The sequence below is a fragment of the Novosphingobium sp. B1 genome (genome assembly GCF_900176395.1).
In the GTDB taxonomy this organism is placed as follows: Bacteria; Pseudomonadota; Alphaproteobacteria; order Sphingomonadales; family Sphingomonadaceae; genus Novosphingobium.
Window position 1 is genome coordinate 390,473 of record NZ_FWXL01000003.1, and the last position, 47,865, is coordinate 438,337.

A 47,865-nucleotide genomic window follows, 5' to 3' on the forward strand; every position below is an offset into this window, starting at 1 on the left:
GCCCAGACCGTAAAGCGTGCCTTGCGGGCCGAGCAGCGTCTCCACGCGCTCGATATCGAGCATCTTGAAGTCATAATAGATCGGCACTTCGCCGAGGTACACGCCCAGCGCATCATCGTAGGACGCGCCGGTCGCGCTGGTATCCGATGCGTTGAGGCCGCGCAGCACGATCGTGCCGGTTGCGCCAGGGCCGGTGTCGGAAATCGTGATGCCGGGCGTGAAGTCGGCAATGTCGCGCACGTCGTCGATACGCTGGCGGTTGAGTTGCTCCTGGCCGACGGCACTGATGTTGATCGGCACGTCCTGCAGCGATGTCGCTCGGCGGGTCGCCGTCACGACGATCTCGTTGCTGGCACCATCCTCGGTTGCCTGTGGCGCTGCGTCCTGCGCGTGGGCCTGGGTTGCGCCGATGCCCATAAGCATCGTTGCGCCAAGCAGCGTCTTGCGGAAATTCATCATAGTCACTCGGACCCCCATAGCTACCCTGCCTGCGGTTAAGTGACATCACTCCCCATGACGCTCTGACCCGCCCGGCGAACTGGCCGGGTCGGCGTCTTGCAGGCCTTTTCTGGCCGTTGTTCTGTCATCTCGAATATTCATGCGGTGGCCGCGTCTGAAGCCGTGCCGTCAAGCAAGATCGCGCAATCTGGACCTCGCCAAAGACTGGCCGAAACAGCCCGGTCATCGCAATTTTCTGTCCGCCGACCTGGCTGACAACCGTGACGGTATGGATATTACGGAATGGGTCAAGCGTAATAAATTTCGTGCCAGACAGTATGAACTATGGCTGCTGCACCGCACAAAACCGCAGAAATGCGACGATTTTGCGTCAAAACGATGCCCGCTTGAACGAACGGGCATACGCCGAAAAGCGTACGGCAATTTCGATCCTCAGTCCGTCTAAGGTGCCGTCTGCAATGCTCAGCGAGCGCGCTTGCCGACCTTTCAACACCCGCATTTCCTAGCTTTTGCGGCATTCACCCTTTTTCCGCACCCCGCTTGGCTACGACGCTCCCTCCCGATTCTTCGATATTACCTTTCTTCAAACTCGTAATATTTTTCGATGGACAAGGCAGGGCGTCATGGTGATGCTGCATTGCGAAAGGGGATCGAATCATGATCAGGCTACTTGGCAAGGTAAGCACGGCAGGTCTGATGGCCGGAGCGCTGCTGCTGGCATCATGCTCGCCCTCGCCCGAACAGGCCGCGCAACCCAAGACAGAGTTCACCATCGGCTGGTCGATCTATGCCGGGTGGATGCCCTGGCCCTATGCGCAGCAGGCCGGGATCGTGAAGAAATGGGCCGACAAGTACGGCATCAAGATCAACATCGTGCAGGTCAACGATTACGTTGAATCGGTGAACCAGTACACCGCCGGCAAGTTCGATGGCGTCACTGTCACCAACATGGACGCGCTCACCATTCCGGCCGCCGGAGGGAAGGACACCAGCGCCATCATCGTCGGCGATTATTCCAACGGCAATGACGGCATCCTGCTCAAGGGCGGCAACACGCTGGCCGGGCTCAAGGGCAAGCAGGCCTATCTCGTCGAACTTTCCGTCTCGCACTACCTGCTGGCGCGCGGCATGGAAAAGGCAGCCCTGCAGCCGACCGACGTCAGGACGGTCAACACCTCCGATGCCGACATCGTCGGCGCCTTCGGCTCTCCGGACGTGCAGGCAGCCGTGGCCTGGAACCCGCAGCTATCGGTGATGAAGGGTCAGCCGGGCGTCACCCAGGTCTTCAGCTCGGCCGACATTCCCGGCGAGATCCTCGACCTCATGGTCGTCGATACGGCCACGCTCAAGGCCAATCCCAACCTGGGCAAGGCGCTCGCCGGGATCTGGTACGAGACGGTCGCGCTGCTGAAGCGGCAGGACGCCGAGGGCAAGGCTGCCCGCGCCGCCATGGCCAAGCTTTCCGGCGCCACCCCTGAAGCCTTCGATAGCCAGCTCACGACGACGTTCCTCTATGACGATCCCAAGGCTGCCGTCGCTGCAACCGATGCCCCCGCACTGATCACGACAATGACCAAGGTACGCGACTTCAGCTTTTCCAAGGGCCTGTTCAAGGGCGCGCCCTCGGCAGACGCGGTCGGCATGTCGTTTCCCGGCGGCAAGACGCTGGGCAGCCCGCAGACCGTGACGCTACGCTTCGATGACAGCTTCATGAAGCTGGCAGCGGACGGCAAGCTCTGAGCATTGCCGAAGCCAGGCACCACAAGGATGCTGCTATGCGCCTCGTAAACCGCCATCCCCGCCGCCGGACCGGGCTCCTGTTGGGCGCCATCCCGATCGTGCTGCTGGTACTGGTCTATCTGATCGTCGCGGCCCAACGCCACGCGATCCTCCCCACGGACAAGATCTTCCCGCTGCCTGCGGCCATGATCAAGGCGATGGGCGCGATGATGTTCGAGGCCGATCCGCTGTCCGGGCAACGGGTGTTCTGGGCCGATACCCTCGCCAGCCTGCAGCGCCTTGGCCTTGGCCTCATCATCTCGACCGCGGCGGCCCTTCTCGTCGGCCTGGTCCTCGGTGTGCTGCCGCCCGTGCGCGCAACGTTCGGCCCGCTGGTAACGGGGATTGCCGTGATCCCGCCGATCGCCCTCCTGCCGGTCCTGTTCATCGCGCTGGGGCTTGGCGAAACCGCCAAGGTCGCACTGATCGTCATCGGCATCACACCGGTCATGGTGCGCGATATCGCCAGTTACGTCGCCGAACTGCCGCGCGAGCAGATCGTCAAGGCGCTGACCTTGGGGGCAAGTTCGTGGCAGGTCATGATCCGCGTTGCCCTGCCGCAGGCCATGCCTCGCCTGATCCACGCGGTGCGCCTCGCGCTCGGGCCGGCATGGGTGTTCCTGATCTCCGCAGAAGCCATCGCATCGGACATCGGGCTTGGCTACCGCATCTTCCTCGTTCGCCGCTATCTCTCGATGGACGTGGTCATTCCCTATGTCGCGTGGATCGCGCTGCTGGCGATCGTGATGGACGTGGCGCTGGCCAAGCTCAGCCGCCGCGCGTTCCCCTGGGCTCACGGAGCAAGCCATTGAGCGCGCCCGAGACCTCCGGCCCGATCCTCTGCCTCAAGGACGTCTGGGTCGAGTACGGTGACAAGATCGTGCTCGAGAAGGTGGACCTTGCGATCGAGGAAGGCTCGTTCGTATCGATCATCGGCCCATCGGGTGCCGGCAAGAGCAGCCTGCTGCGCCTGATCCTCGGGCAGGAAGCCCCCAGCCGCGGCACCATCTCGCTCGATGGCGCGCCCCTGACGCCGGAATGCGGCCCCGACCGTGGCGTGGTGTTCCAGCGCTACTCGGTGTTCCCGCACCTCACTGCGCTGGCCAATGTCGTCTTTGGCCTCGAATGCGAAAAGGCGCCGCTGCTTGCGCGCCTGTTCGGCAGCGCCAAGGCAGAGGCGACCGCCCGCGCCACTGAAATGCTCGAGGCGGTCGGCCTTGGCGATTCGCTGCATCTCTACCCCGCGCAGATGTCGGGCGGGATGCAGCAGCGCCTCGCCATTGCCCAGGCCCTGATCAAACGGCCGCGCGTACTCCTGCTCGATGAGCCGTTCGGCGCGCTCGACCCCGGCATCCGGGCTGATATGCACGCGCTGATCAAGCGGCTGTGGCGCGACTATTCGCTGACCATCGTCATGGTCACGCACGATCTGCGCGAGGCCTTCAGCCTTGGCACCCGTGTGCTCGCGCTCGACAAGCGCCGCCACGATCCGCACGCCCCCCACCGCTTCGGCGCGACCGCCGTCTATGACCTCGCCCTGCGCAAGGACGACGAGGCCGCAGAGCCCGAAGCTGCGCAAGCGCCCGTCGAGGAGAGCGCCTGACATGACCACCGAACCGACCAGCCTCGCCCGCCTTTCGATGAGCCTGCCCGGCGAGTTGTTCCGCCAGCTCGACATGATGGTGGAAGAGCGCGGACTGCCCTCACGCTCGCAACTGATTGCCGAGCTGATCCGCCATGCCCTGGCCGAGCATGAAGCCTCGACCCGCCCGGACGAGATGCTCGCCGGCACCATTACCATCGTCTACCGCGGTGATCGCGGCCGCGTGCGCCACCAGCTTGCCCAGACCCAGGGCGAATACCTCAAGGAGGTCATCTCCTCGCAGCACGTCTTCCTCGAAGACGACCAGTCGCTCGAGGTTCTGCTGGTGCAAGGCCCCGCCATCCGCCTGCGCGAGCTGTGCGATGCGCTGCGCCGCGTGCGCGGCGTTCACCAGTTGCAGCTCGTCACCACCACCGCCCTGCTTCCGCCGCTCTATGAGCCGGATGCCGATGAAACCAGGAACGGAGCCGTTGCATGACCGCTACCCTCGCCAATCCCAACGCGGCTCGCGACCATGCCCGCGCGATGGCCGGCACCGTGGTCGAAGCCATGCCCAAGCTGCCCCCGGTCGCCAATGACCTGCCGCAGGGCGTCTCGACCGACGACATCGTGTGGGAAGAGACCATCGCTGCCGGCGGCTATGCCACCCGCCGCCTGTCACGCGGCGCTCGACTGCGCCTGATCGACAGCAAGGGCGATGCCTGCGCTGGTTTGCAGGTCTTCAACGCCGAAATGCCGACCGAGCGGCTCAACGTGGCCGATACGGTGAAGGTCCAGTGGAACGCCTACCTTGGCGCCGGCAAACTGCTGCTGTCAGACATGGGCCGCGTGCTGCTCAGCATCGAGGCGGACACCGCCGGCACGCACGATGCCTTCTGCGGCACCTCGAATGCCGCCACCAATCTTGCCAGGTATGGAGAAGGCCGCAACAGCGGCGCCTATCCCAACGGGCGTGACCGGTTCTTGCTCGGCGCCGCCAAGCACGGATTGCAGCGCCGCGACGTTCATCCTTGCATCAACCTGTTCAAGGGCGTGACCATTGCCGAAGACGGCGCGATCGTGCCGCAGATAGGCCCCTTCGCCCCCGGCCGCGAGGTTACGCTTCGCGCCGAGATGGACGTGATCGTGGTCATCGCCAATTGCCCGCACGTGCTCGACCCGCGTCCTGAATGGTCGGTCACACCGCTGCGCGCCACCGCCTGGCGTGGCCCGGTTACCACCGAGGACGACTCCATCCGCAATGCGACACCAGAAGGCCAGCGCGCCTTCCTGAACGTCGAAGACTATTTCCGTCGCTGAGTAGGAGCACTTCCAAATGAGCGCCGACCCCCATCTTGCCGGCCTTTCGGGCAGCGTCGTCCACGACGAGATCGTTCCTGCCCGCGCCCCCTGGCTTCATCACGTCAAGGCAGGCGAAACCCTGCGGATCGTCGATCTCGAAGGCAACCAGGCCGTCGATTTCCTGCTCTACGCCACGGCTGACGATGCCGAACGCTACAGCGCGCAGGATACCGTGGCAGCCCAAGGCAATCTCTTCCTGCGCACCGGCACCGTGCTGCGCTCGAACGAGGGCCGACCGATGATGACCATCACTGCCAGCGCGGTCGAGTACCACGATACGATCGGCGGTGCCTGCTCGTGCGAATCCAACACCTTGCGCTACGGACATCACACCAAGTCCGAACATGCCTGCGTCGAGAACTTTCTTGAGGCCAACCTGCTCGAAGGCCGCGGCAAGCGCGACATCGTCTCGAACATCAACTTCTTCATGAACGTGCCGGTCGAAGCCGATGGTGCGCTGGGCATTGTCGACGGCATTTCCGCGCCGGGACTGACCGTGGACCTGCGCGCCGAGATGGATGTCACCGTGGTCGTCTCGAACTGCCCGCAGATCAACAACCCCTGCAACGGCTTCAATCCCACCCCTGTCCGGATGATCGTGACCGCATGAGCGCGCCCCTTGCCCCAGTCCTGGCATACGACACCGTCCTGATCGCCAATCGCGGCGCGATTGCCACGCGCATCATCCGCACGCTGCGTCGCATGGGCTTGCGTTCGGTCGCGGTCTATTCGGAAGCCGACAAGGATTCGCTGCACGTATCGCAGGCCGACGAAGCCGTCTGCATCGGCGAGGCGCGCGCCAGCGAAAGCTATCTCAATATCGCCGCCATCCTCGCGGCGGCAAAGCAGACCGGGGCCGGGGCCATTCACCCAGGCTACGGCTTCCTTGCCGAGAACGTCGACTTTGCTGAAGCTTGCGCCGCGGCGGGCATCGTCTTCATCGGCCCTACGCCCGAAAACATCCGCACCTTCGGCCTTAAGCACAGCGCACGTGCCCTTGCCGCCGCACATGGTGTGCCGCTTGCGCCGGGCACTGACCTGCTGACCGACGAGGAAGAAGCCGTAAGCGCTGCCGCCGAAATCGGCTATCCGGTCATGCTCAAGGCAACTGCCGGCGGCGGCGGCATCGGCATGCGCGTTTGCGAAACCGAAGCCGACGTGCGCGAAGGCTTTTCTGCCGTCGCGCGCCAGGGCCTTGGCAACTTTGGCGACGCCGGCGTCTTCCTAGAGCGCTACATCCGCCGCGCGCGCCACATCGAGGTGCAGATCTTCGGCGATGGCAATGGCCGCATCGTTGCGCTGGGAGAGCGCGATTGCTCGCTCCAGCGCCGCAACCAGAAGGTTGTCGAGGAAGCCCCTGCCCCGCTCCTCCCCGCCGCCGTTCGCGCCGATCTGATCGCCGCCGCGATCCGCCTCGGGCAAGCCGCCAGCTACCTCTCGGCGGGCACGGTGGAGTTCCTCTACGATGCCGAACGCGAGGAGTTCTTCTTCCTCGAGATGAACACGCGCCTGCAGGTCGAACATGGCGTGACCGAAGAGGTCATGGGCCTCGACCTCGTCGAATGGATGATCCGGGGCGGCGCTGGCGATTTCGGCTTCCTCGACAGCGAACCGCCTCGCCCTTCGGGCCATTCGGTGCAGGTGCGGCTCTATGCCGAAGACCCCGCTCTCGACTATCGCCCGACCTCGGGCACGCTGACCGCCGTGGAATTCCCGGCGGACATCCGCGCCGAAACCTGGTGCATGGCCGGCAGCACGGTCAGCTCGTGGTACGATCCGATGCTCGCCAAGCTGATCGTCCACGCCCCCACGCGTGATCTCGCCGTACAGGCAATGCAGCGCGCGCTCGATGCCTCGCGCGTTGATGGCATCGAGACCAACTTGCGCTGGTTGCGCGAAGTCGTCCGCTCCAACGCCTTCGTTAGCGGTGAAGTCTCGACCCGCGCCTTGGCCGATGTCGAATACCACCCGCGCAGCTTCCAGGTAATCAGCGGCGGCACCGCCACCACCGTGCAGGACTGGCCCGGCCGCCAGCATCTCTGGTCGGTCGGCGTGCCCCCTTCGGGTCCGATGGACGATCAGTCTTTCCGCATCGGCAACCGGTTGCTTGGCAATCCCGAAGGCACGGCGGGCATTGAGGTCACTATCACTGGCCCCACCCTGTCGTTCAATGCTGCCGCCCGTATCTGCCTGATGGGTGCCGATTTCGGCGCCACGCTCGATGGCGAACCCGTGACGCGCGGCGAAGCCATTGCGGTGAAGGCCGGCCAGACGCTCGCCCTCGGCCGCGCCACTGGCGGCGGCATGCGCGGCTATATCCTGTTTGCCGGCGGGCTCGACATCGCGCCTTACCTTGAAAGCCGCAGCACGTTCGAACTCGGCCAGTTCGGCGGGCACGCCGCCCGCCGCCTGCTCGCTGGCGATACCCTGCATCTGGGCGACGAGCCGGGCGAACACCCGCTGATTTCCGCTCGTGTGCCCGAGCTTTCGACCGAATGGACCCTTCGCGTCCTGTACGGCCCTCACGGCGCACCCGATTTCTTCACCGATAGGGACATCGAGACGCTCGTCTCGTCCGAATGGCAGGTCCATTACAACAGCAACCGCACCGGCGTTCGCCTGATCGGCCCCAAGCCACAATGGGCGCGCAAGGACGGTGGCGAAGCGGGGCTGCACCCATCCAACATCCACGATAATCCCTATGCCATCGGCGCGGTCGACTTCACCGGCGACATGCCGATCATCCTCGGCCCCGATGGCCCCTCGCTGGGTGGCTTCGTCTGTCCCTTCGTGGTCATTGCTGCCGACCGCTGGAAGATCGGCCAGCTCACCCCCGGCGACAAGCTGCGCTTCGTCCCCGTCAACGCCCACGACGCTGCCACCGCCGACCAGCAGCAGCGCCAGCTTCTTAGCAATGGCACGCGTCTCAATCCCGGCGCAGCCCGCCCGATCGAAGCGCTTTCGCCTATCCTTCACGTGATCGAGGAGCGGGCCGACTGCCCCCGCACCGTCTATCGCCAGCAGGGTGATCGCAACATCCTCGTCGAATACGGGCCCATCGTGCTCGACATCGAACTGCGCATCCGCGTGCAGGCACTGCTGACCGAGCTTGAGCGCATGGCCCTGCCCGGCGTGATCGACATCGTCCCCGGCATCCGCTCGCTTCAGTTCCACTTCGATGGCGTGCAGCTGACGCAGGCCGATGCTCTGGCCACGCTGATTGCCGCGGAAGAACGCCTCGGAGATCTCGAGGACTTTGCCATCCCCTCGCGCATCGTCCACTTGCCACTGAGCTGGCGGGATCCTGCTATCCTCGAAACCATCGAAAAATACATCGGCGCCGTGCGCGACGATGCGCCGTGGTGTCCCGACAACATCGAATTCATCCGCCGCATCAACGGATTGCCCGATGCCGCTGCGGTCGAGAACCTGATCTTCGAGGCCAACTATCTCGTCCTCGGCCTGGGTGACGTCTACCTCGGCGCGCCGGTGGCAACCCCGGTCGATCCGCGGCATCGTCTCGTCACCACCAAGTACAACCCGGCCCGCACCTGGACGCCGCCCAACATCGTCGGCATCGGCGGGGCCTACATGTGCATCTATGGCATGGAAGGCCCCGGCGGCTACCAGCTGTTCGGGCGCACAATCCAGGTGTGGAACACCCACCGCCAGACCGATGCCTTCATCGAAGGCAAGCCGTGGCTGCTGCGCTTCTTCGACCAGATCCGCTTCTATCCGGTATCAGCCGAAGAGCTGGCCGAATGGCGTCGCGATTTCCCCACCGGCCGCCGCTCGATCCGCATCGAACCGTCCGAATTCCGCCTGTCCGACTACCGCAAGTTCCTTGCCGACAACGCCGCCGACATCGCCACTTTCGAGGCAACTCGGCAGGCCGCTTTCGACGAGGAACGCGCTGAATGGCAACGCCGGGGCGAGTTTGACCGGACCGACCTCGTCGAGGCAGACGCGGCCCCCACTGGCGCAGTCGAAGTGCCAGAAGGCGCCGACCTCGTCGAAGCGCCGTTTGGCGGCAGCGTGTGGAAGATGCTCGTCTCTGTCGGCGATACCGTCGAGGCGGGCGAGACCATCGCGATCATCGAGGCGATGAAGATGGAATGCCGCGTCGAAAGCCCAGGCTCGGGCACTGTCACTGCGCTTTACGCGCAGGAACGGCAAGCCGTGCAGCCCGGTGCCCCGATGCTGGCGCTGACGAGGCACAAATGACCACACCCGACATCAGAAGCGCCAGTAGCGTCGCGGCAGCCGTCGCATCGGGTCAGACCAGCGCCGTAGCCATTGCGGAAGACGTCATCGCGCGCCTCGCCGCCTATGATTGCATACAACCGCAGATCTGGATCAGCCGCGCCAGGCCAGACGAACTCCTTGCAGGCGCCCGCGCCATCGACGCCCGCGTGGCAGCGGGCGAAGACCTGCCGCTTGCTGGCGTACCCTTTGCGGTCAAGGACAACATCGACGTTGCCGGCTTCCAGACGACCGCCGCCTGCCCCGCCTTCGCCTATCAGCCGGAGGCGACAGCAACCACGGTCGGCCGCCTGCTCGCAGCCGGCGCACTGTGCGTCGGAAAGACCAATCTCGATCAGTTTGCCACGGGCCTCAATGGCACGCGCAGCCCCTATGGCGCTCCGCGCAACGCCTACAACCTCGCCTATGTCAGCGGTGGCTCCAGTTCTGGTTCGGCCAGCGCCGTTGCCGCCGGCCTCGTCAGCTTCGCGCTTGGCACCGATACCGCCGGTTCGGGCCGCGTGCCCGCCGCCTTCCAGCACCTGATCGGCTTCAAGCCGACCAAGGGCCGCTGGAGCAACACCGGCCTTGTCCCTGCCTGCCGCACGATCGACTGCATCACCGTCTTCGCCAACGATACTGCAGACGCACGGCTGGTCGATGGCATAGTCGCCGGGTTCGACGCCGCCGATGCCTACTCGAAACCGCTGGCAGACAAGCCCCGCGCCCGCAAGGTCATCGGCGTGCCTCGCCGCAACCAGCGTGCCTTCTTCGGCGATGCCGAAGCTGAATACTTCTACGACAAGGCGCTGGAAACGCTGGCAAGAACGGCCACGATCGTCGAGATCGACTATGCCCCGCTGCAGGAAGCCGCCATGCTGCTTTACGGCGGGCCCTGGGTGGCCGAACGCACCGCCGCGCTGGCCGGTCTGCTGGCGACGGACCCCGATGCGCTTGACCCCACGGTGTGCGAAGTCGTCTCGCCGGGCTTGAACATCGGCGCAGTCGATCTTTTCAACGGCATCTACCGCATGGCCGAACTCAAGCGCCACGCCGACCTCATGTGGGAAGGCATCGACCTTCTCGCCTTTCCCACCACCGGCACCACCTATCGCGTCTCGGAACTGAAGGCCTCGCCCGTCGCCCTCAACAGCGCGCTTGGGTACTACACCAACTTCGTCAACCTGCTCGACATGGCCGCAATTGCCGTTCCTGCGGGCACGCGAACCAACGGCACGGGCTTTGGCATCACGCTGATCGGCCCCGCCGATACCGACCACGCCTTGCTCGAAGCCGCCGATGCCTGGCTCGAACAGGCCCGGCTACCACCCCCACCCCCGCTCGATCTGGAGGGCAAGATGCAGACCGTGAAACTCGCCGTTGTCGGCGCCCATCTCAAGGACATGCCGCTGCACTGGCAGCTTACTTCGCGCAATGCGACCTTCGTAGGCGCGTTTGAAACTGCCCCCAGTTACCGTCTCTATGCGATGGCCGAAAGCGTTCCGCCCAAGCCCGCGCTGGTGCACTCCGAACAAGGTGCGGCCATCGCCGTCGAGGTCTATGAGATGGGCGTTGCCGAATTCGGCAGCTTTGTCGTCGAAGTCCCTCCTCCGCTCGCCATCGGCACGGTTACCCTGGCAGACGGCACCAGCGTCAAGGGCTTCGTCTCCGAACCGCGCGCGCTTTCCGGCGCCGAGGACATCACCCACCTTGGCGGCTGGCGCGCCTACATGGCGCAGAAGGTCTGACCCATCCCTGCCCCGAAAGGACGCGCGCAATGCCCCTTCCTGCCAAGCCCCTGATGCTCGCCGCCGCCGCGCTGCTTTCGGCCACGCCCGCCGTCGCAAAGTCTCCGAAGGAGCAGGTCATCGTGGTCCCCGGCTTTGCCGATTTCCTTGCCGTCGATGGCGATACCGTATGGGCCACAAACAAGGGCAAGGTCGAGCGATGGTCCCGCAAGGGCAAGCTGGCCGAAGTCGCCATCGAGCGCCCCTGCGGCTCCATGGCGGTGCTGGCAGGCTCGCTTTGGGTCGCCAATTGCGCCGACGGTACGCTGGTGAAGGTGGACACGAAGTCGGCGAAGGTCGTGGCCAGGATTGCCACAGGTATCGCCAACCAGAAGGAAGGTGAGCTCAACGTCGTGGCAGGCGCCGGCTCGGTCTGGCTCGCCAGCGATCCCAAGGGCGCGGTCGCCCGCGTCGATCCGGCAACCAGCGCCGTGATCGCCACGATCGCGGTTGACCCTGCAACGTCCTACATGGCCTTCGGCATGGGCGCGGCGTGGGCTGTCAGCCAGCAATCAGCCACCATCCAGAAGATCGATCCCGCCACCAACACCGTCACCGCTCGCACTGCGCTGGGCAAGGCGCCAGGCTTCCTTGCCGCCGGTGAAGGCGCGGTCTGGGTGCAGGAACAGGGCGATGGCACGGTGGCCCGCGTCGATCCCGCAAGCGGTGCCGTGACCGGGCGGGCAAAGATCGGCGAGAAGCTGAAATGGGGCGATATCGATACCGGCGGCGGCATGGTCTGGCTGCGCACGACCGAGGACCAGACCTGGGTCGCGATCGATCCGAAGTCTCTCGGGGTCAAGGCACGCACCGGCAAGGCCGATGGCAGCGGTGCGCTGCGCTATACCAGCAAAGGGCTGTGGACCTCGGCCCACGATGTCCACACGCTCACCTTCTGGCCCAAGCCCAAGGTGAAGTAACAGGCGGCCCCGCCCAAGTGGCGGGGCGCATCTTCCAGGATATCAGCGCGCCGAAGCGACCTTGACCGCAGCACCATCGGCACGCGCCATGCGCGCTTCAATCTGCGAGCGGACATCGGCCACTACCGAGGAGCGGCATTCCTGCGCCTTGGCTTCAAGCGCCAGGTGAACGTTGGCAAGACGCTGGCCGCAGACGGCGCGGGCGGCTTCGTCGATGCGGATGGCCAGACGCTCCTGACCATCAGCCGAAGACAGGTCGAGGCCCTTGAGATCAAGAACGGCCTGATCGCGGGCGAAAGGGTTGGCGGAAACGGCGGAGGCCGAAGATGCGATGGCAAGCGCGGCTACGGCCGCGAGAACGGTTTTCATGGCTTCATCTCCTGCGAAGGAACGGACCGCTCTTCGGCGGCTCACGCTCTTCAATAGCCCGAGTTGATGAAACTTTCAATATTGAGCCACAATTTGTAGCTTTATTACTTTGCTGTTGAGTGGGTATTACTTCACCCGCACCACCACCATTGCAAGATCAGTCGGCTGACCAAGCAATCCGATGGGAAGAGGCACCTCGCGCTGCTGCCCTGCCACACCTACTTCGATGCTGCGCGCATAAGGTGCCGACCATTCCCGCACCGTGCGCACCGGCACGCGCGCGTGCCAGGTGCGTCCGCCCTGCACAGAAATTCCATGCCCGTTCAGGGTGATGGCTTCGGCAGCATCGGCGCGCTTGCCTGAAAGCTTGAGGCAGCTCTGTGCGCCGCATTCGACAACGCGGGTGGTGGTCCTGGCCATCACGGGCATCGCACCCACCCCGCCAAGCAAGGCAAGGCAAGCAGCGGCAGAGATGACACGGCGCTTGTTCATTCGATTGCGATCCCTGCCTGTTCGAAATAGCGCCGCACCGGCTCAAGCACATCGGCGTGGCGCTTCCAGCGCGCGACCGAATCAGTGTAGATCGGGCGCCGCACTTGTGCCGCGCTGGGCGTCGAAACCGCTGCGCGATTGGTGTGGAATTTCAGGCACGCCGGATCCCAGCCGAGCCCGCAATGGTCGAGCAGTACCCGGGTCCGCCCTTCCTGATCGGCGATCAGGTCCTCGTAGCCCACTTCCAGCACCTGTCCCGGCAACGCCTTGCGCCACAGCGCCATCAGCCGGTCGAACCGCACATAGTATGCGGCGATGTCGAGCAGATCGTAGCTAAAATCGTAATAGCGCGAGCCCACCGCGAAGAGATTGCGGAAGTTGCTCAGCACCGTGTCCATCGGATTGCGGCGCAGACACACGATCCGCGCATTGGGCAGCGCCTTGGCGATGAACCCGGCGTACTGGAAGTTGCCGGGGAACTTGTCGGTAAAGCGCGAAGCAGTGCCCCGGCGATGATGGACGGCGCGCGCCATGAAATCACGGCCGATCTGGCCAAGATCAGCGCCAGCCGCAGCCAGCACGGTTTCCGGATCGAGCACCGTCGGCGTGCGCGTGCCCGAGGCGTGCTTCACCGCCAGCGGCATTGCCTGCAATTCGCCTGCGCTTTCCACTTCGGAGTGTGAGGACAGGATGCGATCGACCAGTGTCGTGCCAGTGCGCGGCATGCCGATCACGAAGATCGGCGCGTCCTGCGGTGCGTCCACCACTGCGGCATCGCGCATCTTCGGCCAGGCGATTTCTATTGCATCGAACGCGGCCGCATCGCGGGAAAAGTCATACGGCAAGTTTGACCGATGCTCGGCATTGGCGGCGCAAAGCGTGTCCAGCGCCTGGTCGGCCTCGCCGATGTCTTCCAGTTCCTTTGCCAGCGCATACCCCAGCAACAAGCGGTCGCGCCCGCCCCCAGCCCTAGACCGCGCCAGTCCCAACCGTTCGACATGGTTGCGTGAAACGCTGACCTTGCGCAGCGAGGACAGCAGGTGGTGCGCGCGGGCATAGCCCGGTGCCAGCGCGATCAGCGCCTCGAGCGCGTCCTCTGCCTCGTCGACCCGGCCAAGGAAGTTGAGCGTTACGGCCTCGTTGTAGCGGTATTCAGTGTTATCGGGCGCAAGGCGAACGGCCTGGGCGAAATGCGGCAAGGCCGCAGCGTGATCGCCAAGTCGGGCATAGACGCAGCCCATGGTATCGCGGCTCAAGGCATCGGTAGGCAGGGCCTGCTCCGCTGCGCGCAGCACCGTAGCGGCATCGCCATCACGCCGCGCCAGCGAATAGAGCCGCGCCAGTTGCGCGCGATATTCCCCTTGCGGCGCAAGCGCAATCGCCCGCTCTACAAGATCGATCCCGGCCCGGACACGCCCGCCCTGCGCTTCGCCCATGCCCCTCAGGAACAGGGCATGGGCCGCTTCGGCAGGCTGGCCGCGATCAAGGATCATGCGGTCGCCGATCCTCCAGTGCCCTTTGCCTTCCAGCGCTCGATCAGCGGCTGGAACGGGAACAGCGTCTGCTCGCGGATCGAAAGGCGGCGCAAGTCATCCTGCCCGACGATCACGCCTTCGCCTTCCTTGTAGGTTCCGAACATGCGATCCAGCAGGATCAGCGAATTGCCGTAATTGCAGCGCGTGCTCTCGTAATCGGTCGAGTGATGCAGGCTGTGGTGGCGGATGGTGGTGAAGAAGAACGAATACCAGATCGGCGGATCGGCCTTCACGTTGGCATGGGCGAACGTGGAGATGATGCCGGTGCTGGTGAACGCCGCGAACAGGGCGGTATTGTCGAAATCGAACAGCGCGAGCACCGAAAGGCTGATCAGGAACAGTTCGATCGGATTGCCCACGGCGCCCTTGCTGGCGTTGAGCTGGGTGATGTGGTGGTGCGGCGCATGGGTCAGCCAGAACGGTGTCGAATTGTGCATCAGCCGGTGCATCCAGTACTGGCCGAATTCGACGATGAAGATGACCATCAGCACCTGCACCAGCCAGGGCAGTTGGGCGATGCCCGTGGTGCTGATGCCGATGGCCTTCTTCGCCGCCAGCAGCGGATCGTCGACCATCGCGCGTGCCAGCCATGAAATGACCGTGGCGAACAGCACGTTGTAGTAAAGATCGGTCAGGAATTCACGCTTGTTCATGCGCCAGTGGCTGTGCCGTTCGGCAACCATTTCCAGCAGCAGGACCGAAATCGTCACCAGCGCCGATACCACCGGAAGCGTCCAGGCATTGTCGAGGACAGCCTTGGGCGCCCACGCCCAGAAGGCCCATGCCGCGGCCAGCATCGCCGGTGGCACCAGATCGATCAGCCGGGTGGCGCGTTTGGCCGGAAGGACTTCAACTGCTGACATGCGCGACTCCAATATGACGTGGAGTGTGCGCCGCACCGCGTCATCACAGGAGACACAATCTTGCGATGAAAGGCATAGACCACATCTATGACTCTCCGCTTTACATGGTCGAGGCCCTTACGCGCCGGAAGACTTCGTCCCAGAACAGTTGCGTCGCCGTATCTCGCGCCGGTTCGGCCTTTGCCAGCAAATAGATGTCGTAGCTCGGCTCGAAATCGGCGTGCAGCACCGGCCACAGCGTGCCGCGCGCCACTTCTGCCTCGGCCGATAGCACCGGCAGGAAACCGATGCCGACGCCCAGCGAAATCAGCCGCCGCGCCTCGTTGATGTCCTCGGCCAGTCCACTAACCTTGCTGCCCAGGCCAAAGCGCCGGCGCAAGTTCGTGATCAGCTCGATCTCGTCTTCGCCGGTCAGTACGAAGCCTTCATCCTTCAGCTCGTGCAGGCGGCTGACCTTGTAGCCGAAGTACGGGCTGGTCCGTGAGCAATAGAGTTGCTGGCGCTCCACCAGCAGCGGCTCGTAAGTCAGGCTGCCACGCACCGCGCTGTCATAGCCGACGCCGATCTCCACCTCGCCCTGCTCCAGCGCATCGAGCACCTGCCGCCAGGGCGAAACGCGGATTTCGATATGGATCGCCGGGTTGCGACGATGAAAGCTGGCGATCGCTTCGTCGAACTCGGGCGAGACCAGCCCAGAGACAATCTGGATGCGCACGAAGCCTTCGACGCGCTTGGTCGCCTGCGCAATCTGGTGCGGCACCATGCGCGCCGCCTCCAGCATGTCCTCGCAGAGCGCAAGGATCGCCTTGCCCGCGGCCGTCAGTTCAACGCCCGTGGCAGTGCGCAAGAGCAGCGTCGCGCCAACATGGTCTTCCAGCCGCTTCAACGCAGCCGATATGCTCGGCTGCTGGCGATTGAGCGTGCGTGCCGCCGCGCCAATTCCCCCTGCACGTACGATGTCCACGAAAGTGCGCATCAGGTTCCAGTCCACCCTGCTGGCGAACTTGCGGTCGATGATCGGGCTGGCGTCGTCACTCATAGATCAGATCGATGTAGTTCATTCAAATCGCGTGTCTAGCGTTATGACCTGCGCATTCTATCCCGGCGACATGACCGAAATGCTTCCCCTCCCGGTGGTCGACCTTAGTGCGCTCGACAGTCCCGAACTGGCCGATCGCCTGGACGTGGCCCGGCAGCTTGACCGCGCCTGCGCTGATGCCGGCTTCCTCTACCTCACCGGCAGTCAGATTGATCACGCCGCCTATCGCCGCCTGCTCGCGCGCGCAGAGGCCTATTTCGCGCAGGATCTGGACGCCAAGATGGCGCACTACATCGGCCTTTCGCAGAACCACAGCGGCTACGTGCCGGTGGGCGAGGAACAGTTCGCGACATCGGCGCCCGACCTCAAGGAAGCGTTCGACTGCAATCTCGATTACCGGAGCGAACGGGGCCGCCGTTCGCTGCTCGGCCCCAACCTCTGGCCCGACATGCCGGGCTTTCGCGAGGATGTGCTGGCCTATTATGCCAATATCACCGGCATCGGCCGAAAGTTGTTCCGCGCCTTCGCGCTGGCGCTGGGCTTGCCGGAAGAGCATTTCGCCCCTGTCACCCGGCATCCGCCCAGCCAGCTTCGCCTGATCCACTACCCGCATGACGCGGATGCCGAGGACCGCCCCGGCATCGGCAGCCATACCGATTACGAATGCTTCACCCTGCTGCGCGCAACCGCACCGGGCTTGCAGATCGTGGACCGGACCGGCGAGTGGATCGACGTGCCGCTGCTCGACAATGCGCTGGTCATGAACATCGGCGACATGATGGAGATCCTCTCCAATGGCCGCTACGTCGCCACCCGCCATCGCGTGAAGAAGGTGCCGCAGGAGCGCTATTCCTTCGCGCTGTTCCATTCCTGCGACTACGATCACGTCATCGCCCCGGTGATCGATGCGGACGCTCCGCGCTACGCGCCGCTGAAAGGTGGCGAACACCTGTTCAACCAGACCGCGCAGACCTTCGCCTATCTCAAGCGCCGCGTGGAAAAAGGCGAGCTGGTGCTGAACGATGCCGCACCGCTTGATTCCTTCGGCCGCCAGGTCACCCCGGCGTGACGCTTGATGAATTGCTGCTCGCGCTGGCGCCCGCCGGAGTGCATGACCTTGCTTTCCCGTCCGCGCTGCTCGGCGCATTCCGGCGCAAGTCGATCACCTTCTGCAATGGGCTGACCGACGAAACCACGCAGGTCTACTGGTTCCAGTCCGCCAGCTTCACCATCGACCTGCGCCTGCCAGACGGCGCCGCAACCCCGCTGGCCGAGAGGCAGGGCTGGATCGGGGATACGCATTGGGACGCGCAAGGCGGCGAACTGTCATGGACGGTCGGGCACAGCTACCAGCGGCACAACCTCTGGCCTGAACCTGCGCGACTGGCCTTCATCGGCAACAGCGTGATCGAGTTTGCCCCATCGGGCGCCTACGTCGAGGACTGGCGGCAACTGGCCATTCGCGGCCCGCTGCTTGGCTTGCGACTCATTGCCATCGCCAATGCCGGGACCGGTGAGGAACATCGCGCAGACGGCGGCCTGATCGTCGCGGGCGATCACATGGCGTTCGTCCTTTCGCGGCCGCCGCATCTTCGGGACGAATGGGAAAGCTTTGAAACCTCGCTCGCCATCGCTGGCCGGACCGTCACGCACAGCACCCAGAGCGCGCGCTATGGCGAGGCCATCGTGCCTGACAGCTTCGACCTCGCGCCTGATGGTTCGGTCCGGCTCACCTGCAAGGCCCACGGTACAGACTGGCACCTGCGCCTGAACGTGGATGCCTTCGTGCCGGACCACGTGTTCAGCAACAGCTCGCCCGCGACGCCCGAAGCCCACGCCTGGCTGGAGCGCGAAAGCGCCCACCTCGCCCGCAATGCCGCGCGCGTGATCTAGCCGGGCAACCCGCCGGTCTGCCGCAGCGCCTCACCCAGCGCCAGAGCGCTGGCAATGGCGAGGTTGAGCGAGCGCACCTGTGGCCGGATCGCGATGCGTACGCGCGCCTCGCAAGCCTGCGCGACCTCTGCCGACACGCCCGCGCTTTCTTTGCCGAACAGCAGCACATCGTTCGGCTCGAAGCGGAAATCATGGACATATTGCTCGGCCTTGGTGGTGAACAGCACCACCCGCGCCGGCGTGATTGCCTGCTTGAAGGCTGAAAAACCGGCATGGCGCGTCACGTTTACATGGTCGATATAGTCCATCGCCGCACGCCGCACCCGCTTGTCGTCCCATACGAACCCCATCGGCTCGATGAGGTCCACATCGACGCCCATGCAGGCACCCAGTCGCAGGATCGCGCCGACGTTTCCGGCAATCTCGGGTTCGTACAAGGCAATGCGCATCGCCACAGCAGGCTGTTCTCCAGTCATGTTTGCGCTGCCATGCCCCAGCCTGCGCCCTGACAAAATACCGGCCAGCCAAAAAAATCGGCCACCCAAAAATCGGCAGGAACGGACAAGCCTCATGCGCGGCGCCTGTTCAACCTCATTGGTCGATGCGGGCACATTCATCATCGCAGGCCGTTCCGTGCATGTCGTTGCTGCCATCGCGCATTCTGCCGGATCGGAGTTCTTGCTTGGTCAATTCGCTTTCTGCCTCCGCCGGGGCCATCACTCCGGCATCGGCCCTGACCGACTCCTACTTCGTGATCATCTTCGCCCTGGGCGCGATGATCCTGCTGACGGCGTGGGCACCGATCATCATCAAGCGCCTGCCTCTTTCGCTGCCGATCATCTGCGTAGCGGTGGGGGCCACGATGTTCTCCGTCGCGCCCTTCTCGCACTGGGGACCGCATCCCGAAAACTCGCCAAAGCTGGTCGAGCGGGCAGCCGAACTCATCGTGATCGTTTCGCTGATGGGGGCGGGGCTGAAGATCGAGCGAGCCATGGCCTGGCGGAGCTGGTACGTGACATGGCGGTTGCTTGGCATCGCCATGCCGCTGACGATCGGGCTTGTCATCGTTCTCGGACAGCAGTTGCTTGGCCTGGGGCTGGCCACAGCCCTGCTGCTCGCAGGCTCGCTCGCCCCGACCGACCCTGTCCTGGCCGGGGACGTCCAGATCAAGCATGATGAGGACGAGGAAGAGGCCGAAGCAAAGTTCGCGCTGACCAGCGAGGCTGGCCTGAACGACGCCCTTGCCTTTCCATTCATCCACCTCGCCATCGCCATCTCTGCCGCCGGGGGCATCACGCAGGCAGTGATCACCGACTGGCTGCTCAAGGACGTATTGTGGAAGCTGGGCGCGGGCCTTGGCGTGGGAGTGGTCCTTGGATGGCTGGTCGGCGCGATCATCTATCACCTTCCGTCGGACACGCGGCTGTCCAGAACCGGCGACGGGTTCATCGCGCTGGGCGCGACGCTGGTCGTCTATACCCTGACCGAGTTCGCCCCTGGATACGGGTTCCTTGCCGTCTTCGTTGCCGGCCTGATGATCAGGCGCGCAGCCAAGGGGCACGATTTCAACAAGAAGCTGCATGACTTCGCCGATGAACTTGAGCGTTTGCTGATGATGCTGCTGCTGCTCCTGTTCGGAGGGATGCTTGCATCGGGCCTCCTTGCCGATATCGGCTGGGAAGAAGTGCTGTTTGCCGCCGTGATGCTGCTGGTAATCCGCCCGCTGGCCGGTGGGATAAGCCTCTTGGGCGTCAAGAGACCGCGGCTGGAACTGGCGATCATCTCGTTTTTCGGCATTCGCGGCCTGGGTTCGGTCTATTACCTCAGCTACGGCTTCAACCACGGCGCCTTCCAGTCGGAATACAACCTGTGGGGCACGCTGGGCCTGATAATATCGGCGTCCATCCTGATGCACGGCATTCTGGTCACGCCAGCGATGGAACGCCTGCGCCAGACGTACCGCGCGAACGGCCTTCCCCACAGCGGGGACGACGTGGCGCCTGCCGGCCCAGAGGAACGCGCTTGAGCTGAAACGGTAGCGCCCTGGCCCGGATCGCGTGCGCTCCCCGGGTCCAGGTCCGCCTTATTCCACCGTGACCGACTTGGCCAGGTTACGCGGCTGATCCACGTCAGTACCCTTGGCGACGGCGACGTGATAGGCCAGCAACTGCACCGGCACGGCATAGACCAGTGGTGCGATCAGCGGGTGAACCTTGGGCATCTCGATCGTGGCCAGGCACCCCTCGCCCGCTTCGGCAATGCCTTCTGCGTCCGATATGAGCACGACCTTGCCGCCGCGCGCCCGCACTTCCTGCATGTTGCTGACGGTCTTCTCAAACAGCGGCCCCGATGGCGCCAGCACGATCACCGGCACTGCCTCGTCGATCAGCGCGATGGGGCCATGCTTCATCTCGCCAGAGGCATAGCCCTCGGCATGGATGTAGCTGATTTCCTTGAGCTTCAGCGCCCCTTCCAGCGCCAGCGGATAGTCCGGCCCGCGCCCCAGATAGAGCACGTCGCGCGCCGGTGCGATAAGGTGCGCCATGCCTGCGATTTCCTCGTCATGGGCAAGCGCCGCATTGAGGCAGGCCGGCGTCTCGACGAGCTGCTCGACGATCTCGGCCTCTTCCTCGCGCGTCAGGCGACCGCGCTTGACAGCAAGGTGCGCAGCCAGCGCCGCCAGCACCGCAAGCTGGCAAGTAAAAGCCTTGGTCGAGGCAACGCCGATTTCCGGCCCGGCATGGGTCGGCAGCAGCAGGTCCGCCTCGCGCGCCATCGAACTCGTCGGCACGTTGACGACGACGGCTATGGTCTGACCCGCCGCCTTGCAGTGCCTGAGCGCCGCCAGCGTGTCCGCCGTCTCGCCGCTCTGCGAGATGAACAGGGCAAGGCCGCCCGGTTCGAGCACCGGATCACGATAGCGGAACTCGCTCGCCACATCGATGTCGACGGGCAGGCGCGCGAACTGCTCGAACCAGTACTTGGCGACCATGCCGGCGTAGAAGCTCGTGCCGCAGGCAACGATGGTCACCCGGTTGATGCTGGCAAGGTCAAAGTCGATCTGCGGCAGCGCCACGGTCTGCTCGACCCGGCGCAGGTAGGAGCGCAGCGTCTGCGCCACCACCACCGGCTGCTCGAAGATCTCCTTCTGCATGAAGTGGCGATAGTTGCCCTTCTCGATCGCCGCCGCCGTCGCGCCCGAAGCGACGATGGCCCGCTCGACCGCGTTGTTCTCGGCATCGAAGATCTGCGCGCCATCGCGGGTGATCACCACCCAGTCGCCCTCTTCGAGATAGGTGATGCGCTGGGTCAGCGGGGCGAGCGCGAGCGCGTCCGATCCCAGATAGGTCTCGCCATCGCCATAGCCCACCACCAGCGGCGAACCCAGCCGCGCGCCGATCAGCATGTCGTCGTGCGCGCGGAAGGCGATGGCCAGCGCGAAGGCACCGCGCAACTGCGGCAGCACGGCCCTCACCGCGTCCTGTGGGCTGGCGCCGCCCTCGACCTGCTCCGAAACCATGTGCGCCACAACTTCGGTGTCGGTCTCGCTCTCGAACTTGCGCCCGCGCGAGATCAGGGCGTCGCGCAGGCCCTTGAAGTTCTCGATGATGCCGTTGTGGACCAGCGCCACTTCACCAGTGGCATGGGGGTGCGCATTGCTCGTCGTCGGCGCGCCATGGGTGGCCCAGCGGGTGTGGGCGATGCCGATCAGCCCCGAAGCGGGATTGCGCGCCAGTTCCAGAACCAGGTTGTTGAGCTTGCCCTCGGCACGACGCCGGACGAGCTGCCCTCCCTCGACCGTGCAGATGCCGGCCGAATCATAACCGCGATATTCCATCCGCCGCAGGCCATCGACCAGCCGGTCCGCCACCTGTTCCTTGCCGACGATTCCGATAATTCCGCACATGCAGCGATAGGCTTTCGCAATAGAGTTACGTCGCGTGGACGCCCGGCACGCTAGCCGCGCAATCCTTGGCATTTGGTGTAGCAACGCCGCAGACCGCCGTCACTGCCTCCGCCACCGTATTGGACCGGTCGTCCTCTACTTCCCCATTCCAAAAGATTAAATCCCCGACATGAACCCCTGCTCTGCATGGAACGCAAACCCGCTTCCGCCGGTTGCCTCGTGGAACACCATTGCAGGAGCCAGCCGCATGAGCATTTTCAGCAAGATCATGGACGCCATCTCATGGAAGGGCACGCGCCCGACCCAGACTGGCCAGACCCCCAAGCCCGCGCCTGCCCAGGCCGCGCCCGCGCCCACGCAGCAAGCACCGACGCCTGCCGCCCCTGCCCCCGCACCGGCTCCTGCCAAACAGTTCGATGTCGAAGCCAACCTCGCCGAGATGGCGCAAGGCAAGGACCTCAACTGGCGCACCTCGATCGTCGACCTGATGAAGCTCCTCGACATCGATTCAAGCCTCGCCAATCGCAAGGAACTCGCACAGGAACTCGGCTATACCGGCGCGCTCGACGGCTCGGCCGAAATGAACATCTGGCTGCACAAGGCAACCATGCGCAAGCTGGCGGAAAACGGCGGCAAGGTGCCGGCTTCTATGCTGGATTGATCGCATCGGGCGGCGGGTATCCGCCGCCTTATCATCCACAGTTTGACAAACAGCGGCAAGTAATCGACCAGTAAATCTTCGACCCGGACTTGGAAGAGGATGATTAATGCGCCTGACTATGACCCTTGCGGCGCTAGCCTCGCTTTCGTCTGCGATTCCCGCGCGTGCCGAGCCGATAACTACAGAAACTGCCCGCGCGGCGGTGGAAAAAGCTATCGATGAACTAAAGACGCACAACCCCGCAGGCGTTCTTCCGTTGGTCGAGCCAGTCGTGGCTTCTTTGCAAGACCAACAAAGCGAAAAGCCTGCCCTGTGCGCTACCGGCCTGACGCAAGCGATCCTGCTTTCGACAATGCAAGATGCTTTGTTGAAGAAGCAGGCGAAGGAAAGGCCAAATGACAAACCGCAGTCCGCAACTGTAATCGATAATGCATTTTGCATTGCCCCGTTTCTCAAGGGATTCGCGTTGATCGATCTGCAGCGCTGGGACGAGGCTGAACCTATGCTGCGCCTCGCCAGCGAATCTGCCCCGCTCGATGCCCAATTTCGCAACGAATACGCCGAATGGTTCAAGGCGATGAAGCAGTGGCAAAAGGCACATGATGTCTTTGCGGAGGCTTACGACCTTTGCGAGTGGGAAAGTGACGAGGACGTAAAGAAATCAAATCAGGCCCGCGCTCTGCGTGGCATGGGCTTCGTCGAGATCGAAATGGGCGATCTCGACAAGGCCGAAAAGAGCTTCAAGAAATCGCCAAAGATCGTCCCCGATCATGCAGGCGCAAAAAGCGAACTGCAGTATATCGCAGACTTGCGAAAGAAGGGGACAAGCTGAGGGAAACCTACCCCCGCTTTTCCGCCTTCTTCTTCTTCATCGCATCGTGAAAGCGGTCAGCCCAGCCCGGCTTGACCAGTTGCTCTGCCCGCACCATGCGCAGCTCGCCGTCGGCCACGTCGCGTGAAACTGCGCTGCCGGCCGCCACGATCGCGTCCGCGCCGATCTTCACCGGCGCGATCAGCGCCGAGTTCGAGCCGACGAAGGCGCGCTCGCCGATCGTGGTCTTGTACTTGAAGTAGCCGTCGTAGTTGCAGGTGATCGTGCCGGCGCCGATGTTGGCCTCGGCTCCCACTTCGGCATCGCCAAGGTAGGTCAGATGGCTGGCCTTGGCGCCGCGGTGCATTACCGTGTTCTTGACCTCGACGAAGTTGCCGACCTTGACGTCCTCCTCCAGCTTCGCGCCGGGGCGCAGGCGGGCGTAGGGACCGATGTGCACGCCGGGTGAAAGCTTTGCGCCTTCCAGATGGCAGAAGGCATGGATCGTCACGCCGTCAGCCACGCTCACGCCGGGACCGAAGAACACGTTGGGCTCCACGGTCACGTCGCGGCCCAGCACCGTGTCCCAGGCGAACCACACCGTCTCGGGCGCGATCAGCGTGGCGCCATCGGCCATGGCCTGCGCCCGCCGGCGCTGCTGCCAGCGGCCTTCGGCTTCGGCCAGTTCGGCGCGGGAGTTGATTCCGGCCACTTCGTCGGCGTCGTCGGTGACGACCACCGCACAGGTACGCCCATCGGCAATCGCGATGTTGACCACGTCGGGCAGATAGTATTCCCCCTGCGCGTTGTCATTTCCGACGCGGGCAAGCAGGCCGAACAGATCGGCGCTGCGCACCGCCATCAGGCCTGAATTGCAGACGCGGCACGCGCGCTCGGCCTCGGTCGCGTCCTTGTGCTCAACCATCTTCACGATGCGGCCGTCCTCGGCGATGACGCGTCCGTATTGCAGGGTATCGGCCGGTTCAAAGCCCAGCACCACCGCTGCCGGAGCATCAGCTTCGTGCAGCCGCGCAATCATCGCCTGCATTGTCTGCGCGCGAACGAAGGGCACGTCGCCATAAAGGATCAGCACATCACCGTCGAACCCTGCCAGCGCGCCCTCGGCCTGCTGCACGGCGTGCGCCGTCCCAAGCTGGGGATCCTGCACCGCAATCGTCGCGTCGCCACCCAGCGCCTTCTCCAGTTGCTCGCGCCCGTGCCCTGCTACCACCACCTGCCGCGCAGGCGAAAGCCCGGCTGCACTTGCCATAAGGTGCTTCACCATCGGCCTGCCCGCGATGGGGTGGAGCACCTTGTGCAGGTCGCTCTTCATGCGGGTGCCCTTGCCCGCGGCAAGAACGATAACGGCGAGTGGCGAAACGGTCTGGTCAGTCATGGGCGCACCCTTGCCAGACAAACCTTGCGCTTTCCAGAACAGGACGGCACTTGACCGCACCATGGCGGATTTTCCTTACGACATTGTCGGATTCGATCTCGACGGCACCCTGCTCGATACCAGCCGCGATCTTGGCGTTGCGCTGAACCACGCGCTTTCGCTGGCAGGGCACCCGCCGGTTCCGCTTGATGAAACCAAGCGCCACATCGGCGGTGGCGCAGCGCAGATGCTGCGCTCGGCCCTGACCGAATCCGGCGGGGTCGACGAAGCCGCCTTCCCCGGCCTGCAGGCCAGCCTGATCGAATTCTACGGCCAGAACATCGCCGATCACACCGAACTGTTTGCCGGTGGCGCGGCCATGATGGACGCCCTCGACGAACGCGGCGTGAAGATCGCCATCGCGACCAACAAGGCGGAAGCTCTCGCGGTAAAGCTGTTCGAGGAACTTGGCCTGCTCCACCGTTTCGCCTGCGTGATCGGCGGCGACACGCTTGGCCGTCATCGCGCCAAGCCGAAGCCGGACATGCTGCACGAAATGGTCGCCCGCTGCGGCGGTGGGCGCGCGGCGTTCGTCGGCGATACCACCTTCGATGTCGGAGCTGCCAAGGCGGCACAAATGCCGGTCGTCGCCGTGCGCTTCGGCTTCAACGATCTGCCCGCCGACGATCTGGGCGCAGACGCCGTGATCGATCATTACGACGAGCTCGTGCCGACGCTCGAACGCCTCGCCAGCCTGGCGCATAGCGTCTAGGCTCGTGACCATGACCGCCCCCCTTGCCCTGACCATCGGCGATCCGGCCGGCGTCGGCCCCGAACTTGCCGCCGCTGCCTGGGCCTTGAGCGATGCCGAAGCCCTGCCGCCATTTTTCGTCGTCGGCTCGGCACGCGTGGTTGAGGAAGCGGCCCGGAGGCGCGGCATCACGGTGCCCGTCTGCACGGTAAAGGCACCCGATGAAGTGGCAGACTGTTTCGCAGGCGCCCTGCCCGTGCTCGATCTTGCCGATCTTGCCTATGCACCGGGCGAGCCGGACGATGGCGGCGCAAGCCTTGCCCTCAATGCCCTCGCTGCTGCCACGGGCCTTGTCCGCTCGGGCGCCGCGTCAAGCCTCGTGACCGGCCCGATCGCCAAGAGCCGGCTCGCCCGGATTGGCTTCGATCATCCGGGACAGACCGAATTCGTGGCCCAGGCCTGCGGAATCTCTCCCGAAAACGCGGTGATGATGCTGGCAGGGCCAAGCCTCAAGGTCGTGCCGATCACGGTGCACGTATCGCTGCGATCGGTGCCCGATCTTCTCACGGCGGAGCTGATCCGCAACCGCTCTGCGATCACCGCTGCCGCGCTTGCCCGCGATTTCGGCATCGCCAGGCCCCGCCTCGCCGTCGCCGGGCTCAATCCCCATGCCGGGGAAGATGGCCGGATGGGTACCGAGGACGCTGAAATCGTCGCCCCCGCAGTGGCCGCACTTCGCGAAGCCGGGATCGAAGCCGTCGGCCCCTTGCCGCCCGACACGATGTTCCATGCCCAAGCGCGCGAAGGCTATGACGTGGCGATCTGCATGTATCACGATCAGGCGCTGATCCCGATGAAGGCGCTCGATTTCGATGCCGGTGTCAACGTCACGCTGGGCCTGCCGATCATCCGCACTTCGCCCGATCACGGCACCGCTTTCGGCATAGCCGGGACGGGTACGGCTCGCGTCGGCCCCACCATTGCCGCGCTGCGCATGGCCGGTGAGTGCGCGGCGCGGAGGGCTTCGGCATGACCGACCTTCCTGCGCCCCCGCTGCCGCCCTTGCGCGATGTCATCAATCGCCACGGCCTCTTTGCTACCAAGGCACTGGGGCAGAACTTCCTGTTCGATGAACAGTTGCTCGATCGCATTGCCCGCGTTCCGGGCAAGCTGAAGGGAGAGAACGTCCTCGAGGTCGGCCCCGGCCCCGGCGGGTTGACCCGCGCCCTGCTGCGCGCCGGCGCCAATGTCACCGCGATCGAGATGGACAAGCGCTGCTTGCCTGCGCTCGCCGAACTGTCGGATGCCTTCCCCGGCCAGCTTACCGTGATCGGCGGCGATGCCACCAAGATCGATCCGGCCACGCTGTTCGACGGGCCGTGGCACGTTGCGGCGAACCTGCCCTACAACGTCGGCACGCAGCTCTTCACTGGCTGGCTTTCCGGGCAGAAATGGCCGCCGCAGTGGAAGTCGCTCACGCTGATGTTCCAGCTCGAGGTGGCCGAGCGCATCGTCGCCCAGCCTGGCACAGATGCCTACGGCCGCCTCGCCGTGCTGGCGCAGTGGCGCTCGGCCCCGCGCATCGCGATGAAGGTCCACCGCAGCGCCTTCACCCCGCCACCCAAGGTGATGTCGGCGATCATCCATGTCGAACCCGGCACGATGCCCGAGGGCGTCTCCGCGCGGATGCTCGAACGTGTAACCGAAGCCGCCTTCGGCCAGCGCCGCAAGATGCTGCGCCAGTCGCTGAAGGGTCTGCCCGGCGCGCTCGATGCCCTGGAAGCGCTTGGCATCGATCCGCAACGCCGCGCCGAAACGCTGAGCGTGGACGAATTCGTGTCCATTGCGCGCGTGCTGACGAAGTAGCGAGACGGGGGGTTCACCCCGCGCGTCCGACCCGCTAGGCTGGTTGCAGATGCAACAGCTTTCGACAACAGAACGCAGCCTGATCGAGGGGATCGATGCCGCCGCCATGCTCGCGCAGGTCGAGCAGTGGTGCGCGATCAACACCGGCACCGGGAACCTCGCGGGTCTGGCCGCGCAATGGTCCCTTCTTGCCGATGCCTTCGCCGCCCTGCCCGGCGAAGTGCGCAAGATCGATCCCGCGCCAGTAACGGCCATCGCGGCGGACGGGCGCGAGCTTGAAACCGTCAACGGCGCGCACCTGGTCCTGTCGGTCCGGCCGCAGGCACCGCGCCGCTACCTTCTGACCGGGCACATGGACACGGTGTTCGCGCCGGCCCACCCGTTCCAGAGCCTGCGCTGGCTTGATGCCGAAACGCTCAACGGCCCCGGCGTTGCCGACATGAAGGGCGGCATTGCGGTGATCCTGGCGGCGCTGCAGGCGTTTGAGAGCAGCCCGATGTCCGCAGGCGTCGGTTATGACGTGATGATAAATTCGGACGAGGAAACCGGCAGCCTCTCCTCCGCCCCACTGATCGCGGAACTGGCGCGCGGGAAAGCCGCCGCGCTGACCTATGAACCCTCGGCCCTGCCCGATGGAACCCTGGCGGGCGAACGGCCGGGCAGCGCGAACTTCAGCGCGGTGATCAAGGGCCGCTCCGCCCACGCCGGGCGCAATCCGCAAGACGGGCGCAACGCGATCATCGCCGCCGCCGACATGGCGCTGAGGCTGAAAGCGCTGGAGCGGCCGGGCCTGTCCATCAACCCGGCCAGGATCGACGGCGGCAGCGCCAACAATGTCGTGCCCGACCTTGCCGTTCTGCGCTTCAACGTGCGCCCGAGATTGCCCGAACTTGCGGCCGACCTACCCCAGACCTTGCAGGACCTGGCCTTGACCCTCGAAAACCTTCACGAGGTCTCGATCCACCTTCACGGTGGCATCTCGCGGCCTCCCAAACCCCTGACACCGCAGGCCGAAGCCCTGTTCGGGCTGGTCCGGGAGTGCGGGGAACTGCTTGGCCAGCCAATACGCTGGCAGGCCTCGGGCGGGGTCTGCGATGGCAACAACATCGCCGCCTGCGGTGTGCCCGTGGTCGATACCATGGGCGTGCGCGGCGGAGCGATCCATTCCGATCAGGAATTCCTGATCGTGCCTTCCCTGGCCGAGCGCGCCGCCTTGTCCGCGCTGGTCCTCCATCGCCTTTCCGGGGGAAATCAATGACTTTCCGTATCCGCGCTGCCCGCGCGAACGATCTCCAACCGCTTTATGAAATGGCCAAGCTCACCGGCGGCGGCTTCACCAACCTCCCCCCCGATCGCAAGGCACTGACGGCAAAGCTGACCCGCGCGGCAGAGGCCTATGGCAACGCCGAGGAAGGCGATCCCAAGAACCCCAAGGACGAACTTTTCGTTCTGGTGCTGGAGGATACGACCACCGGCGAAGTGCGCGGCACAGCGCAGATCTTCACCTCGGTCGGCCGGCAGTGGCCGTTCTATTCCTACCGCATGGCAACGCTGACCCAGCATTCGAAGGAACTCAACCGCACCTTCCGCGCCGAGATGCTCAACCTCGTCACCGACCTTGAAGGGTCGAGCGAAGTGGGCGGGCTGTTCCTGCACCCGTCGGAGCGCGCCGGGGGCCTTGGCATGTTGCTTGCCCGCAGTCGCTACCTTTTCATCGCGATGCACAGGAAGCGCTTTGGCGACAAGATCCTCGCGGAACTGCGCGGCGTGATCGACGAGCGCGGCGGATCGCCCTTCTGGGATGGCGTTGCCGGGCGCTTCTTTGGCATGAGCTTTCAGGAAGCGGACTATTTCAACGCGATCAACGGCCACCAGTTCATCGCCGACCTGATGCCCAAGCACCCGGTCTATATCGCCATGCTGCCCGAAACGGCGCGCTCTGCCATCGGATTGCCCCACCCTTCGGGCCGCGCCGCGATGCGCATGCTCGAAGAAGAAGGCTTTGCCTGCGAAGGCTATGTCGACATCTTCGACGGCGGGCCGACGATGACCGCGCGGACGGACCGGGTGCGCTCGATCTGCGAGGCGAAGGAAGCAACCGTTGCCCACATTCGCGCGCCCGAAGGCAGTGGCAAGGTGACCAATGCCCTTGTCGCCACCGGAAAGCTCGCCGATTACCGCTGCACCTTTGCCGAGATTGCCGCAGGCGACGATGGCCTTACGCTCGACCCCGTGGCTGCCACCGCGATTGGTGTAAGCGTTGGCGACAAGATCTGGTTCGTCGGTCGCTGAGGGAAACACATGGCACTGGTTGAAATCAACTTCGACGGTCTGGTTGGTCCAAGCCACAATTACGCGGGCCTGAGCCTTGGCAACCTTGCCTCTGCCAACAATGCAGGCGAGGTCTCCTACCCGCGCGCTGCGGCGCTGCAGGGGTTGGGCAAGATGCGGCACAATATCGCGCTTGGCCTGACACAGGGCCTGTTCGCACCCCTGCCCCGCCCGAACCCGGTGCTGCTGCGCGCGCTTGGCCTTGAACGTACTGACGAAAGCGATGCGGCGCAGCGACGCCTGCGGGCGGCGGCCTGGTCTGCCTCCGCAATGTGGACGGCCAACGCCGCGACCGTCAGCCCCGCGCCCGACACTGCCGACGGACGTTGCCACCTGACTGCAGCGAACCTCGTGACGATGCCGCACCGCTCGCAGGAATGGCCCGACACGGTGCGCCAGTTGCGCCTGGCCTTTGCGAACAGCGCAGCCTTCGCGGTGCACGACGCGGTGCCAGCGTGCTTCGGTGACGAAGGCGCGGCCAACCACATGCGCATGTGCGCGAGCCACGAGGCACCTGGCCTCGAGATTTTCGTCTATGGCACGACCGGCGGTGCCTTTCCCGCGCGCCAGCATGAACAGGCAAGCCGAGCCGTGGCGCGATTGCATGGCCTTGATCCCGAACGCTGCCTGTTCGTGGAGCAATCGCCCGAGGCGATCGCGGCAGGCGCCTTCCATAACGACGTGGTGGCGGTTGCAAACGAGCGGGTGCTGTTCACCCACGAAAAGGCCTTTGCCGAACCGGAGGAGACCTACGCCGCAATCCAGGCGAGACTGCCCGAGGCCGAGGTTGTCGTCGTTCCGGCAAGCGTGGTCAGCCTTCAGGATGCGATCCGCAGCTATCTGTTCAACGCACAGTTGCTGACGCTGCCAACCGGCGAGATGGGCCTGGTAATCCCGCTGGAAGCATGGGAAACGCCTTCGGTCCGAGGCTGGCTGGAGGCCCATGTGGCTTCCAACGGTCCGATCAGAAAGGTCCTGCCCGTCGACGTGCGGCAATCGATGGCCAATGGCGGCGGACCTGCCTGCCTGCGGCTCAGGGTTGTCGCCGATCCTGCCACAGTGGATCCGCGCTTCCTGCTCGACGAGGGGAAGATCGAGCGGATCGAAACCGTGGTGGCCAGAACATGGCCAGAGCAGATCGATCCAGCTGATCTTGGCCGGGAATCTCTCGCGCGTGAAGTCATCGTCGCACGCGCCGCGCTGCTCGATGTGCTCGCACTGTCGGAACTTGCCTGACCTTCGGCGCGTAGTCCTGAAGTGAACCCCTCTGCCAATTGTCGCTTCGCTTTACAGTGAAGATTGGATTAACCAATCTATTGCCAGCTTTTCATGATCTGGCACGATGCTTGCGGAGAGATTCGGCAAAAGAGGATAACGCTTCGGATGCTTCGCAAGATCGGTCGCCTTTTCGTCATCAAGACCCGCTTCGAAGCGTTCGCCGTGATCTACGCACTGGCGCTGGGCGCGGTCGAGCGCGGACATGCCTACCTTGGCCAATACCCGGGCTTTGCCGGGAAGCTGCTGTTCGTCGCTGCAACGGGCGCGGTGTTCATCGCCGGCGCGAAGATCCTGGATTCCTTGCGCATGGAGCAGCGGATCAAAGAGCTTGAAGGATCGGGCGAGCTGTAGGCACCCTGTTGCCGGTTCGGGCCGCTCCGGAGAAGCGGCGCAGACTGGCAAAGACGCCAACTGGCAAAAATGGTGAGTAGGGCGATTCTGTTGCTAGGCTCGCCCCCAGCCCCCGGTTTCCGATTCTGTTACCCGGTTCGGTCCGAACCGTGCTCTAACCTTATAACTTCAGGGCGTTAGCCCCTAGAATTATGCAGCGAGAGCAAGTGCTTCGTTGTCGTTGGCACTTGTGAGTTTTGAGCCTTGAACGGGTTACTCAGCCCGGGCAAAAACAGCGCTTTTCAACACACGTCGATCCTAGTTCGGCCCCATCAACACCCTTGCGACAACAAGGCCCGCATCCCGGAAGACACGGTAGTGATGGTGGAGCCGCCGGGTACCGCCCCCGGGTCCGCTGTGCCTATTGCACGCCGCAGTTTATCACCATAGCCGGTCGAAACCGGCACGGACCCATATAGGGAGCGCGCCGGGAATGAAAAGGGCGCAAATGAAAAGGGGCGGGTTTGCGCCCGCCCCCTCGATCCCCGAAATCTGGTACCAAAATCTGGCGCTTCAGCTTCTGGCCTTCAGCGCATCGCGAATCTCGGCCAGGAGTTCGACCTCGGTCGGGCCGGCAGGCGCAGCGGGCGCTTCCTCAGCAGGCTTTTCGAAGGCCTTGTTCACGGCCTTGACCAGCAGGAAGATGATGAAGGCCACGATCACGAAGTTGACCGCCTGGGTGATGAAATCGCCGTAACCGATCATTGGCACGCCGGCGGCCTTGAGATCGGCGTAGCTGTTGGCATCGCCCTTGAAGTCTGCCGGGATCGGCCCGAGCTGCACAAAGTATCGGGTGAAATCGACACCGCCGGTGACGAAGCCGACGATTGGCATGATCACGCTTTCGGTGAGCGAAGTGACGATCTTGCCGAATGCACCGCCGATGATCACACCGACCGCAAGATCCAGCACATTGCCGCGCGCGATGAACTTCTTGAATTCTGCAAACATGCCCAGTGTTTCCCCCTTCAGGTTATGCTTAACCATGATCCCTCGTACGTTGGTTGCCACTCAGCGCGCAACGTCACAAGTGCCAATCGGTTGCATTCCGGGCCGATCTTGCAGCCTCTCCTTGAACACTGACCGGGGGCCGCTATCTTCCTGTTATCAATTCAAGGGGAACTTACGTCGATGGCCGCTACCCGCTTTACGCAGATTGCATTTGCCACCGTTGCTGCCGCCAGCCTTTCGGCCTGCGGAATCAACTCTGTCCCCGCAGCCGAGGAAGAGGCCAAGGCGCGTTGGGGCGATGTCGAGAGCTCCTATCAGCGCCGCGCCGACCTGATCCCCAACCTTGTCGCCACGGCAAAGGGCGCGGCAGCTTCGGAAACGACGATCCTGACAAACGTCACCAATGCGCGCGCCGCGGCGACATCGATCAATATCACCACCGACGATCTTTCCAACCCGGCCGAGTTCGAGAAATTCCAGAACGCGCAGAACCAGCTTACGCAGGCACTGGGCCAGTTGCGCACGGTGGTGGAGAACTATCCGCAGCTGCAGAGCCAGGCGCGCTTTGCCGACCTGATGGTGCAGCTTGAAGGCACCGAAAACCGCATCAACGTGGCGCGCACGCGCTACAACGAGGCGGTGCAGGCCTACAACACCACGATCCGGACGTTCCCGGACGCTATCGGCGCGAAGCTGATCCACGGCGCCAAGCCTATGGTGCCGTTCAAGGCGGCTGCCGGATCGGAAGTGGCCCCAACGGTGAACTTCGACATGAACGCTCCGGCGCCTGCTGCATCGGGCAAGTGAGGTGACCCGCCAATTGCGGGCTTTCTGGCAAGCTGTCGCGCTGCTGCTCCTGCTGGTTGCTGGAGCAGCGCAGGCAGCCATGCCCGCGCGGCCTGCAGGGCCGGTGCTCGATCAGGCCGGGATCATTCCCGATGCAGATGAGGCGGCGCTGGCGCAGAAGCTCTCTGCCTACAACGCGCAGACCGGGCGGGCGATAATCGTAGCGACTGTCAATTCGCTCGATGGCATGGATGCTACGGATTACGCTCAGCAACTGGCCGAAACATGGGATATCGGCGGCGCCAAGACAGAGCAGGGTGTACTGTTTCTGATTGCTCCAGCCGATCGAAAGCTTCGAATTCATACCGCTCGCGGCGTGCAAGAGCGACTACCCGACGTGCTCGCCGGCCGCATCATTCGCGAGAAGGTCACCCCCAAGTTCAAGGCTGGCGACTATGCAGGCGGCATCAACGATGGCGTTGACCAGATTATCGCTCAACTGAACCGCGATCCGGCTGATGCAAAAGCTGTGGCCGAGGCAGCAAAGGCCGCTGCAAGAAGCGACACTTCGAGCGGGTCGACCATCGGTAGTGCCATCTTTTGGATTGTCCTTATCGTGGTCATGATCGGTATCTTCGGGCGGCGAAGGCGGGGCTACGTGCAGCAGCGAAGTGGGATTGATCCCGGCATTGTGCTTTGGGGTATCAGCGAGATCGCCCGCGCGGCATCGGACAATCGTCATTCCAGCGGCTGGAGCGGCGGGTCCGGCTGGGGGGGTGGCTCGGATGGCGGCGGCTTCGGAGGTTTTGGTGGCGGCGGCGGCGGGTTTGACGGCGGCGGGGCTTCGGGGGACTGGTGATGGCAGAGCTTCCACCGATGACTGAGGCGGACCGTCAGCTTGTTTCGGATGCGGTGGCGGCCGCGGAAATGCTGAGCGCGGGCGAGATCGTGACCATCGTGACGAAACGGTCGGATAGCTACCGCGATGTGGCGCTGGTCTGGAGCGCGCTGGTGGCCTTCTTGGCGCTGGCGGTGCTGGACATGTTCGCCGGGTTCTACCTGCCCATGGTCGAGCATTTGCTGGGCCTCTGGGCGTACGAATGGACGCCGCGCGCAGTGCTGGGCCTTGCACTGGCAGTCCTGACCCTCAAGTTCGGCGGGATGTATCTGCTGATGCGGTTCACCCCGCTGGGCCTGTGGCTGACGCCGCGCCGCGTGCGCAACGCGCGTGTGCGCGAGCGGGCGCTGACCTGCTTTCGCGTCGGTGCGGAAAGCCGCACGACCGGGCGCACCGGCGTGCTGATATACCTCAGCCTTGCCGAGCACCGTGCCGAGATCATTGCCGATGCCGCGATCGCCTCGAAAGTCTCGCCCGAGGCATGGGGCTTGGCGATGAAGGCCATGCTCGATCCGCTGCGGCAAGGGCAGATGGCGCAGGGGATGGCAGCGGCCGTGGCCGAGGTCGGCAACGTGCTGGGCGAACATTTTCCGCGCGGCGAGGACGACGTGAACGAATTGCCGGACAGGTTGATCGAAGTATGAGTCTCGAAGAAGAATTCCGCGACCACGCCGAAGAGGTGCAGTGGGCGGGACGCTACATCATGACCAAGACACGCGGGCGATGGGAGTATGTCTCGCGCAATCGCAACATCAAGGCAGCGGTGATCCTGGCCATCGAGGATGGCCATGTCATCCTTGTGGAGCAGTTCCGCGTGCCGCTGGGCCGCCCGTGCATCGAACTTCCCGCCGGGCTGATCGGCGATGAGGCGGGCGCCGAGAACGAGGATGCCGCCGACGCCGCCGCGCGCGAGCTGGAGGAGGAGACAGGCTACCGCGCCGGGCGGATCGAATCGCTGGGAGAGTTCCACTCCTCGCCAGGCATGGTGACCGAGGCCTTCACGCTGTTTCGCGCGCACGATCTGGAAAAAGTTTCCGAAGGCGGCGGCGTCGAGGGCGAAGGGATCACCGTGCACCGCGTTGCCCTTACGGAAATCGAGACCTTCCTTGGCCAGAAGCGCGCTGATGGCTACGCGATCGACGTGCGGATGCTTCTGCTGCTTGCACCGGGGATCATGGGCTGAACCCTCAAAGGCTTGCGTGGAGCCGCGCAACTTGCTTCGTTGACGCAAACGGAAAGCAGGAGAGCGACACGATGGGCAGGGTTCAGGGCAAGAAGGCACTTGTGACGGGCGCAGCGCAGGGACTGGGCGCGGCGCATTCTTGGATGCTGGCCCGCGAGGGCGCGCGCGTCCTGCTGACCGACATCAACGGCGATGGCGCAGCAGCGCAGGCCGAGGCGATCAACGCCGAACTCGGCGATGGAACAGCCTTTGCCATGCGGCATGATGTGACCAGCGAAGCTGATTGGGACGCGGCGGTTGCGCTCGCTGCACAGGAGCTTGGCGGGCTTTCGGTGCTGGTCAACAATGCCGGCGTCGGCGTGCGCGGCAATATCGAAACCTGCACGCTTGAGGACTGGCACCGCGGCTTTGCGATCAACGTCGACAGCGTCTTTCTCGGCTGCCAGAAGGCCCTGCCCCTGCTGCGCGACAACCAGCCGGGCTCGATCGTCAACATCAGCTCGATCGCCGGCCTGATCGCCTCGGACACGATGCCCGGTTACAATGCCAGCAAGGCAGCTGTGTGGATGCTGACCAAGTCGGTTGCGCTCTACTGCGCCAAGCGCGGCTGGGACGTGCGCTGCAATTCGGTGCACCCGACATTCGTCGACACGCCGATCCTCGACGGCATCGCGACAAACGCGAATATCGACAAGGACGTGGTCATGGGCAAGCTCGCCCGCCAGATCCCGCTGGGCCGCGTCGGCGAGCCGAACGACATCGCTGCGGGCGTGCTCTACCTCGCGAGCGACGAAAGCCGGTTCATGACGGGCGCGGAGCTGAAGCTGGACGGCGGAATCTCGGCGATGTGAGGCAAGAAAAAGGCCGGCGGGACCAACGTCCCGCCGGCCTTTTCTTCAAGCTGGTCAGGGCCTCAGAACACCACGACCGAGCGGATCGACTTGCCCGCGTGCATGAGGTCGAACGCGGTGTTGATCTCTTCGAGGCCCATGACGTGGGTGATCATCGGGTCGATCTCGATCTTGCCGGTCATGTACATGTCGACGATCTTGGGCACGTCGGTGCGGCCCTTGGCGCCGCCGAACGCGGTGCCGCGCCAGTTGCGACCGGTCACCAGCTGGAACGGGCGGGTTTCGATGGTCTTGCCGGCCTCGGCAACGCCGATGATGATCGAGGTGCCCCAGCCGCGGTGGCAGGCTTCAAGCGCGGTGCGCATGACTTCGGTGTTGCCGGTAGCGTCGAAGGTGTAGTCCGCGCCGCCGTCGGTCATCTGCACGATTTTCGCCACGGTATCCTCGCGGCTCATGCCCTTGCTGTTGAGGAAGTCGGTCATGCCGAACTTGCGGCCCCATTCCTCGCGATCAGGGTTGATGTCGACACCGATGATCTTGTTTGCCCCGGCAAGGCGAGCGCCCTGGATCACGTTGAGGCCGATGCCGCCGAGCCCGAAGACGACCACATTGTCACCCACCTGCACCTTGGCGGTGTTGACCACGGCGCCGACGCCGGTGGTTACGCCGCAGCCGATGTAGCAGGCGGACTGGAAGGGCGCGTCCTCGCGGATCTTGGCGACCGCGATTTCAGGGAGGACGGTGAAGTTCGAGAAGGTGCTGCAGCCCATGTAGTGGAAGACGGTCTGGCCCTTGTAGGAGAAGCGGCTGGTGCCATCGGGCATCAGGCCCTGACCCTGCGTGGCGCGGATCGCGGTGCACAGGTTGGTCTTGCCCGAAAGGCAGCTTTTGCACTGGCGGCATTCGGGGGTGTACAGCGGGATCACGTGATCGCCGGGCTTTACCGAGGTGACGCCGGGGCCGACTTCGCGGACAATGCCTGCACCTTCATGGCCCAGCACGCTGGGGAAGATGCCTTCGCTGTCAAAGCCGTCCAAGGTGTAGGCGTCGGTATGGCACACACCCGTGGCCATGATCTCGACCAGAACTTCGCCGGCCTTGGGGCCTTCGAGATCGAGCTCGACGATTTCGAGCGGCTGTTTGGGCGCAAACGCTACGGCGGCGCGGGTCTTCATGGTGTCCGGTCTCCCTTTGGATGTGGCGGCGCGTTAGCATAATTGCTACGTCAGTGTTAAATTGCACAATATGCGAAACACTGTTGCAAGACGAGAACAATGAGCAATCGCTGGGACGGGATAGACGAAGTGGTGGCCGTTGCCGATACCGGCACATTCGTGGCGGCCGCAAAGCGGCTGGGCACTTCGACGTCGCACGTGAGCCGCGCCGTCGCGCGGCTTGAACAAAGCCTTGGCGCGCAGTTCTTCCACCGCACCACGCGGGCGGTCAGCCTGACCGATACCGGGCGCACGCTGGTCGATCAGTTTCGCCGCCTGATTGCCGAACGCGACGAAGCGATTGCGATGCTCGATCTGCAGGGTGAGCCGCAGGGACATCTGCGGATTACCTGCCCGACCGCGCTGGGCGAGCGCTTCGTGGCGCCGATCGTTCGCGCCTATGTGCAGGAATATCCCAAGCTGTCGGTCGAACTCGACCTGTCGAACCGCGTGGTCGAACTGGTCTCGGAAGGATATGACCTTGCCATCCGCACCGGCACCCTGCCCGACAGCCGTCTGATCCGCACGCAGATCGCCACGCGCGGGATCGTGACCTGCGCCTCGCCTGCCTATCTGGCGGCACACGGTACGCCTGCGACGATAGACGACCTCGAGATGCACGACTGCATCCCCGCCACGCTCGACATGTGGCGATACGTCGTCGACGGCGAAGTGCGCACGATCCGCCCGCGGGGACGCTGGCGGTGCAGCAATGGGACGGCGGTGTTCGACGCCGCGATGGCCGGCCTTGGTCTGTGCCAGCTTCCGGAATTCTACGTCAGCCGTGCCATTGCCGATGGCGCGTTGATCGAGGTCCTTGCCGAATTCAGGCCTGAAGACGATCCGATCTGGGCCGTCTATCCGCAGCGACGGCACCTGCTCCCCAAGGTGCAGCGGCTGATCGAGAAACTCCGGCGCGAACTGCTCCCGGTGATGACGAGGGGTTGATGCCATAAGGTAGCGCAACCATTGCGTTAATACCTATGCAAACGCGATGACATCGCTGACAAGGCTGGCTAGACGATCACGTGAACGATCCCATAGCGGTCGGCCGAGGAGAGAGAAGTGTCAGCAAGTTCAGCCGGTTCGGGTTCACAGAAGACCGCCTTCGCGGCGGTAACCGTCCTGTTCTTTGCATGGGGATTCATCACCTCGCTGATCGATCCGCTTGTGGCCGCAGTGAAGGGCATCTTCACGCTGACTACTCTGGAAGCGCAGCTTTCGGCCTTTGCGTTCTTCATCGCCTATGGCGTGATGAGCTTCCCGGCAGCCGCAATCATCGGCAAGCTGCGCGCGGTTCCGGCCATCCTGCTGGCGCTTGTCACGATGGTGTTGGCGTGCCTTGTCATGCTTCTGGCGGCCAACATCGCTTCCTATCCGCTCGTGCTGGCAGGCCTGTTCATGCTGGCGACGGGAATCACGGTGCTGCAAGTGGCCGCCAATCCGCTGGCCGCAGCGCTCGGCAAGCCCGAAGGCAGCCATTTCCGCCTGACGCTTTCGCAGACGTTCAATTCCTTTGGCACCTTCCTTGGCCCGGCGCTGGGGGCCTCGCTGTTCCTTAAAGGCGTGGAAGTGACCGAAGGCACCGCCCTCACCCCCGAAGTGCGTGACGCTGCGCTCGCCGGGATCGACCGCGCCTATTTCTGGATTTGCGGACTGCTGATCGTCCTCCTTGCATTCTTTTTCCTGAATCGCTCGCGCATCTCGGCCGCTGCGCCCCCGGCGCAGGAAACCGGCGGTATCGCTGCACTGCTTGGCCAGGCGTTCTCCTCACGCTGGGCGGTGTTCGGCGCTGCAGCCATCTTCCTCTATGTCGGAGCCGAAGTCACGATCGGCACGCAGATGGCCTTCTATCTCAACAATCCCGGCATCTGGAACGTTAGCCTGGAGCAGGCCGGCAAGGCCGTGTCATTCTATTGGGGTGGCGCCATGGTCGGCCGTGCGATCGGAACCGTGCTGCTCGCACGCTTCCCCGCTGCGCGCCTGATGACCCTGTTTGCCTTCATCGCAGCGGCAATGTGCGCCTACCTGTTCCTTGTCGGTGGCATCTCTGCGGGCTACGTGGCGCTGGCCATCGGCCTGTTCAATTCGATCATGTTCCCCGTCATCTTCACCCTGACGCTCGAGCGCTCATCGGCCAGCGAGGAAGCAACCTCCGGCCTGCTGTGCACCGGGATCATCGGCGGCGCCCTGATACCGGCGCTGGCCGGTGCCGTGACCGACCACGCCGGGATCTTCACCTCGTTCCTCGTGCCCTTGGTGTGCTATGGCCTGCTCATGGTGTTTGCCGCCTCGGCCGCGCGTGCGCCGATCCTGCGCCGTGCGGGCGGCGAAAGCATTCACTAAGCCACCTCTTTTCAGATCACACTTCGATCCGGCCCCGGCATGATTGTCGGGGCCGAATTTTTTTGCCCGGAGCGCGCAAGCATGCCGTAGCGTCAGTCGTCGGCCGGTGCTGCGCGGAAGGTCGAACGCATACAGGCAGGGCTTTCCCTTTACGTAAACTTCCACTAGCTCTTGGATCCACAGAGTCGTGCAGACATGCGACCGGGAGAGCGATTTGGAAGCGGGCAGCATCAGCGAACGGGCAATCGGCCTTCAGGCAGCCGAGATGGCGGGCGAAGGCCCAGCATTCACAGTGCGCGGTGTTGACGGATGGCTGCAGGGCCGCACCATGTATGGGGGCGCCTCATCGTTCCTCGCCTATGCCGCTGCGCGCAAGGCGCGGCCGGACTTGCCTCCGTTGCGCGGTGCCCAGATCAGCTTTCTTGCACCGGTTGGGTCGGACGTGGACATTGCGGTCTCGAGCGTGCGCGAAGGCAAGAGCGTCGCCAATATCCAGACCGATCTGACAAGCGGCGGAAACCTGGCCCACCGCGCCGCCTGGGTATTCGGCAGTTCACGCGCCTCCAACGGCAGCGTCGAGGCGCCACGCGCCGACAACTTCGTGCCTTACTCCGATCTTCCTGAACTGGGCTCGCCCGAAGGCCTGCACTTTGTGAAGAATTTCGAATTGCGGCGCGGCGAGGCCAAGGAGGATCGCCGGCCTGGCGTGGTTCGCCGCTGGGTACGGTTGCGCGATCGCTCCGGGCTCGATCCGGTGGGAGAACTGGTGCTGATCGGCGATACCCTGCCGCCTGGATCAATGCGGGCGATGGAGCGCATGGGGCCGATCAGTTCGATCAACTGGGCTTTCACGCTGCTGGGCGAAACGCCCGAAACCCGTGACGGATGGTGGCTGCTTGAAACGGCATCCAACCACATGGCCGACGGCTTCAGCAGCGAAACCTTGCGGATGTGGAATGCCGATGGCGTGCAGGTGATGCACGGTCTGCAGAGTGTCGCGATCTTTGGCTGAGGGGAACGAGATGGAACTGGCCGACGCGCAATCGCTGGGGTTCGAGCCTGATCGGCTGCACCGGATCGGGACCTACCTCGACGAGCATTACATCGCCAGCGGGCGGTTGCCGGGCCTTGACGTGCTGGTCGCCCGCGATGGCGAGGCGGTCTATCGGCATACCGCTGGCCGTGCGCGCGAGGATGGCGCGCCAGTAGCGACCGACGCGATCTATCGCATCGCCTCGATGACCAAGCCGCTGACGTCTGTTGCCTTCATGATGCTGGTCGAGGAAGGCAAGGTCGCACTGGACGATCCGGTGACGAAGGTGATCCCGGAGTTTGCCAACCTCGGTGTCTATACCGGCGGCGGCGGCGAGATGGACTTCTTCCCCGCGCGCCCAGCCCCGGTGATGCGCATGGTCGATCTGCTCACCCACCAGTCTGGCCTGACCTATGGCATCCAGAACCGCACCAACGTGGACGCCGCCTATCGCAAGGCGCGGCTTGATGGACATGCCAGCCTGCCGGGCAACGACCATTTCATAGAAGAACTGGCCAAGCTGCCGCTCGAATTCGCGCCGGGCGATGCCTGGAACTATTCGGTTGGCACCGATGTGCTGGGCGTGATCGTTGCACGGCTTTCGGGCATGAGCCTGGGCGAGTTCCTGCACACGCGCATCTTCGAACCGCTGGGCATGGTCGATACCGGATTTCACTGTCCGGATGAAAAGGCGCACCGGCTGGCCGATGCGTGGGCGTATCAGGCGGGGCAGCCGCCACAGCTGTTCGATCCGGCAGAGAAGTCCGGCACGCGTCGGGTGCCGCGCTTCGAAAGCGGCGGCGGCGGGCTGCTGTCGACAACGGCTGACTACCATCGCTTCTGCCGCATGCTGGTGAACGGCGGCGCGGCTGACGGCGCGCGCATTCTCAGCCCCAAGACGCTTCAGTTGATGACCGCCAACCACCTGCCCGGCGGCGCGGACCTGACGCAGGTGTCAAAGGCGCTGTTCAGCGAGGCCTACAACGCCGGGGCGGGGTTCGGCCTTGGCTTTGGCATGACCATCGATCCGGCGCGGGCACTGGTGCCGGGCTCTGCTGGCGAGTTCTACTGGGGCGGCATCTTCTCGACCGCCTTCTTCGTGGACCCGGTGGAGAAAATCCACGCGGTCTTCATGACCCAACTCTATCCCTCGTCCGTCTATCCCATCCGGCGTCAGTTGAAGACGCTGATCTACAGCGCGCTGGCTGCGAGCCGCGCCTGATCCAGCCTTAGGAGAGAACACGATGTCCAACCCCGTGACCGGTGCCAAGGAGCACATCGACGCTGCCCGCAAGCTTGCCGCGACCATTGACGACATTCCCGCTGAAACGCAGCTTCTGCCGATCGACCGCGTCGGTGTGATCGGTGCCGGCACAATGGGTGGCGGCATCACGATGAACTTCCTCACCGCGGGCATCCCGGTAACGATCGTCGAAATGACGCAGGAAGCGCTCGACCGTGGCGTTGCGACGATGCGCAAGAACTACGAGAACACCGTCAAGCGCGGCAAGATGGATGCAGCCGACGCCGAGGCGGCGATGGGTCGCCTCACCCCCACACTGGACTTTGGCGCGCTGGCCGAGGCCGATCTGGTGATCGAAGCGGTCTATGAAAGCATGGACGTGAAGAAGGACGTGTTCGGGCGGCTCGACAAGGTGGCAAAGCCTGGCGCGATCCTGGCTTCGAACACCAGCTACCTCGATATCGACGAGATCGCCGCCGCCACCTCGCGGCCGGAATCCGTACTGGGCATGCACTTCTTCTCGCCCGCCAACGTGATGAAGCTGCTGGAAGTCGTGCGCGGCAAGGCAACGGGCAAGGCGCAGCTGGCAACCGTGATGGCGCTGTCGGTGAAGATCGGCAAGGTGCCGGTCGTCTCGGGCGTGTGCCATGGCTTCATCGGCAACCGCATGCTCTCTCCCCGTCAGGCCCAGGCCCACGCTCTTATTATGGAAGGCGCGAACTACTGGGACGTGGACGAGGCGCTGCTCGAGTTCGGCTTCCCGATGGGGCCGTGGCAGATGGCCGACCTGGCTGGCGTGGACATCGGCTGGCACCGCGATCCCAACCGCATCGAAAGCTTGCGCGACGCGCTCTGCGCGGTCGGTCGCTGGGGCCAGAAGACCAAGAAGGGCTTCTACGACTACGACGACAACCGCCAGCGCACCCCTTCGGACGAGGTCAAGGCGATCATCGCCGACTTTGCGGCCAAGGAAGGCAAGCCGCAGCGCGAGATCGGCAAGGACGAGATTCGCGAGCGCCTGCTCTATCCGATGATCAGCGAGGGTGCGCTGATCCTCGAGGAAGGCATTTCCCAGCGGGCGAGCGACATCGATACCGTCTGGCTCAATGGCTATGGCTGGCCGGCGTGGACCGGCGGTCCGATGTTCTGGGCCGACCATATCGGGCTCGATACCGTCGTTGCCGGCCTGAAGAAGCACGGCCTGCCGGTGGCGCCTCTGCTGGAGCGCAAGGCTGCTGCGGGCGAGAAGTTCAACTGAACCGGAGCGCGGTGATGCGGATCGAGGATATCGTCGAAAGCGAGTTCACGCCGCTCAGCGCCATCTTGCGCGCCCACGCCGCAAGGCGGGGCGAGGCAGTGGCCCTGGCGGACCAGAACCGCACTGTCGGCTGGGCGGAGATGGACGCCCTGCTCGACCGCATCGCCACCGCCCTCCAGCGCGAAGGCGTGCCGGCGAACGAGCCTGTCGCCATTGCCGCCATGAACGCGGTGACGACCGGGCTCGCCTTTCTCGGCGCGATCCGGGCAGGCGCGGTGGCGGCGCCGTTGACTTCTACCGCCACGCCCGAAACCATCGTGGCCATGCTCGAAGACAGCGGAAGCCGCGTGCTGCTGCTGGACAAGGATATTTCGGACCGCCTCGCCGGACTGGACCTGCCGGCAGGCGTCAAGCGCATCGCGCTCGACGACAGCGACGCGGGCGAGCCGTTCAGCGCCTGGATGGCCGAAGCCGGAGCGAAGCCGGAAGAACGCACACCGCTGCCCGGAGACCCGTTCAACATCATCTACTCCTCGGGCACCACCGGCGCGCCCAAGGGCATCGTGCAAAGCCACAAGATGCGCCACGAATATGCGCGGCGCACGATCCCGGGCGGCTATGGCGATGATACGGCGGTGATCTGTTCGACCCCGCTCTATTCCAACACCACGCTGGTCAGCTTCCTCCCCGCGCTTACGGCAGGCGGCAAAGTGGTGCTGATGCGCAAGTTCGATGCGCGCAAGTTCCTCGAACTGTCGGAGCGTGAACGGGTGACCCATGCCATGCTGGTGCCGGTGCAATACCGCCGGATCATGGAAGTGCCTGATTTCGACAGCTTCGACCTGTCATCCTACAAGCTGAAATCCTGCACTTCCGCGCCCTTCCCGGCGTGGCTCAAGGCCGATGTGCTCAAGCGCTGGCCCGGCGGCCTGACCGACGGCTATGGCATGACCGAGGGCGGCGCGACGGCGATCCTGCTTGCGCACCTGCACCCCGACAAGCTGCACACCGTTGGCCAGCCCTCGCCCGGCCACATCATCAAGATCATCGACGAGGACGGCCAAGAGTTGCCGCAAGGCGAAGTGGGCGAGATCGTCGGCCATTCGCCGATCATGATGAACGGCTATCACAACAAGGCCGACAAGACCCGCGAGGTTGAGTGGCATGACAGCGAAGGCCGGCGCTACATCCGCCACGGCGATGTCGGCAAGTTTGACGAGGACGGCTTCCTGATACTGATGGACCGCGCCAAGGACATGATCATCTCGGGCGGGTTCAACATCTATCCGAGCGACCTTGAAGCGGAACTGACGCGGCAAAGCGCAGTCAAGGAGGCCGCCGTCGTTGGCGTGGCGTCGGATGCCTGGGGCGAAACGCCGCTGGCCATCGTCGTGCTCGCTGATCCGTCCGCTGATCCCGAGGCAATCCTCCACGAGGCCAACAGCCGCCTTGGCAAGACTCAGCGCATTTCCGCGATCGAGGTGGTCGACGAACTCCCGCGCAGCCCGATCGGCAAGGTGCTCAAGCGCGAATTGCGCGACAAGTTCGGCGGCAACCCCATTCTCGCCGCCACATCCCTCGAAAAAACATCCTCAGCAGGAGCATGAGACATGCGTGACGCCGTAATCGTATCCACCGCCCGCACGCCCATCGGGCGCGCCTACAAGGGGGCCTTCAACGCCACGCCGGGTGCGACGCTCGGCGCGCTTTCGCTGCAGGCCGCAGTCGCCCGCGCCGGGATCGACCCCGCCGAAGTCGACGACGTGCTGTGGGGCGCGGCTTTGCAGCAGGGCGCGCAGGCCGGCAACATCGCCCGCCAGGTCGCGCTGCGGGCGGGCCTGCCGATCACCACTTCGGGCATGAGCATGGACCGCCAGTGCTCGTCGGGCCTGATGACCATCGCCACCGCTGCCAAGCAGGTGATCATCGACCGCATGGACGTGGTTGCGGCCGGTGGCCAGGAATCGATCAGCCTTGTCCAGACCAAGGACATGCGCGTCGCGCCGGACAAGAGCCTGATGGCGATACACAAGGCGATCTACATGCCGATGCTGCAGACCGCAGAGATCGTCGGCCAGCGCTATGGCATCAGCCGCGAGGCGTGTGACGAGTACGCCCTGCAATCGCAGCAGCGCACCGCCGCCGCGCAGGCCGCAGGCAAGTTCGATGACGAGATCGTCGCGGTCGACACCTCGATGGGCGTGCAGAACAAGGAAACTGGCGAGATCACTTTCCAGGACATCCACCTGACCAAGGACGAGGGCAACCGGCCCTCGACCACGATCGAGAACCTGCAGGCCCTGAAGCCGGTGATCGAAGGCGGCATCGTGACGGCGGGCAACGCCAGCCAGCTTTCGGACGGTTCTTCCGCCGTGATCGTGATGGAAGCGGAAATGGCCGCCAAGCGCGGGCTGACGCCGCTCGGCCGCTATGTCGGCATGGCCGTCGCCGGCACCGAGCCTGACGAAATGGGCATCGGCCCGGTCTTCGCAATCCCCAAGCTGCTGCAGCGCTTCGGCCTGAAGATGGACGACATCGGCCTGTGGGAACTGAACGAGGCCTTCGCCGTGCAGGTGCTCTACTGCCGCGACAAGCTCGGCATTCCCAATGACCTGCTCAACGTCAACGGCGGCTCGATCTCGATCGGCCACCCCTATGGCATGACCGGCGCGCGCTGCACCGGCCACGCCCTGATCGAAGGCAAGCGCCGCGGCGCGAAGTACGTCGTGGTCACGATGTGCGTCGGCGGCGGCATGGGCGCTGCGGGACTGTTCGAAGTGCTGTGATCCGGTGAGGCGCGGCGCTTGCCCACGGGCGGTGCCGCGCCTACCCTTTGTGCATGAATGAAAACGACAATACCCGCCCTTGGCCGCAGGCCGGGCGTGAGAGGCTGATCTATCACTCGCCGGTGGGCTGGAAGGGCACCGACTTCGTCGACAACGAGGCCGAACTGCTCAAGCTCCTGAACCCGAAAACGGTGTTCATGATGGGCGACAACCCCGCCCTGCCCCGCATGCCCGAACGCCCGCGCCTGCTCGACTTCTTCCGCTGCCGCTTTGGCGATATCACCGTGCGGCACCTCCTGGTCAGCGCCAAGCGTGCGCTGGACGATGGGTTGCCCGAAAAGGTCGTGCTCGCCTGCCTGCTGCACGACATTTCCAACGGCTGCCTGATCCGCGCCGATCACGGCTACTGGAGCGCGCAACTGATTTCGCCCTATGTCGATCCGGAAGTGGCCTTTGCGGTGAAGTACCACCAGGCGCTGCGCTATGTGCCGGACGAGAGCGTCGGCTATGCCTACCCCGACAGCTATCACAAGTTCTTCGGGCCGGACTACGAAGTGCCGGAATACCTGCTGCGCGATGCCGAATACGCGCGCGGCCACGAATGGTACATGACCGCGCGACAGGTGACGCTCTACGATACCTACTTCTTCGACGACTTCCCGGTGGTGGAGCCGGAAGCGCTGGAGGGCGTCATCGCACGGAATTTCCGCGAGCCGGAGGAAGGGCTCGGCTTCGATAGTTCACCGACCGCGCACATGTGGCGGACGATGATCTGGCCGAATAATTTTTTGTGAGGGATGAGACTGGTGGCGAGCGCGACAACCAGCTGCCTATCCGGATACGAAGCCCTCGCCAGACTTTTGTTTTTTCAGAAACTCAGAAATCGTGAGGCGGCGGCGGTGGTTGATCTAAATCACCGTCGCGGCACATAGACGCTCGGCAATCCAATAAGCGTTCCATCGTCGCTCGGACTAGCCGCCGGGTTGCACAACTCCCATTTTGCGCCAATCTGATACCTACCTGATTGGCAAGGGCAAGCCGGCCTCTCCCAATAGTCTTGAGCCGCGACTCCAACTGAGCAAACGAAACGCGTTTGCCGTTCCATCGTAATCTGCTGCCAGGACCAACCGTAATGAGGTGAAAAGTCTGCAGATCTTCAAGATTTTGAGCCCACCAAACTGGAGGTCTTCCGCAGTGGCCCCCACCCGCCGCGATATGGGCGCTATCCTTGGAGCGAGCCGAAGCCGTATCGCCCCAAAGTGCAAAGATGACCAAGAATGTGTATAGTCTGCGCAGATTCATTGTCGCATTTTGCACCTCAGACATGCGGTCAGCAATTACCGCTTTCCCCCTCCTCGACGTTGGGACAGCGTCCGCCAACGCCCAAAACCCGCCGTCACCCCGGACTTGATCCGGGTCTCGCTTCTTCTGGCGGTGCGCTTGGAGGTTAATCGGGACCGCGGGTCTTCGCCCGGGGTGACGTAAACGGGCGGTGGCGAGTGCGGTGCGGCGGTTAACTGACGCCAGCCTGTAGATTTCCGCTGAGAATTGACCCGGTAGGGGCATAAATTTCCACTGAGAATTGACCCATGTTTGAACCCGCCCCTGGCTGACCAGTCTGGGG

Annotated in this window: 44 protein-coding genes, 1 other RNA gene and 1 pseudogene (1 of these 46 running past the window's edge); 34 read left to right on the forward strand and 12 right to left on the reverse strand. The window is 64.2% G+C overall.

Translation table 11 applies throughout. The annotated features are described in order from the left end of the window. Window positions 1–459 carry the 5' end (the start) of a TonB-dependent receptor gene (locus tag B9A23_RS07760; protein ID WP_084278273.1) on the reverse strand. The gene continues 1,968 nt to the left of window position 1, outside the view, so the window shows 459 of its 2,427 coding nt (coding positions 1–459); it begins with the start codon at window positions 457–459; its stop codon lies off the left edge, out of view. 657 nt (window positions 460–1,116) lie between these two features. Between B9A23_RS07760 and B9A23_RS07765 the strand changes: the two genes are divergently transcribed. Genes B9A23_RS07765 through B9A23_RS07805 form a run of 9 tightly spaced genes read left to right on the forward strand, consistent with a single transcriptional unit; the run spans window position 1,117 to window position 12,131 of the window. Then, window positions 1,117–2,199 carry a putative urea ABC transporter substrate-binding protein gene (locus tag B9A23_RS07765; RefSeq protein ID WP_084278274.1) on the forward strand — a complete coding sequence of 361 codons (1,083 nt, stop codon included), beginning with the start codon at window positions 1,117–1,119 and terminating at the stop codon, window positions 2,197–2,199. A gap of 35 nt (window positions 2,200–2,234) precedes the next feature. Then, window positions 2,235–3,050 (forward strand): ABC transporter permease, encoded by an 816-nt coding sequence (locus tag B9A23_RS07770; protein WP_084278275.1) that lies wholly within the window; start codon window positions 2,235–2,237, stop codon window positions 3,048–3,050. Next, a complete protein-coding gene (locus tag B9A23_RS07775) occupies window positions 3,047–3,841 on the forward strand; it encodes an ABC transporter ATP-binding protein (RefSeq protein WP_084278276.1) in 795 nt (264 codons plus the stop codon). Before B9A23_RS07770 ends, B9A23_RS07775 begins: the two co-directional genes overlap by 4 nt. A gap of 1 nt (window position 3,842) precedes the next feature. Then, window positions 3,843–4,319 carry a CopG family ribbon-helix-helix protein gene (locus tag B9A23_RS07780; RefSeq protein ID WP_084278277.1) on the forward strand — a complete coding sequence of 159 codons (477 nt, stop codon included), beginning with the start codon at window positions 3,843–3,845 and terminating at the stop codon, window positions 4,317–4,319. Next, window positions 4,316–5,140, forward strand: a complete 825-nt coding sequence (locus B9A23_RS07785; protein ID WP_084278278.1) for an urea amidolyase associated protein UAAP1 — start codon at window positions 4,316–4,318, stop codon at window positions 5,138–5,140. Before B9A23_RS07780 ends, B9A23_RS07785 begins: the two co-directional genes overlap by 4 nt. 16 nt (window positions 5,141–5,156) lie before the next feature. Then, entirely contained in the window at window positions 5,157–5,792 is a 636-nt protein-coding gene (locus B9A23_RS07790; protein ID WP_084278279.1) for an urea amidolyase associated protein UAAP2, read from the forward strand. Window positions 5,793–5,812: 20 nt separating this feature from the next. Then, window positions 5,813–9,406: an urea carboxylase gene (gene uca / locus B9A23_RS07795; RefSeq protein ID WP_084278357.1), complete on the forward strand. Its 3,594-nt coding sequence runs from the start codon at window positions 5,813–5,815 to the stop codon at window positions 9,404–9,406. After that, window positions 9,403–11,172: an allophanate hydrolase gene (gene atzF, locus B9A23_RS07800; protein WP_084278280.1), complete on the forward strand. Its 1,770-nt coding sequence runs from the start codon at window positions 9,403–9,405 to the stop codon at window positions 11,170–11,172. The genes uca and atzF overlap by 4 nt, the downstream gene beginning before the upstream one ends. A 29-nt stretch (window positions 11,173–11,201) precedes the next feature. After that, complete coding sequence (locus tag B9A23_RS07805) at window positions 11,202–12,131, forward strand: Vgb family protein (protein ID WP_084278281.1); 930 nt, start codon at window positions 11,202–11,204, stop codon at window positions 12,129–12,131. A 42-nt stretch (window positions 12,132–12,173) separates the two neighbouring features. Here B9A23_RS07805 and B9A23_RS07810 read toward each other — a convergent pair whose 3' ends face one another. From B9A23_RS07810 to B9A23_RS07830, 5 genes are all read right to left on the reverse strand, one after another. Then, window positions 12,174–12,500 carry a UrcA family protein gene (locus B9A23_RS07810; protein ID WP_084278282.1) on the reverse strand — a complete coding sequence of 109 codons (327 nt, stop codon included), beginning with the start codon at window positions 12,498–12,500 and terminating at the stop codon, window positions 12,174–12,176. 126 nt (window positions 12,501–12,626) lie between these two features. Next, window positions 12,627–12,992, reverse strand: a complete 366-nt coding sequence (locus B9A23_RS07815; RefSeq protein WP_084278283.1) for a hypothetical protein — start codon at window positions 12,990–12,992, stop codon at window positions 12,627–12,629. Further along, window positions 12,989–14,485 (reverse strand): tetratricopeptide repeat-containing sulfotransferase family protein, encoded by a 1,497-nt coding sequence (locus B9A23_RS07820; RefSeq protein WP_084278284.1) that lies wholly within the window; start codon window positions 14,483–14,485, stop codon window positions 12,989–12,991. The genes B9A23_RS07815 and B9A23_RS07820 overlap by 4 nt, the downstream gene beginning before the upstream one ends. Beyond that, entirely contained in the window at window positions 14,482–15,390 is a 909-nt protein-coding gene (locus tag B9A23_RS07825; protein WP_084278285.1) for a sterol desaturase family protein, read from the reverse strand. Before B9A23_RS07825 ends, B9A23_RS07820 begins: the two co-directional genes overlap by 4 nt. A 100-nt stretch (window positions 15,391–15,490) precedes the next feature. After that, complete coding sequence (locus B9A23_RS07830) at window positions 15,491–16,429, reverse strand: LysR family transcriptional regulator (RefSeq protein ID WP_084278286.1); 939 nt, start codon at window positions 16,427–16,429, stop codon at window positions 15,491–15,493. A 43-nt stretch (window positions 16,430–16,472) separates the two neighbouring features. Here B9A23_RS07830 and B9A23_RS07835 point away from each other — a divergent pair, with 43 nt between their 5' ends. Together B9A23_RS07835 and B9A23_RS07840 are read left to right on the forward strand one after the other, a co-directional pair. Beyond that, window positions 16,473–17,498: an isopenicillin N synthase family dioxygenase gene (locus B9A23_RS07835; protein WP_254895041.1), complete on the forward strand. Its 1,026-nt coding sequence runs from the start codon at window positions 16,473–16,475 to the stop codon at window positions 17,496–17,498. Further along, window positions 17,495–18,322: a hypothetical protein gene (locus tag B9A23_RS07840; RefSeq protein ID WP_084278287.1), complete on the forward strand. Its 828-nt coding sequence runs from the start codon at window positions 17,495–17,497 to the stop codon at window positions 18,320–18,322. The genes B9A23_RS07835 and B9A23_RS07840 overlap by 4 nt, the downstream gene beginning before the upstream one ends. Here B9A23_RS07840 and B9A23_RS07845 read toward each other — a convergent pair. Beyond that, window positions 18,319–18,771: a tRNA (cytidine(34)-2'-O)-methyltransferase gene (locus B9A23_RS07845; protein WP_084278359.1), complete on the reverse strand. Its 453-nt coding sequence runs from the start codon at window positions 18,769–18,771 to the stop codon at window positions 18,319–18,321. The two genes, B9A23_RS07840 and B9A23_RS07845, sit on opposite strands and share 4 nt — an antisense overlap. A gap of 233 nt (window positions 18,772–19,004) precedes the next feature. On the opposite strand from B9A23_RS07845, the gene B9A23_RS07850 reads away from it, so the two are divergent. Then, a complete protein-coding gene (locus B9A23_RS07850; RefSeq protein ID WP_254895042.1) occupies window positions 19,005–20,348 on the forward strand; it encodes a cation:proton antiporter in 1,344 nt (447 codons plus the stop codon). Between the two features lie 57 nt (window positions 20,349–20,405). Here B9A23_RS07850 and glmS read toward each other — a convergent pair whose 3' ends face one another. Then, a complete protein-coding gene (gene glmS / locus B9A23_RS07855) occupies window positions 20,406–22,229 on the reverse strand; it encodes a glutamine--fructose-6-phosphate transaminase (isomerizing) (protein ID WP_084278289.1) in 1,824 nt (607 codons plus the stop codon). Between the two features lie 247 nt (window positions 22,230–22,476). On the opposite strand from glmS, the gene B9A23_RS07860 reads away from it, so the two are divergent. Together B9A23_RS07860 and B9A23_RS07865 are read left to right on the forward strand one after the other, a co-directional pair. Continuing rightward, window positions 22,477–22,890 carry a DUF3597 domain-containing protein gene (locus B9A23_RS07860; RefSeq protein WP_084278290.1) on the forward strand — a complete coding sequence of 138 codons (414 nt, stop codon included), beginning with the start codon at window positions 22,477–22,479 and terminating at the stop codon, window positions 22,888–22,890. Window positions 22,891–22,996: 106 nt separating this feature from the next. Then, window positions 22,997–23,722 (forward strand): tetratricopeptide repeat protein, encoded by a 726-nt coding sequence (locus B9A23_RS07865; RefSeq protein WP_139797378.1) that lies wholly within the window; start codon window positions 22,997–22,999, stop codon window positions 23,720–23,722. Between the two features lie 7 nt (window positions 23,723–23,729). On the opposite strand, the gene glmU is transcribed toward B9A23_RS07865, so the two are convergent. Continuing rightward, window positions 23,730–25,097, reverse strand: coding sequence for a bifunctional UDP-N-acetylglucosamine diphosphorylase/glucosamine-1-phosphate N-acetyltransferase GlmU (gene glmU / locus B9A23_RS07870; protein ID WP_084278360.1), 1,368 nt, complete (start codon window positions 25,095–25,097; stop codon window positions 23,730–23,732). Window positions 25,098–25,158: 61 nt separating this feature from the next. Here glmU and B9A23_RS07875 point away from each other — a divergent pair, with 61 nt between their 5' ends. From B9A23_RS07875 to B9A23_RS07905, 7 genes are all read left to right on the forward strand, one after another. Further along, window positions 25,159–25,848: an HAD family hydrolase gene (locus B9A23_RS07875; protein ID WP_084278292.1), complete on the forward strand. Its 690-nt coding sequence runs from the start codon at window positions 25,159–25,161 to the stop codon at window positions 25,846–25,848. A gap of 10 nt (window positions 25,849–25,858) precedes the next feature. After that, complete coding sequence (pdxA, locus tag B9A23_RS07880) at window positions 25,859–26,860, forward strand: 4-hydroxythreonine-4-phosphate dehydrogenase PdxA (RefSeq protein WP_084278293.1); 1,002 nt, start codon at window positions 25,859–25,861, stop codon at window positions 26,858–26,860. Then, window positions 26,857–27,693, forward strand: a complete 837-nt coding sequence (gene rsmA / locus B9A23_RS07885; RefSeq protein WP_084278361.1) for a 16S rRNA (adenine(1518)-N(6)/adenine(1519)-N(6))-dimethyltransferase RsmA — start codon at window positions 26,857–26,859, stop codon at window positions 27,691–27,693. The genes pdxA and rsmA overlap by 4 nt, the downstream gene beginning before the upstream one ends. A 49-nt stretch (window positions 27,694–27,742) precedes the next feature. Further along, the gene (locus B9A23_RS07890; protein WP_084278294.1) at window positions 27,743–28,951 is read left to right on the forward strand and encodes a hydrolase; all 1,209 of its coding nucleotides are present in this window, start codon (window positions 27,743–27,745) and stop codon (window positions 28,949–28,951) included. After that, window positions 28,948–29,985 carry an arginine N-succinyltransferase gene (locus tag B9A23_RS07895; protein WP_084278295.1) on the forward strand — a complete coding sequence of 346 codons (1,038 nt, stop codon included), beginning with the start codon at window positions 28,948–28,950 and terminating at the stop codon, window positions 29,983–29,985. The genes B9A23_RS07890 and B9A23_RS07895 overlap by 4 nt, the downstream gene beginning before the upstream one ends. A gap of 9 nt (window positions 29,986–29,994) precedes the next feature. Continuing rightward, the gene (locus tag B9A23_RS07900) at window positions 29,995–31,260 is read left to right on the forward strand and encodes an N-succinylarginine dihydrolase (protein WP_084278296.1); all 1,266 of its coding nucleotides are present in this window, start codon (window positions 29,995–29,997) and stop codon (window positions 31,258–31,260) included. Window positions 31,261–31,407: 147 nt separating this feature from the next. Further along, on the forward strand, window positions 31,408–31,653 hold the full coding sequence (locus B9A23_RS07905; protein WP_084278297.1) for a hypothetical protein: 246 nt from the start codon (window positions 31,408–31,410) through the stop codon (window positions 31,651–31,653). Window positions 31,654–31,728: 75 nt separating this feature from the next. Here B9A23_RS07905 and ssrA read toward each other — a convergent pair. Beyond that, window positions 31,729–32,136, reverse strand: a transfer-messenger RNA (tmRNA) gene (gene ssrA / locus B9A23_RS07910). A 69-nt stretch (window positions 32,137–32,205) separates the two neighbouring features. Further along, window positions 32,206–32,649, reverse strand: a complete 444-nt coding sequence (gene mscL / locus B9A23_RS07915; RefSeq protein WP_084278362.1) for a large conductance mechanosensitive channel protein MscL — start codon at window positions 32,647–32,649, stop codon at window positions 32,206–32,208. Window positions 32,650–32,823: 174 nt separating this feature from the next. Here mscL and B9A23_RS07920 point away from each other — a divergent pair, with 174 nt between their 5' ends. The 5 genes from B9A23_RS07920 to B9A23_RS07940 all read left to right on the forward strand — a co-directional run bounded on the left by B9A23_RS07920 (window position 32,824) and on the right by B9A23_RS07940 (window position 36,361). Further along, window positions 32,824–33,450: a LemA family protein gene (locus B9A23_RS07920; protein WP_084278298.1), complete on the forward strand. Its 627-nt coding sequence runs from the start codon at window positions 32,824–32,826 to the stop codon at window positions 33,448–33,450. Between the two features lies 1 nt (window position 33,451). Then, a complete protein-coding gene (locus tag B9A23_RS07925) occupies window positions 33,452–34,288 on the forward strand; it encodes a TPM domain-containing protein (RefSeq protein WP_254895043.1) in 837 nt (278 codons plus the stop codon). Then, window positions 34,288–34,971, forward strand: a complete 684-nt coding sequence (locus B9A23_RS07930) for a TPM domain-containing protein (RefSeq protein ID WP_084278299.1) — start codon at window positions 34,288–34,290, stop codon at window positions 34,969–34,971. The genes B9A23_RS07925 and B9A23_RS07930 overlap by 1 nt, the downstream gene beginning before the upstream one ends. Beyond that, the gene (locus B9A23_RS07935) at window positions 34,968–35,510 is read left to right on the forward strand and encodes an NUDIX hydrolase (protein ID WP_084278300.1); all 543 of its coding nucleotides are present in this window, start codon (window positions 34,968–34,970) and stop codon (window positions 35,508–35,510) included. Before B9A23_RS07930 ends, B9A23_RS07935 begins: the two co-directional genes overlap by 4 nt. A gap of 71 nt (window positions 35,511–35,581) precedes the next feature. Then, window positions 35,582–36,361, forward strand: a complete 780-nt coding sequence (locus B9A23_RS07940) for an SDR family oxidoreductase (RefSeq protein ID WP_084278301.1) — start codon at window positions 35,582–35,584, stop codon at window positions 36,359–36,361. 62 nt (window positions 36,362–36,423) lie between these two features. Here B9A23_RS07940 and B9A23_RS07945 read toward each other — a convergent pair whose 3' ends face one another. After that, complete coding sequence (locus tag B9A23_RS07945) at window positions 36,424–37,536, reverse strand: S-(hydroxymethyl)glutathione dehydrogenase/class III alcohol dehydrogenase (RefSeq protein ID WP_084278302.1); 1,113 nt, start codon at window positions 37,534–37,536, stop codon at window positions 36,424–36,426. A 99-nt stretch (window positions 37,537–37,635) separates the two neighbouring features. On the opposite strand from B9A23_RS07945, the gene B9A23_RS07950 reads away from it, so the two are divergent. From B9A23_RS07950 to B9A23_RS07985, 8 genes and pseudogenes are all read left to right on the forward strand, one after another. Continuing rightward, a complete protein-coding gene (locus B9A23_RS07950) occupies window positions 37,636–38,523 on the forward strand; it encodes a LysR family transcriptional regulator (RefSeq protein WP_084278303.1) in 888 nt (295 codons plus the stop codon). 117 nt (window positions 38,524–38,640) lie between these two features. Continuing rightward, a complete protein-coding gene (gluP, locus tag B9A23_RS07955; RefSeq protein WP_084278304.1) occupies window positions 38,641–39,921 on the forward strand; it encodes a glucose/galactose MFS transporter in 1,281 nt (426 codons plus the stop codon). A gap of 214 nt (window positions 39,922–40,135) precedes the next feature. Then, complete coding sequence (locus B9A23_RS07960) at window positions 40,136–40,933, forward strand: thioesterase family protein (protein WP_254895044.1); 798 nt, start codon at window positions 40,136–40,138, stop codon at window positions 40,931–40,933. Window positions 40,934–40,943: 10 nt separating this feature from the next. Next, on the forward strand, window positions 40,944–42,176 hold the full coding sequence (locus B9A23_RS07965; RefSeq protein WP_084278305.1) for a serine hydrolase domain-containing protein: 1,233 nt from the start codon (window positions 40,944–40,946) through the stop codon (window positions 42,174–42,176). 37 nt (window positions 42,177–42,213) lie between these two features. After that, window positions 42,214–43,455 (forward strand): annotated as a pseudogene (locus B9A23_RS07970) (3-hydroxyacyl-CoA dehydrogenase NAD-binding domain-containing protein); the annotation flags it as partial. Window positions 43,456–43,469: 14 nt separating this feature from the next. Beyond that, window positions 43,470–45,062 carry a class I adenylate-forming enzyme family protein gene (locus B9A23_RS07975; RefSeq protein WP_084278307.1) on the forward strand — a complete coding sequence of 531 codons (1,593 nt, stop codon included), beginning with the start codon at window positions 43,470–43,472 and terminating at the stop codon, window positions 45,060–45,062. A 3-nt stretch (window positions 45,063–45,065) separates the two neighbouring features. After that, window positions 45,066–46,241: an acetyl-CoA C-acyltransferase gene (locus B9A23_RS07980; protein WP_084278308.1), complete on the forward strand. Its 1,176-nt coding sequence runs from the start codon at window positions 45,066–45,068 to the stop codon at window positions 46,239–46,241. A 53-nt stretch (window positions 46,242–46,294) separates the two neighbouring features. Continuing rightward, window positions 46,295–47,035, forward strand: a complete 741-nt coding sequence (locus tag B9A23_RS07985) for a hypothetical protein (RefSeq protein ID WP_084278309.1) — start codon at window positions 46,295–46,297, stop codon at window positions 47,033–47,035. The last annotated feature ends 830 nt before the right edge of the window (window positions 47,036–47,865 follow it).

Excerpts from the sequence above, each read along its gene's own strand:
- B9A23_RS07765 (WP_084278274.1), top strand. The coding sequence starts at position 1,117 with ATGATCAGGCTACTTGGCAAGGTAAGCACGGCAGGTCTGATGGCCGGA.
- B9A23_RS07770 (WP_084278275.1), top strand. The coding sequence starts at position 2,235 with ATGCGCCTCGTAAACCGCCATCCCCGCCGCCGGACCGGGCTCCTGTTG.
- B9A23_RS07780 (WP_084278277.1), top strand. The coding sequence starts at position 3,843 with ATGACCACCGAACCGACCAGCCTCGCCCGCCTTTCGATGAGCCTGCCC.
- B9A23_RS07785 (WP_084278278.1), top strand. The coding sequence starts at position 4,316 with ATGACCGCTACCCTCGCCAATCCCAACGCGGCTCGCGACCATGCCCGC.
- B9A23_RS07790 (WP_084278279.1), top strand. The coding sequence starts at position 5,157 with ATGAGCGCCGACCCCCATCTTGCCGGCCTTTCGGGCAGCGTCGTCCAC.
- atzF (WP_084278280.1), top strand. The coding sequence starts at position 9,403 with ATGACCACACCCGACATCAGAAGCGCCAGTAGCGTCGCGGCAGCCGTC.
- B9A23_RS07805 (WP_084278281.1), top strand. The coding sequence starts at position 11,202 with ATGCCCCTTCCTGCCAAGCCCCTGATGCTCGCCGCCGCCGCGCTGCTT.
- B9A23_RS07810 (WP_084278282.1), bottom strand. The coding sequence starts at position 12,500 with ATGAAAACCGTTCTCGCGGCCGTAGCCGCGCTTGCCATCGCATCTTCG.
- B9A23_RS07815 (WP_084278283.1), bottom strand. The coding sequence starts at position 12,992 with ATGAACAAGCGCCGTGTCATCTCTGCCGCTGCTTGCCTTGCCTTGCTT.
- B9A23_RS07820 (WP_084278284.1), bottom strand. The coding sequence starts at position 14,485 with ATGATCCTTGATCGCGGCCAGCCTGCCGAAGCGGCCCATGCCCTGTTC.
- B9A23_RS07825 (WP_084278285.1), bottom strand. The coding sequence starts at position 15,390 with ATGTCAGCAGTTGAAGTCCTTCCGGCCAAACGCGCCACCCGGCTGATC.
- B9A23_RS07830 (WP_084278286.1), bottom strand. The coding sequence starts at position 16,429 with ATGAGTGACGACGCCAGCCCGATCATCGACCGCAAGTTCGCCAGCAGG.
- B9A23_RS07835 (WP_254895041.1), top strand. The coding sequence starts at position 16,473 with ATGACCTGCGCATTCTATCCCGGCGACATGACCGAAATGCTTCCCCTC.
- B9A23_RS07845 (WP_084278359.1), bottom strand. The coding sequence starts at position 18,771 with ATGCGCATTGCCTTGTACGAACCCGAGATTGCCGGAAACGTCGGCGCG.
- glmS (WP_084278289.1), bottom strand. The coding sequence starts at position 22,229 with ATGTGCGGAATTATCGGAATCGTCGGCAAGGAACAGGTGGCGGACCGG.
- B9A23_RS07860 (WP_084278290.1), top strand. The coding sequence starts at position 22,477 with ATGAGCATTTTCAGCAAGATCATGGACGCCATCTCATGGAAGGGCACG.
- B9A23_RS07865 (WP_139797378.1), top strand. The coding sequence starts at position 22,997 with ATGCGCCTGACTATGACCCTTGCGGCGCTAGCCTCGCTTTCGTCTGCG.
- glmU (WP_084278360.1), bottom strand. The coding sequence starts at position 25,097 with ATGACTGACCAGACCGTTTCGCCACTCGCCGTTATCGTTCTTGCCGCG.
- B9A23_RS07875 (WP_084278292.1), top strand. The coding sequence starts at position 25,159 with ATGGCGGATTTTCCTTACGACATTGTCGGATTCGATCTCGACGGCACC.
- pdxA (WP_084278293.1), top strand. The coding sequence starts at position 25,859 with ATGACCGCCCCCCTTGCCCTGACCATCGGCGATCCGGCCGGCGTCGGC.
- rsmA (WP_084278361.1), top strand. The coding sequence starts at position 26,857 with ATGACCGACCTTCCTGCGCCCCCGCTGCCGCCCTTGCGCGATGTCATC.
- B9A23_RS07890 (WP_084278294.1), top strand. The coding sequence starts at position 27,743 with ATGCAACAGCTTTCGACAACAGAACGCAGCCTGATCGAGGGGATCGAT.
- B9A23_RS07895 (WP_084278295.1), top strand. The coding sequence starts at position 28,948 with ATGACTTTCCGTATCCGCGCTGCCCGCGCGAACGATCTCCAACCGCTT.
- B9A23_RS07900 (WP_084278296.1), top strand. The coding sequence starts at position 29,995 with ATGGCACTGGTTGAAATCAACTTCGACGGTCTGGTTGGTCCAAGCCAC.
- B9A23_RS07905 (WP_084278297.1), top strand. The coding sequence starts at position 31,408 with ATGCTTCGCAAGATCGGTCGCCTTTTCGTCATCAAGACCCGCTTCGAA.
- B9A23_RS07920 (WP_084278298.1), top strand. The coding sequence starts at position 32,824 with ATGGCCGCTACCCGCTTTACGCAGATTGCATTTGCCACCGTTGCTGCC.
- B9A23_RS07930 (WP_084278299.1), top strand. The coding sequence starts at position 34,288 with ATGGCAGAGCTTCCACCGATGACTGAGGCGGACCGTCAGCTTGTTTCG.
- B9A23_RS07935 (WP_084278300.1), top strand. The coding sequence starts at position 34,968 with ATGAGTCTCGAAGAAGAATTCCGCGACCACGCCGAAGAGGTGCAGTGG.
- B9A23_RS07940 (WP_084278301.1), top strand. The coding sequence starts at position 35,582 with ATGGGCAGGGTTCAGGGCAAGAAGGCACTTGTGACGGGCGCAGCGCAG.
- B9A23_RS07945 (WP_084278302.1), bottom strand. The coding sequence starts at position 37,536 with ATGAAGACCCGCGCCGCCGTAGCGTTTGCGCCCAAACAGCCGCTCGAA.
- B9A23_RS07950 (WP_084278303.1), top strand. The coding sequence starts at position 37,636 with ATGAGCAATCGCTGGGACGGGATAGACGAAGTGGTGGCCGTTGCCGAT.
- B9A23_RS07965 (WP_084278305.1), top strand. The coding sequence starts at position 40,944 with ATGGAACTGGCCGACGCGCAATCGCTGGGGTTCGAGCCTGATCGGCTG.
- B9A23_RS07975 (WP_084278307.1), top strand. The coding sequence starts at position 43,470 with ATGCGGATCGAGGATATCGTCGAAAGCGAGTTCACGCCGCTCAGCGCC.
- B9A23_RS07980 (WP_084278308.1), top strand. The coding sequence starts at position 45,066 with ATGCGTGACGCCGTAATCGTATCCACCGCCCGCACGCCCATCGGGCGC.
- B9A23_RS07985 (WP_084278309.1), top strand. The coding sequence starts at position 46,295 with ATGAATGAAAACGACAATACCCGCCCTTGGCCGCAGGCCGGGCGTGAG.